The sequence below is a fragment of the Paramuribaculum intestinale genome (assembly GCF_003024925.1).
GTDB lineage: Bacteria > Bacteroidota > Bacteroidia > Bacteroidales > Muribaculaceae > Paramuribaculum > Paramuribaculum intestinale.
The window spans coordinates 1-49254 of the sequence record NZ_PUED01000003.1 but is presented as its reverse complement, the minus strand read 5'-3'; the positions used below and the strand labels follow the sequence as shown (position 1 = coordinate 49254).

The 49254-nt window shown below is 54.8% G+C and carries 41 protein-coding genes and 3 tRNA genes; 27 read left to right on the top strand and 17 right to left on the bottom strand.

The features are described 5' to 3' along the window. The 10 genes from C5O24_RS00750 to C5O24_RS00705 form a co-directional block, all read left to right on the top strand. The coding region (locus C5O24_RS00750; protein WP_205961042.1) for a thiamine pyrophosphate-dependent enzyme at window positions 1-660 on the top strand (660 nt) is incomplete at its 5' end. A gap of 112 nt (window positions 661-772) precedes the next feature. Next, window positions 773-1765: an AEC family transporter gene (locus C5O24_RS00745; protein WP_107035205.1), complete on the top strand. Its 993-nt coding sequence runs from the start codon at window positions 773-775 to the stop codon at window positions 1763-1765. Between the two features lie 116 nt (window positions 1766-1881). Then, entirely contained in the window at window positions 1882-5385 is a 3504-nt protein-coding gene (gene nifJ, locus C5O24_RS00740; RefSeq protein ID WP_107035206.1) for a pyruvate:ferredoxin (flavodoxin) oxidoreductase, read from the top strand. Between the two features lie 80 nt (window positions 5386-5465). After that, window positions 5466-5873: a hypothetical protein gene (locus tag C5O24_RS00735; RefSeq protein ID WP_107035207.1), complete on the top strand. Its 408-nt coding sequence runs from the start codon at window positions 5466-5468 to the stop codon at window positions 5871-5873. A gap of 257 nt (window positions 5874-6130) precedes the next feature. Then, window positions 6131-8029 carry a DNA mismatch repair endonuclease MutL gene (gene mutL, locus C5O24_RS00730; RefSeq protein WP_107035208.1) on the top strand — a complete coding sequence of 633 codons (1899 nt, stop codon included), beginning with the start codon at window positions 6131-6133 and terminating at the stop codon, window positions 8027-8029. 38 nt (window positions 8030-8067) lie between these two features. After that, window positions 8068-9015, top strand: a complete 948-nt coding sequence (locus C5O24_RS00725) for an HU domain-containing protein (RefSeq protein WP_107035209.1) — start codon at window positions 8068-8070, stop codon at window positions 9013-9015. Between the two features lie 42 nt (window positions 9016-9057). Beyond that, window positions 9058-9594 carry a nitroreductase family protein gene (locus C5O24_RS00720; protein WP_107035210.1) on the top strand — a complete coding sequence of 179 codons (537 nt, stop codon included), beginning with the start codon at window positions 9058-9060 and terminating at the stop codon, window positions 9592-9594. Next, window positions 9561-10370, top strand: a complete 810-nt coding sequence (locus C5O24_RS00715) for a Rossmann-like and DUF2520 domain-containing protein (RefSeq protein WP_205961041.1) — start codon at window positions 9561-9563, stop codon at window positions 10368-10370. Before C5O24_RS00720 ends, C5O24_RS00715 begins: the two co-directional genes overlap by 34 nt. Then, window positions 10351-10875: a KdsC family phosphatase gene (locus tag C5O24_RS00710; protein ID WP_107035212.1), complete on the top strand. Its 525-nt coding sequence runs from the start codon at window positions 10351-10353 to the stop codon at window positions 10873-10875. Before C5O24_RS00715 ends, C5O24_RS00710 begins: the two co-directional genes overlap by 20 nt. Before the next feature lie 17 nt (window positions 10876-10892). Continuing rightward, a complete protein-coding gene (locus C5O24_RS00705) occupies window positions 10893-11483 on the top strand; it encodes a Maf family nucleotide pyrophosphatase (RefSeq protein ID WP_107035213.1) in 591 nt (196 codons plus the stop codon). Here C5O24_RS00705 and C5O24_RS13725 read toward each other — a convergent pair. The 3 genes from C5O24_RS13725 to C5O24_RS00690 form a co-directional block, all read right to left on the bottom strand. Beyond that, complete coding sequence (locus C5O24_RS13725) at window positions 11475-12557, bottom strand: ATP-grasp domain-containing protein (RefSeq protein ID WP_133165419.1); 1083 nt, start codon at window positions 12555-12557, stop codon at window positions 11475-11477. The two genes, C5O24_RS00705 and C5O24_RS13725, sit on opposite strands and share 9 nt — an antisense overlap. 19 nt (window positions 12558-12576) lie before the next feature. After that, on the bottom strand, window positions 12577-14475 hold the full coding sequence (locus tag C5O24_RS00695; protein WP_161553750.1) for an OstA-like protein: 1899 nt from the start codon (window positions 14473-14475) through the stop codon (window positions 12577-12579). 83 nt (window positions 14476-14558) lie between these two features. Further along, window positions 14559-15887, bottom strand: a complete 1329-nt coding sequence (locus C5O24_RS00690) for a peptidylprolyl isomerase (RefSeq protein WP_107681336.1) — start codon at window positions 15885-15887, stop codon at window positions 14559-14561. 175 nt (window positions 15888-16062) lie between these two features. Between C5O24_RS00690 and porT the strand changes: the two genes are divergently transcribed. The 6 genes from porT to porN are packed head-to-tail and all read left to right on the top strand — an operon-like array spanning window position 16063 to window position 22791. After that, a complete protein-coding gene (gene porT / locus C5O24_RS00685) occupies window positions 16063-16779 on the top strand; it encodes a type IX secretion/gliding motility protein PorT/SprT (protein ID WP_123549441.1) in 717 nt (238 codons plus the stop codon). Then, window positions 16776-17816, top strand: a complete 1041-nt coding sequence (locus tag C5O24_RS00680; RefSeq protein WP_107035217.1) for a PorP/SprF family type IX secretion system membrane protein — start codon at window positions 16776-16778, stop codon at window positions 17814-17816. The genes porT and C5O24_RS00680 overlap by 4 nt, the downstream gene beginning before the upstream one ends. Before the next feature lie 27 nt (window positions 17817-17843). Then, the gene (gene porK / locus C5O24_RS00675; protein WP_107035218.1) at window positions 17844-19295 is read left to right on the top strand and encodes a T9SS ring complex lipoprotein PorK/GldK; all 1452 of its coding nucleotides are present in this window, start codon (window positions 17844-17846) and stop codon (window positions 19293-19295) included. Between the two features lie 2 nt (window positions 19296-19297). Beyond that, complete coding sequence (porL, locus tag C5O24_RS00670) at window positions 19298-20122, top strand: type IX secretion system motor protein PorL/GldL (protein WP_161553749.1); 825 nt, start codon at window positions 19298-19300, stop codon at window positions 20120-20122. A gap of 4 nt (window positions 20123-20126) precedes the next feature. Next, entirely contained in the window at window positions 20127-21692 is a 1566-nt protein-coding gene (gene porM, locus C5O24_RS00665) for a type IX secretion system motor protein PorM/GldM (protein WP_107035220.1), read from the top strand. 19 nt (window positions 21693-21711) lie between these two features. Continuing rightward, on the top strand, window positions 21712-22791 hold the full coding sequence (gene porN, locus C5O24_RS00660; RefSeq protein ID WP_107035221.1) for a type IX secretion system ring subunit PorN/GldN: 1080 nt from the start codon (window positions 21712-21714) through the stop codon (window positions 22789-22791). A gap of 113 nt (window positions 22792-22904) precedes the next feature. Here porN and murA read toward each other — a convergent pair whose 3' ends face one another. Both murA and murB read right to left on the bottom strand, forming a co-directional pair. After that, window positions 22905-24221: a UDP-N-acetylglucosamine 1-carboxyvinyltransferase gene (murA, locus tag C5O24_RS00655; RefSeq protein WP_107035222.1), complete on the bottom strand. Its 1317-nt coding sequence runs from the start codon at window positions 24219-24221 to the stop codon at window positions 22905-22907. After that, the gene (gene murB, locus C5O24_RS00650) at window positions 24222-25256 is read right to left on the bottom strand and encodes a UDP-N-acetylmuramate dehydrogenase (protein WP_107035223.1); all 1035 of its coding nucleotides are present in this window, start codon (window positions 25254-25256) and stop codon (window positions 24222-24224) included. It abuts the gene before it with no gap. Between the two features lie 161 nt (window positions 25257-25417). On the opposite strand from murB, the gene C5O24_RS00645 reads away from it, so the two are divergent. After that, entirely contained in the window at window positions 25418-26404 is a 987-nt protein-coding gene (locus tag C5O24_RS00645; RefSeq protein ID WP_107035224.1) for an ABC transporter ATP-binding protein, read from the top strand. Window positions 26405-26514: 110 nt separating this feature from the next. Here the strand turns inward: C5O24_RS00645 and spt are convergent, their stop codons facing one another. Next, a complete protein-coding gene (gene spt / locus C5O24_RS00640) occupies window positions 26515-27702 on the bottom strand; it encodes a serine palmitoyltransferase (RefSeq protein WP_107035225.1) in 1188 nt (395 codons plus the stop codon). A 116-nt stretch (window positions 27703-27818) separates the two neighbouring features. Next, a complete protein-coding gene (locus C5O24_RS00635; RefSeq protein WP_439331581.1) occupies window positions 27819-28307 on the bottom strand; it encodes a type I restriction enzyme HsdR N-terminal domain-containing protein in 489 nt (162 codons plus the stop codon). A gap of 57 nt (window positions 28308-28364) precedes the next feature. Here C5O24_RS00635 and holA point away from each other — a divergent pair, with 57 nt between their 5' ends. Then, window positions 28365-29405, top strand: a complete 1041-nt coding sequence (gene holA / locus C5O24_RS00630) for a DNA polymerase III subunit delta (protein ID WP_107035227.1) — start codon at window positions 28365-28367, stop codon at window positions 29403-29405. Window positions 29406-29409: 4 nt separating this feature from the next. On the opposite strand, the gene C5O24_RS00625 is transcribed toward holA, so the two are convergent. Further along, a complete protein-coding gene (locus C5O24_RS00625) occupies window positions 29410-30111 on the bottom strand; it encodes a porin family protein (RefSeq protein WP_107035228.1) in 702 nt (233 codons plus the stop codon). After that, on the bottom strand, window positions 30111-32198 hold the full coding sequence (locus tag C5O24_RS00620; protein WP_107681334.1) for a LysM peptidoglycan-binding domain-containing protein: 2088 nt from the start codon (window positions 32196-32198) through the stop codon (window positions 30111-30113). The genes C5O24_RS00625 and C5O24_RS00620 overlap by 1 nt, the downstream gene beginning before the upstream one ends. 68 nt (window positions 32199-32266) lie before the next feature. Here C5O24_RS00620 and C5O24_RS00615 point away from each other — a divergent pair, with 68 nt between their 5' ends. Continuing rightward, window positions 32267-32821, top strand: coding sequence for a DNA alkylation repair protein (locus C5O24_RS00615; RefSeq protein WP_107035230.1), 555 nt, complete (start codon window positions 32267-32269; stop codon window positions 32819-32821). 12 nt (window positions 32822-32833) lie between these two features. On the opposite strand, the gene C5O24_RS00610 is transcribed toward C5O24_RS00615, so the two are convergent. Continuing rightward, entirely contained in the window at window positions 32834-33751 is a 918-nt protein-coding gene (locus tag C5O24_RS00610) for a DMT family transporter (RefSeq protein ID WP_161553748.1), read from the bottom strand. Between the two features lie 244 nt (window positions 33752-33995). On the opposite strand from C5O24_RS00610, the gene C5O24_RS00605 reads away from it, so the two are divergent. Beyond that, window positions 33996-34706, top strand: coding sequence for a YiaD family glycine zipper/OmpA-like lipoprotein (locus C5O24_RS00605; protein WP_237612976.1), 711 nt, complete (start codon window positions 33996-33998; stop codon window positions 34704-34706). A gap of 131 nt (window positions 34707-34837) precedes the next feature. Here the strand turns inward: C5O24_RS00605 and C5O24_RS00600 are convergent, their stop codons facing one another. Further along, window positions 34838-36709, bottom strand: coding sequence for an ABC-F family ATP-binding cassette domain-containing protein (locus C5O24_RS00600; protein WP_107681338.1), 1872 nt, complete (start codon window positions 36707-36709; stop codon window positions 34838-34840). 104 nt (window positions 36710-36813) lie between these two features. Here C5O24_RS00600 and C5O24_RS00595 point away from each other — a divergent pair, with 104 nt between their 5' ends. Both C5O24_RS00595 and C5O24_RS00590 read left to right on the top strand, forming a co-directional pair. Then, the gene (locus tag C5O24_RS00595) at window positions 36814-37746 is read left to right on the top strand and encodes an ABC transporter ATP-binding protein (RefSeq protein WP_107035233.1); all 933 of its coding nucleotides are present in this window, start codon (window positions 36814-36816) and stop codon (window positions 37744-37746) included. A 3-nt stretch (window positions 37747-37749) separates the two neighbouring features. Then, the gene (locus C5O24_RS00590) at window positions 37750-39066 is read left to right on the top strand and encodes an ABC transporter permease (RefSeq protein ID WP_107035234.1); all 1317 of its coding nucleotides are present in this window, start codon (window positions 37750-37752) and stop codon (window positions 39064-39066) included. 378 nt (window positions 39067-39444) lie between these two features. Here C5O24_RS00590 and C5O24_RS00585 read toward each other — a convergent pair whose 3' ends face one another. Together C5O24_RS00585 and C5O24_RS00580 are read right to left on the bottom strand one after the other, a co-directional pair. Next, window positions 39445-40497, bottom strand: a complete 1053-nt coding sequence (locus tag C5O24_RS00585; protein ID WP_161553747.1) for a GNAT family N-acetyltransferase — start codon at window positions 40495-40497, stop codon at window positions 39445-39447. Between the two features lie 154 nt (window positions 40498-40651). Beyond that, window positions 40652-42172, bottom strand: a complete 1521-nt coding sequence (locus tag C5O24_RS00580; protein WP_107681332.1) for a DUF4301 family protein — start codon at window positions 42170-42172, stop codon at window positions 40652-40654. A 158-nt stretch (window positions 42173-42330) separates the two neighbouring features. Here C5O24_RS00580 and C5O24_RS00575 point away from each other — a divergent pair, with 158 nt between their 5' ends. From C5O24_RS00575 to C5O24_RS00565, 3 genes are all read left to right on the top strand, one after another. After that, window positions 42331-42909 (top strand): L-threonylcarbamoyladenylate synthase, encoded by a 579-nt coding sequence (locus C5O24_RS00575; protein ID WP_107681331.1) that lies wholly within the window; start codon window positions 42331-42333, stop codon window positions 42907-42909. A gap of 83 nt (window positions 42910-42992) precedes the next feature. Next, window positions 42993-44750 (top strand): chloride channel protein, encoded by a 1758-nt coding sequence (locus C5O24_RS00570; protein ID WP_107035304.1) that lies wholly within the window; start codon window positions 42993-42995, stop codon window positions 44748-44750. Window positions 44751-44918: 168 nt separating this feature from the next. Next, on the top strand, window positions 44919-45176 hold the full coding sequence (locus tag C5O24_RS00565) for a hypothetical protein (protein ID WP_107681330.1): 258 nt from the start codon (window positions 44919-44921) through the stop codon (window positions 45174-45176). A gap of 99 nt (window positions 45177-45275) precedes the next feature. Here the strand turns inward: C5O24_RS00565 and C5O24_RS00560 are convergent, their stop codons facing one another. From C5O24_RS00560 to C5O24_RS00545, 4 genes are all read right to left on the bottom strand, one after another. Beyond that, window positions 45276-45557 carry a hypothetical protein gene (locus C5O24_RS00560; protein WP_133165417.1) on the bottom strand — a complete coding sequence of 94 codons (282 nt, stop codon included), beginning with the start codon at window positions 45555-45557 and terminating at the stop codon, window positions 45276-45278. 58 nt (window positions 45558-45615) lie between these two features. Beyond that, window positions 45616-45693 (bottom strand) — tRNA-Val (locus C5O24_RS00555). Window positions 45694-45741: 48 nt separating this feature from the next. Next, window positions 45742-45819: transfer RNA gene (locus tag C5O24_RS00550), tRNA-Val, on the bottom strand. 47 nt (window positions 45820-45866) lie between these two features. Further along, window positions 45867-45944: transfer RNA gene (locus C5O24_RS00545), tRNA-Val, on the bottom strand. 190 nt (window positions 45945-46134) lie between these two features. Between C5O24_RS00545 and mltG the strand changes: the two genes are divergently transcribed. Next, a complete protein-coding gene (mltG, locus tag C5O24_RS00540) occupies window positions 46135-47181 on the top strand; it encodes an endolytic transglycosylase MltG (RefSeq protein ID WP_107035240.1) in 1047 nt (348 codons plus the stop codon). 192 nt (window positions 47182-47373) lie between these two features. Next, window positions 47374-49254, top strand: a 1881-nt coding sequence (locus tag C5O24_RS00535; RefSeq protein ID WP_107035241.1) for a DNA cytosine methyltransferase, incomplete at its 3' end; no start/stop codon positions are given.

Here is a 49254-nt window from a genome sequence, read left to right as displayed (position 1 = left end):
ATTCAGGACGAGTCGAAAGTCAAAAACGCGAAATTCCTCGAGAGGCTCGCGCCGCAGACCGTGCCGATGACCCACTGGAGCGCCCTCAGTGCCGTCAAAAAGGTGCTCGAGGCCAACCCCGACACGATACTGGTCAACGAGGGAGCCAATACGCTCGACGACACCCGCGACAGTGTCGATATGTTCCTGCCGCGTCACCGCATCGACTGCGCCACATGGGCCATCATGGGCATGGGCATGGGATCGGCCATCGGTGCAGCCGTGGCTACAGGCAAGAGTGTTGTGGCCGTCGAAGGCGACAGTGCATTTGGCTTCTCAGGCATGGACTTCAGCACCATCTGCCGGTTCAACCTCCCCGTGACGGTAGTCATATTCAACAATGGCGGCATATACAACGGCATAGGTGAAAATCTCAGCAAGGATGGCGACCCCGCTCCGACAACGCTCGATGTAAAGGCTCGCTATGACAAGCTGGGTGACGCATTCGGTGCGCAGACCTACTATGTCACCACTCCCGCCCAGCTCGGAAGCGCGCTGGCCGAGGCCGTAGCCTCGAAGAAACCATGTCTTATCGACGTGCAGCTCGCCGCCGACTCGGGCAAGGAGAGCGGACATATCGGCTACCTCAACCCGGCGCCGCTCATCGACATCGTCGTATGATCATCCCCAAAACATGAAAAGCCCGGGATCGCCGGACATAGGCCGGACTGGTCGCGGGCTTTTCGGTTTTCACGTTTCGGACAACAATAGTTTTAATCAATAATCCCCTATCATGCTACACATCATTCTTTACGCCATCATACCTATACTTGTGGTGATGGCCGCCGGATATATCTCCGGCAAAAAAGGGGTATTTTCGGCCAAAGACGGCAAGGCATTCAATAAGGTGGTGCTTGATTTCGCACTGCCGGCAGCATTGTTTGTATCGATTGTCGACGCCGACCGCAAGATGCTCGTTTCGGATCTGAAACTGTCGATAATATCGCTTGTAGTGATCATGTTCGTGTTCATGCTCGTCTACTGGATCTACAAATACTGTTTCAGAAAAGACGGAGTCACGCAGGCCGATGCCGCCGTCATGGCTCTTATAAACGGATCTCCCACCATCGGATTCCTCGGCTTTGCAGTGCTTGAGCCTATTTTCGGCACCAACGCATACGTGGCCCTCGTCGTTGCTATCGTCGGCATAGTGGTCAACGCCGTCGGCATTCCCGTCGGTCTGTCGCTGATGAACGCCGGAAACGATGCCGAACTGGCTAAAAAAGGCGGCACCAAGCCCAATCCCTGGAAACCGGTGCTTCACGCCCTCGCACAACCCGTGGCATGGGCGCCTATCCTGGCCGTCGTGTGGGTGATCATCGGCATTCCATGGCCTGCATGGGCAAGCCCCTCGTTTGACCTCATCAAGGGAGCTAATGCCTCTATGGCAGTATTCGCCGCCGGCATCACGCTGTCGTCGGTAAAAGTCACCGTCAACTGGCAGGCTATACTCGGTGTGATACTCAAACTGATCGTCATGCCGGCCATGCTGCTCATCGTCGGCCTGATATTCAAGATGTCGCCCGACAATCTGGCCATGCTCGTTGTCGCCGGAGCTCTTCCACCTGCATTCTCCGGCATCATCATCGCCGACCAGAACGATACCTATGTGGCTACAGGCACTTCGTCACTTGCCATATCCGTAGTGCTTTTCATGGCATTCTGCCCGCTATGGATATGGATCACGAAACTGTGTGTGGGCAACATACCCGGCGTCGCTATCTGACGGCAACGCTCTGACCACTACAGATGTATGGCCGTCGGGATACGTCGCAATCGACCGTATGCCGGCGGCCACACTCTTTTCCGATCTACTCTACGTTTACACACTTTCAATCCATCATGAACGAACCCGACAAACAGATAATGGACGGCTGCACGGCTGCCACTCATATAGCCTATGCCCTCAGCGAAGTAGCCACAATATACCCCATAACCCCGATCGCATCGATGGGAGAAACCGCCGACAAATGGGCACTTCATGGTCGGCTAAATATATGGGGGCGTCCTATGGAAGTAAAGGAAATGGAGAGCGAGCTCGGTGCGGCCGGAGCCACTCACGGCGCAGCCGCGGCCGGCGCTCTGGCTACGACATTCACCGCCTCGCAGGGACTGCTGCTGATGATACCCAACATGTATAAGATCGCCGGCGAACTTCTCCCGGTAGTGTTCCATGTAGGCACCCGCTCCATAGCCGCCCACGCCTTGTCGATATTCGGCGATCATCAGGACGTGATGGCCTGCCGTGGCACTGGATTCGCAATGCTTGCCTCCGGCAGCGTGCAGGAAGTGATGGATCTCGGACTTGTGGCCCATCTTGCGGCCATAGAAGGGAGAGTGCCGGTGTTGCACTTCTTCGACGGATGGCGCACGAGCAACGAGATTTCGACCATCGACACCATCTCCTACGACACAATTGCCGGAATGGTCAACGGAGAGAAAATATCCGTTTTCAAGGCTTCGGCGATGAACCCCGATCATCCCGACATGCGCGGCACGGCACAGAACCCCGACGTATATTTTCAGTTCCGTGAAGCCGCCAATCCCTTCTATGACCGGTTTCCTGCCATTGTGCAGAGTGCCATGGACCGCGTGGCCGAAGCCACCGGCCGGAGATATCATCTGTTTGACTACGACGGCGATCCAGATGCCGACCGCGTGATAGTGATCATGGGGTCGGGAGCTGAAGTGGCCTCGCAGACATCCGAAGCGCTTAATCGCCGCGGGCAGCACACCGGTGTTATAAGCGTCAGGCTTTTCCGCCCGTTCTCCGCCGAAGCATTGATTAAAGCGATACCGGCATCGGTCAGAAGCATTGCGGTGATGGACCGCTGCAAAGAGCCGGGATCGGAAGGCGAACCTCTGTTGCTCGACGTTGCATCGGCCGTTCTGGAGTCGCGACGCGACATTAAAGTGATCGGCGGACGCTACGGACTGTCGAGCAAAGACTTCAATCCCGCCATGGTCATGGCTGTATTCGACGAGATGTCCCGACAGCAGCCCCGACGGCGCTTCACGGTCGGAATCACCGACGATGTCAGTCATCTGTCGCTTGATGTCGACACGACGGACGATCTCACACCGCCCGACATGCATCAGGCCATATTCTATGGCATGGGATCAGACGGCACCGTAGGCGCCACACGCCAGATAACACAGATAGCCGGCTCGGAAGAGGGACTGTATGCACAGGCCTACTTCCACTACTCGGCAAAGAAATCGGGCGGATACACCATTTCACAGCTACGGATCGCCCCACACCCGATCAGAGCCGCATACGCAATCGAGAGCGCCGACTATGTCGGATGCAACAAAGACTCCTATATAGGCCGGTTCGAGCTGCTCGACAAGATCAGAGACGGCGGCACGTTCGTGCTCAACACCTCCATGTCGGTGCAGGATATGGAATCCAGAATTCCGGCAGCCATGAAAAGAACCATAGCCGGCAGACGGCTGAAATTCTATGCCGTCGACGCCACTTCCATCGCAGCCGCCAACGGACTCGGAGCGCGAATCAACACCATAATGGCCACCGTATATCTGCGTTTGAGCGGCGTGATCGACTACGACAAGGCTGTCGCGCAGCTCCGCGAGCTTGTCAGTGCAGCCTACCGCCATGAGGGCAATGCCATGGTCGAGGCCAACATGGCTGCCATCGACGCCGCTCCGGCAGCGATAAAACAGATCGATTATCCCGCCACATGGGCGCAAGAGAAAGATCATCCGGCCGATCAACCGACCGTTCCGCAATTCATCAGCCGCATAGCACGTCCATGCATGAGACTGAATGGCGATTCTCTGCCCGTATCGCTTTTCAGACCCGACGGAGTAATACCTATGGGCACTACCGCCTACGAAAAACGCTGTATAGCGATCAATGTTCCGGAGTGGGATCCCGACAAGTGCGTGCAGTGCACGCTCTGCTCGCTCGTCTGCGCCCACGCCGCCATCAGACCCGTAGTAGCCACAACTGCTGAAACCGACGGTGCGCCCGACGGATTTGTCACCGCCGGAGGCAGAGGATCTTTCAAGGGAATGCGCTACCGTATTCAGGTTTATGCGGCCGACTGCACCGGATGCTCTTCATGCGCGGTGGTCTGTCCGGGACATGCACTGACAATGCGTCCGATAGCCACCCAGCTTCAGCAACAGGAATTGATGCATGCATGGAGCGAAAAACACGTGAGCGAGAAGCCACAGCTCCTTCCCCGGTTCACCATCCAGGGATCACAGCTCCAACGACCGCTCATGCAGTTTTCAGGAGCATGCGGCGGATGCGGCGAAACACCCTACGTGAAACTGCTGACACAACTGTTCGGAGAGCGGATGGTAATAGCCAACGCCACCGGATGCTCCTCGATATGGGGAGCCAACTATCCGAGCAACGCCTACACGGTAAGATCCGACGGACGCGGACCGGCCTGGGGCAACTCACTGTTTGAGGACAATGCAGAGTATGGCTACGGAATAGCGTGCGCGCTGCGCTACCGGCGCGAGGCGCTCAAGGCCGACGCGACAAAGGCCGCATCGGATCCGCTGACACCGCCTGATATTGCCAAGGCGCTTGAAGCATGGATTGCCGCCTGCGACGAGCCTGATCTGTCCTACACAACCGGACAGACCCTCACGGAGATTATCGGCCGGTCGCCACGCACACCGCTTCTCGCCTCCATTGCCGGGCGGTCGGATTTACTCGGAAGCAAGAGCATCTGGGCCATAGGGGGCGACGGCTGGGCCTACGACATAGGATTTGCCGGACTCGACCATGTGGCCGCACAGAACGAGAATGTCAACCTGCTCGTGATGGATACCGAATGCTATTCCAACACCGGCGGCCAGATGTCGAAAGCCACCCCGCTGAGCGCAGTGGCAAAATATGCAGCCGATGGCAAACGGACCGTAAAAAAAGATCTCGGACGGATGATGATGACCTACCGCACTGTATATGTCGCATCAATAGCCCTCGGCGCCGACTACAGCCAGGCCATTACGGCCTTGCGCGAAGCCGAGTCATATCCGGGTGTGTCGATCGTGATCGCCTACTGCCCGTGCATAGCCCACGGAATTCGCAACGGCATGGGACACTCCATGACGGAACAGCGCCGTGCTGTGGCTACCGGCTACTGGCCGCTCTACCGGTTTGATCCGCGACTCGAAGCGCAGGGCAAGAACCCGCTGACCATCGATTCACCCGACCCGCAGACCGACAGCCTTATCGATTTCATCAACGGAGAGGACCGCTATGCCGACCTGAAAATGGTCGATCCCTCCGAGGCCTCGATATTGCAGCCCGATCTGCGCGACCGCAGCGCCATGCTCCACTCGCTGCTCACACGCCAGCCATAACAGCATCCAACGACTGAACCTTTCAGCGCCAAAACATGTTTTTGATAATGTAAACATCGAATTCTTAATACTGTAGCACTATGGACAACATCAACAGCCAGGTGGCCAAACAGGCCGCAGAAGTTTCGGCCGACGCCGCAAAGATAAGCGCACAGGCCGCGAAAGCAGCTGCATCCGAAGAAATGCAGTCCGTCAAGAGCGATGCCTGCCAGCAGAAGCAGAATGTAGCCGACAAGATCGGCGACATCAAGGATCAGGCCGCTGACAAAATCGGTGATATCAAAGACCAGGCCTCCGACAAGATCAACGATCTCAAGGAGCAGGCTGGCGAATTCGCATCACAGGCTTCCGACAAAATCGGCGATCTCAAAGATCAGGCTGCCGACAAGATCTCAGGATTTACCGACAAGCTGAAGGATATGGCAGCCGACGCACTCGAATCAGGCGCCAACGCAGTCCACAATCTGGCTTCAAAACTCAAAGACTGACATTTATTCACAAAAGCAGATCCCGGCCGGTGCAATCCATCGGCCGGGATTTTTCATCCACACCCGTCAGTCGCTCTCTCCCTGCCGGTTGTATCCATCCCACTGAAAAAGTTATCTACAAAAACTGCGAAGTTTTCTACATCATGTCGAAAAGTCGATTTCGACCTTGCACGGCGATTTACTACTTTTGTGGCTTCTAAACGCAGCATATCCCAAAGGGATCATGCATCACATCGTTTTAGTTTCAAAAAATCCTTATGAGCGACATAATCAGACTTTTGCCCGATTCGGTAGCCAATCAGATAGCTGCAGGAGAAGTGATACAGCGCCCTGCGTCTGTTGTCAAAGAACTTGTGGAGAACGCAGTCGACGCCGGCGCCACATCCATACAGATCATCATTCGCGATGCCGGACGCACACTCATACAGGTGGTCGACAACGGATGCGGCATGACCGACACCGACGCACGCATGGCATTCGAACGCCATGCCACATCGAAAATAGCTGCCGCGACCGACCTTTTCAACCTGTCGACCATGGGCTTCAGAGGCGAAGCGCTCGCCTCGATTGCCGCTGTGGCACAGGTGGACCTGCGCACCATGCGCCACGACTCGCAGGTAGGCACACGTCTGATAATCAACGGATCGGTCGTGGAGAGTCAGGAGCCGGAAGCATCGGTACCCGGAAGCAACATGATGGTCAAGAACCTGTTTTTCAACGTCCCCGCACGCCGCAAATTCCTGAAAAAAGACTCGGTTGAGCTTGCCAATATCATGCGCGAATTCGAGCGGCTGGCTCTTGTCAACCCCGAAGTGGAATTCACTCTGATCAACAACGACAGCGTGATGCACCAGCTTCTCAAAGGATCGCTGAAACAACGCATTGTGGATCTTTTCGGCAAAAGCCTTGAGAAACAGATCATACCAATACATACCGAAACCTCCATCGTCAAAATAAGCGGATTTATCGGACTTCCGTCAAGCGGCCGCCGACGCAACGCATTGCAGTATTTCTTTGTCAACGGACGCAACATGCGCCATCCCTATTTCCACAAAGCCACAATGAGCTGCTACGAGCCGTTGATAGCTCCCGACGTACAGCCCAACTACTTCATAAACTTCGAGGTAGACCCGTCGACGATCGATGTCAACATACACCCGACCAAAAACGAAATCAAATTTGAAGACGAACAGGCTATCTGGCAGATACTTGTCGCAGCCATAAAAGAGTCGCTCGGACGCTTCAACGGCATGCCCGGCATCGATTTCTCGACCGACGACGCATCACTGCCGCTTTTCAACCCCAATTTCGAAGCCGACACACAGCTCAATCTCGATCCAGACTACAATCCATTCGAACAACCGGCAGAAATGTCTGACACACCCCATGTCAGCGCCCCCACAAGCTCCGGGCGCACATTCCGGAGCGGCGACGCACTTCGTCAGGCCTCGCGCGACTGGGAACGGCTCTATGAAGGATTCAGCAACGAAAGCAGCCCCACCACAGTGGCCGGAAGCGCCCTCAACTCCATGCCGTCAGAAATGCTCGGCGAGGAATCTCCCGACATATTCGGCGACACAGCTGTATCAGACATGCCGCAGCGCCACTGCATAAGTGTACGCGGCCGTTACATAGTCAGTCCGTCGCGCTCCGGTCTGATGGTCATCGACCAGCACAGAGCACATCTCAGGGTATTGTTCGACCAATTCATGGAGATGTCGTCCGAAGCGTCATTTGCCACACAGCGCATGATGTTCCCGGAGATAGTGAGGCTTTCGCCCGCTCAGGCGGCAGTGCTCGAAAGTCTGCTCCCGGAAGTGTCGGCTATAGGCTTCGACCTGTCGCCGCTTGGCGACGGCGACTGGAGTCTTAACGGCGCTCCGGCAGTGTTGGGCGACGTCAATCCCGTCGACACTCTGCTACGCATCATCGAGGATGAAACCGAAGGCGGCGACAAACCCGCCGACTCACTGCGACAACGGCTGGCGCTGTCGATGGCCTCGGCAGCCGCAGTCCGACCGGGCAAACAGCTGAGCGACGAAGAAATGGATCATCTCATAGCCTCACTGTTCAGCCTCAAGACCCCCAATTATACCCCCGACGGCCGATTGATCGTCAGCATCATCACCATCGATGAACTGGCCAGCCGGCTCTGAAACATTTTTGCTTCATCACTATGCCAGTTTTGCAAAAAATGCCTAAATTTGCACTTGTGAAAACTCTGACACCCCACATACAATACCTTATTGTCAACAATGACTGCGTGGTAATACCCGGATGGGGAGCCCTTGTGGCCTCCGTCAGCCACTCGCGTCTGACGGACGGACGGCTCACGCCGCCCTGTCGTTCGATCGGGTTCAACCAGGCGTTGACCCACACTGACGGAATGCTTGCATCGAGCATCGCCCGCCGCGACGGCATAAGCTATCAGGTGGCCGATTCGATCGTCAGAGATGGAGTGGACGAACTCAGAAACATCTATGACGTCAACGGCGAGGTCAGCATTGACCGGATAGGCACCTTCACACGCGACGACAACGGATCAATGATCTTTTCCCCAGCCGCCGACAGCATCGCAAACTCACCGTATTTCGGACTTCCCGCGCTCGCACTCGCCTCAGAGGAGACTGACATCCCGACAGAACGCACACCGCGTTTCATGCCGTTGCGCAGAGCCATTCGGGTGGCGGCATCCATAGCCGTGCTGACACTGCTCGGATTCGTTTTGTCCACCCCCGTGCTCATCGACCGCCAGAACCACGACTTTGCATCGCTTACCGGCCCGGAGATCACTTCAGGACGTCCTATAGCCATATCGGCTCCCGAAACCGCCGACACCGACATACCGACACTTTACATACAGATGCCACCGGCCGACGCCGTGGCAACCTGTGAGGACGCTGCGCCGGTCAAGCCCGCCGACCATAAATATTTTCTTGTTGTGGCATCGCACGCCACACGCCGTCAGGCCGAAGACTATATAGCCGCACGAAGCACCGAACAGCTCGAAATACTTGAACGCGACGGACGCTTCCGCGTATACGCCGCCACAGGAGCCACCATCGAAGAAGCACAGCGCCCGATGAACGATCAGGCTTTCAATAGTCTGCATCCCGACGGCTGGGTGTATCGCGCGCGCTGAACCACCGACACACGACATACCAACCGTAACCATATTCAAGCCATGTCATCACCATCATTCCACGACTTGATCATAAACCGTCGCAGCATACGCCGTTACACCGATGAGCCTGTGGCTGCCGACGACGTGCGTCTTATACTTGAGGCCGGCCTGATGTCTCCCACATCGAAAAGCTCACGCTCGTGGCAGTTCATCGCCGTCGATGACAAGGATATGCTGCAGCGTCTGGCACAGTGTAAGCCGCTGGGCGCAGCACCGATCGGAGCCTGTCCGCTGGCCATCGTGGTAGTGGGCGACTCCACCAAGTCTGATCCGTGGATCGAGGACGCTTCGGTGGCTGCCATAATGATGCAGCTGCAGGCCGCAGATCTCGGACTCGGATCATGCTGGATACAGGTAAGAGGACGCATGACAGCCGACCAGACACTGTCGGAAGAGTATGTGGCCGAACTGCTCGGCATACCCGAACAGCTCAACACACTCTGCATCATAACCATCGGACATAAGGACGAGCAACGCAAGCCCATCGACCCGTCGCGGCTCGAGTGGGAAAAGGTGCATATCGGATCATGGCTGTGATCATCGGAGCCGGGAATGTAGCCTCGGCGCTTGCTCCGGCTCTTGAGACCGCCGGCCTCGAAATCAGTCAGATATGGAGCCGCAACCCCGACAATGCAGCCCGTCTTGCCTCCACCCTTAAAATTCCGGCGCAGCCCATAGCGGATCTGTCGCAGATCCGACAGGGAGAGGATCTCTACCTTGTGTCGGTAACCGACGATGCCATACGCCCAATAGCCCAACGGATGAAGGGATTCGGCGGCCTGTGGGCGCACACCTCCGGATCAGTAGACGCCGACGTGCTGTCGGACATCACCGATACCTACGGAGTGTTTTATCCATTGCAGACATTCACACGCGGCATAACTGTGGAAATGAGCGAAGTGCCGCTCTACATCGAAGGATCCGACGCTGCATCGCGACAGAGCCTGCTCGAAATCGCCGGCCGCATAAGCCGGCGTGTGAGCCTCGCCGACAGTTCACGCCGGCGGCGGCTGCATGCGGCGGCAGTGTTCGCCTGCAACTTTGTCAACTACATGTGGAGTGTGGCCGACGACATACTCCGCGAAGAGGGCGATGACATCAGCGTACTGTTCCCCCTGATAGAGGAAACGATGCGCAAGATGGAGGCCACAGGCGATCCGGCCGCAGTGCAGACCGGGCCGGCACGCCGCAACGACAAGGGAGTGATGGATGGACACGCCCGACTGCTTTCGCCCGAACACTCAGAACTCTACCGCACCGTTTCCGAAAAAATCATCAACCGATACCACCCCAATGAGCGCGATCAATTATGACTTGAGCAAGATACGCGGCATGGCGTTTGATATCGACGGCGTTCTCTCTCCGTCGACAATACCCATGGATATCAACGGCAACCCGCAGAGAATGGTCAATATCAAGGACGGCTACGCACTTCAGCTCGCAGTGAAGCGCGGGCTTAGAATTGCGATCATCAGCGGCGCCGACAGCCCGGCTCTGCGCGTCAGATATGCCGGACTCGGCATCACCGACATATATCTGAAAGCCTCTGTCAAGCTCCCCGTGCTTACCGACTGGATGGCAAAGGAGGGACTTACGCCTGATGAGGTGGCATATACCGGCGACGACATACCCGACATAGAGGCCATGCGCCATGCCGGACTCGCCATAGCACCGGCCGATGCAGCCCCCGAAGTGAAAGAGACCGCCGGCTACATATCGCCTGTGGCGGGAGGTTACGGAGTGGCGCGCGACCTGATCGAACAGGTGCTTCGCGATCGTGGAGAATGGATGTCTGATGCCAAAGCATTCGGATGGTAACAACGCTAAGAGGCTATATGGAAAATCCGCTTGAAAATCTGAAACGCTACAATGTGAAGCTCGCAAGCGCTTCTCCGCGACGCAGAGAGCTGCTCGGGATGCTGGGCATAGAGTTTGAAGTGATGCGCGGCATCGAGGTCGAAGAGTCATATCCGTCGACAATCGCGCTCGACTACGTTCCCGAATACCTCGCACGCAAGAAAGCGGCCGCCTACGCCCTGCAGGCCTCCCCCGACGATCTGATCATCACAGCCGACACTGTGGTGATACTCGGAGGCGAAGTTCTCGGCAAGCCCAAGAGCGACGAGGATGCCCGGCTGATGCTAAAGCTGATGTCAAACCGCGTGCATCAGGTAGTGACAGGCGTTGCCGTTGTGGCCGACGGAGAGATCCACAGCCTCTCGGCATCGACTTTCGTTGAGTTCGCGCCACTGACAGAAGAGGAAATCATCTGGTATGTCGACCAATACCGTCCGCTCGACAAAGCCGGATCATACGGCATACAGGAGTGGATCGGGGCTGTAGGCGTGAGCCGTATCGACGGAAGCTTTTACAACGTGATGGGGTTGCCCGTACACCGGCTATACACACTCCTCAAATCACTCTGATCCGGCCGTCGGAGAAGCGACGAAACGCATTCCCGGCGAAGACGCCACCGGAGAGAGATCGACACTGCCGGCCGGCAACCGGCTGTCAGTCTTGACCGACAGCAACATATTCCGTCCCAGACGATTGTAGACATATTTGGCCACAACACCCATCGTCATTCTCACGTTGGCTTCGACACACGGCACTATGCCAAGCCGAGCGCCCGACGTTTCACACTCTGTCATCATGTCGACACCGACCCATCCGTCGTAATACGGAGCAATCACCGACGATACCGCTCCGGCAAGCGGATCAGCCCATCCGCGCGGATCGATACCAAGATGACTCACTATCGCATCATCCGAAGCGATCATATTGCCGAGATAGCGTCCTCCGGCATCGGTATGAAAGCCCGACAAAGCCTCGAACACCGCTTTACCACCGGCACATCTGAACAGCATTGCGAAATCCGACACCTTATTGCGGCTGCGCTCCACCATGACACTCCCCTGCCGTCGGATAAACCCATCGACATATCGCAAAAGAGTGGAGCGGTTAAGACGTCGGACATCAAACACTCCGCGACCGCTGCTCGACCACGGCAGCTTGATGAAAGCATTGCCGCCAAAACGACCGATAGCCTGCAATGCCTCCTCCCGGCTACGAGCCTCTACCGGCAGCGAGTCATCTGAAACCCCGAGCCGGGTCAACAGGCTGACAGACACGCTTCGATGACTGATCCGACGAATATCATCCATGCTTGCTGCCGACGGCAAAACTTCACTCCGCACACCGGCCATGGCCAACCGTCTTAACGCAGCATGACTCCATCCCCATGGCTCACAGCCATCCACCGCCGCAAAATCGCCGGCCGATCCCACTACGGATTTCAGCCCGAAGTCACGTCCAAGAGATTCGGTTCCATGACAGTCCGCATCCGATGCCATGACAACATCGCCCGGATCGCCCCACCACATAGGCAACAACGCTCCGGCACGCGCAAGAGCCACAGCCGCCGGAGGCGGAGTGTAGCACGCCCTGCCATCGGCAAGCGCAAGATCATTTTCAGGATTAAACAACAATGCTTTTCGCATAATACCGCACACAGGGATATCAACGAACCTGTATCGAATCGACCGGCAGAGATACCGGCCTAGGCACAGCAACGATACTGTCGGACACGGAAGCCGCCGCCTGAACCGGCTTAGCGGCCGTCCGAACCTTATCGGATTCTGCAGCCCCCGAAGGCCGGTCAGCATCAGCCTGCTCCGACCCTGTCTGGCGCACCTTGCGTATCTCCTTGCGCCGACGCGTGGCCTCGGCAGCCTCAGGAGCCGGAATCTCCGAACGCATCAGATCAAGCTGACTCTGCGGCACCTCGAACACATCGTCAGGCGACACAGGGCGCATATCCTCATACCATGCAAACCGCTGGAGAAAATAAGAATTACGCTTCGCCAGATACAGCGGCGTAACTTTGCCTGTAGTAGCCGGACGGAAATGTACCGACTCTATGTCGTTGTCGCGAAAATAGGCATCCATTTCCGAGCTTTCCACATAGGCATACTTGTTGTAGGTGGAATCGCTCTCCATCGGGAACATGATGAGCATCACATTGCCCTCGGCATACAGACGGCTTATGGTAGAGTCATTGAACCATGTGGTCATTTCCGAAGCGCTCATCTGCTGATAACAGTCCTCGGCGATATGCTCTGCCGTGAAACCGAATTCAGGCAGACGCGCCCAGTCGACCGTAGAATCATTGACATGAACCTCGATAATATTGCCGAACACCTGACGGCGTCCGCTCCATACCACCGGATGATGATACATGTGCATGAGCGAATCGCGCTCCGTAGAGCTTAACGAATCGCATATACCCTGCATGTCGGACCGGAAAAAACGCACATTGCGATAGACATTCATCACCCGGGATGAATCCGTATCGACGTAAGCATAGATGGTATCACCGTGAAGATAGAGCGTGTCGGCGCCGGAATATTCTTTGGCCAATGCTCTGCCTGTAACAAAAGCACTGTCGGACAATTCATTGTACCATCCGTAATCGCCATGAAGCGATGACTTTCTGGCCGAATCCATGAGCACCATGTCGCCGAAAGCCTCGCCGATACCCCGGTTACGGTCATAAAACAGCGTATCGCCGGTCAACGTATTGCCCTGATTGGTAATCACCAGAGAGCGCCGGTAAAGATCGGCCAGTCCGGTGAGCGTATTGTATTTGCCCGACGAAGACAGTATCTCTCCGTCGGCACTCACTATTCTCGTGCGGGCTATCAGCTCACAAAGATGCGTGCCGGTATTGTACACGAGCGAATCGGTGTACATACGCAGTGTGTCTTTGCCGTTGGGAGCCTCAAGATCCACATTGTAGTAAAAATAGGCATACTTCGTATCCGGATGATATTCACCTTCGAGAGATCGCAGCCTGTTGACCGCATCGTCAAGCACACCGCCTACATTGTAGAATCCGATATTGGATGCGAGATCATAATTGAACACGTCGGTCGACAGCTTCACGTCGCGGTTTATGAGCCTGACCTTTTTACCCGGATAGGCATAGAGCACCGCCATCTCGTCGACGCCGGAATACTCAAGTTCGTCGGCATATACAAACAGCGTGTCGCCCTGCTCCATGCGCACATTGCTGAATGCGTCGAACGAATTGGCAGCTTCATAGAAATGCGCGCTGTCGCAGTACATGAACATGTCGTTTTTGCGAAACACCACATTCCCGGTAAGCACCTGATACTGCGAATCGGGCGCTACACCCGGCTGCTCAAGATAGCTCCACGTATCGGCATGCTCGAGAAACACCTTGCCCTCCTGATACCGGTCGGCGCCGGGTATCACCGGGCGGAGCTGCTGCGTGTCGGCCGGAGCCGCAACAGCCGGAGCCGATACCCCCGACGATGACGACGAGGCTATCATCGGCGGCAATGCCAGAACCGCAAATACGACTATGGCCGCGACCTGACGAAGCGACAGTTTCATTGACCTATGAGCCGACATAGTATCCCGTATTTAGAGCCCTCGAATGTATAGCGAAACCATGACCTTGGAAGCCGGAGACTGCATTATTTCTCCTTGATCCAGCCTTCGTGGGAAAACTCACAATTGCGCCATCCGTCCTCTATGCGCACATACGTCTGGGCTATCTTCTGCCTGAGCCACTCGCGTATGGTCTTCTCATTGAGCGACTGCTCGTACATCGAGAGCAGCAGCTGATAATCGTCCGACAGATTGGCCTTGTGACCCTCGATACGGGCTGTCAGCTTGACGACCGACACCACTTCGCGGTTGAGCTTCTGGTCTATCATCAGGAACGGTTTGGAAATCTCGCCGGGCTGCAGCTGGCTCACCTGCTTGGCTATGTCCTGAGGAAGATCCTTCATCTCAAAACGCGTCGTGCCATCCTTGTCATTTACCATGATACCCTTGTTGTAGCGCGTATCCTTGTCCTGAGAGAGGTAGCTCACCACCTCGTCAAACTTAAACCGTTTATGATCTACGATATCCGTACGGAGCGAGTCGAGACGCTGCATTGCCTCGTTTATGTCATTGTCCGACACCTTGGGCCGCAGCAGTATATGACGTGTATTGATACGATTGCCTCGTTTTTCGACAAGCTGGATGATGTGATATCCATATTCCGACTCCACGATGCGCGACACCTTGCGGGTATCGTTGAGATTGAACGCCACGGCAGCATATTCGGGATCAAGCTCTCCACGTCCGAGGAAGCCGGTCTCGCCGCCACGCATGGCAGTGCCGACATCTTCGGAATACAATATGGCAAGTGTCGACATCTCACTCTCACCCTTGTTGATCCGCTCGGTGAAGTCGCGCAGACGCGATTTCACATCCTCTATCTCCTGACGCGGTATGGTCGGATGGAATGTTATCACCTGCACTTCCACCTGCAGAGGCACGTATGGCACACTGTCGGCCGGGAGCTGCTGGAAATATTTTCTGACGTCGGAGGGAGTCACTTTCAGATCCTTGGTGAGCGACCGCTGCACTTCACGCACACGATAAGTGTTCTTGATATTCTCAAGCATCTGCTGTTTTATGTCGGGCATGGAGCGACGGAAATATTCCTCGACCTTTTCTTTCGAGCCAAACTGGTTGACAAACTGGTTTATACGGGCATCGACCTCGGCCATGACCATCGCGTCGGACACCTCCACTGTATCGATATCGGCCTGATGCAGATAAAGTTTCTCGACTGCTATCATCTCGGGCACGACACAGTAAGGATCGCCCTTGATAGGAGTCTGCTGATAAATCAGATTGTTATAATAGTCTTCGATCTCCGATTTCCAGATGGGCTGGTCGCCCACAACCCATGCCACCTCTTCGGCCACATTGTTCTGAGCGTTGATAGCCACCGCCGTAAACAGCATGGCGGCAAACGAAATAATGTTTCGAAATTTCACTGTGTAGGTATTTGTGGGAAACAATGGGGCAAATTTAGTGAAAAATGTTGAGAGCGCTGCAACCGCCTTTATAAAAAAAGATAAAATCCGATTTTCCGACAACACATGCAATATCGCGCATTATGGCACGTTATCAATCGTGATGGACGTCATTAGGAAAACACTCTTGAGCATAGCCGCCTTCACTGCAGCCACAGCCGGCGCGGCCGATTTCGGCCACGGACCGCTCAACCGCCCTTATTCCGACGGCAGAGCGTGGCATCTCGGCTTTTCAGTGGGAGTACACGCGCAGGATCTGTCCCTGACCCACAGCGGATACATCACCGACGACGGGCGCACATGGTTTATGGATCAGCCCTCGCATTCGCCCGGATTCTGCGTGGGCGGCCTGATCGACATGCGCCTCAACGACTACTTCAACCTGCGCATAGCCCCCGGCCTGTGGATGGGCAACCGAGAGATAAAGATGCTCGACACCACAACGGGCGAAGAACAGAAGCAGAACATGAAATCAACGTTTGTCGTGGTGCCCGTCGACATCAAATTCTCATCGGTGCGCTATCTCAATTCACGGCCCTATATCACAGCCGGAATCATGCCGGCGGTCGATGTTGCGAAAAAACGCAATGATTTCATCAAACTCAAGCCCGCCGACATATACCTGACCATGGGGCTTGGATGCGACTTCTATCTGCCCTACTTCAAACTCAACCCGGAGATCAGATTCTGCCTCGGACTGACCGACGTGCTGCAACGTCGGCGTCCCGACCTGGCTGATGATCCGCAACGCATGGATATCACCCGATCGCTGCTGAAAGCACGGTCGAAAATGATCGTACTCACTTTCTATTTCGAATGATGCGCCGCCTTTACACATCTCTGGCCTTAGGACTCTCGCTATCGTCAGCGCCGGTCATCGCGCAGACCGATCCTCTGCTGTCGCAGTACTATGAGGTAAAATCATTCTACAATCCAGCAGCTACCGGCACAACCGACCTGATGCGTTTCAGGTTAGGCTCACGCATGCAATGGACCGGCATAGACAATGCTCCACGCGCATTCATCGGCGTAGCCGACTCCCCGTTTCGCCTCACAGGCAAGCGTTTCGGAGCCGGAATCGCCATCCGTCAGGAAAAGCAGGGACTCTACGACGATCTCAACATGGGACTGCAGCTGAGCTATCACATCAAACTGGCTGGAGGCTACCTCGCGATAGGAGTGCAGCCGGGAGTGCTCAACGAAAAGTTCAGAGGATCGGAAGTCTACATACCTGCCGACGACGAATATCACGACGACACGGACGAAGCTATACCACGGGTGGACGTCAGTGGATCAGCGCTCGACATCGGAGCCGGCATATATTACAGCCGACGCAACTTCTGGGCATCCGCATCCATGACCCATCTTAATGCGCCTACGGTCACATTCTCAACCGATTCACCGGTCACATCACGTGCCGGCGAAGACGAATCAGACGAAAACGGATCATCCTCTTCCTCCGGAAGCAACGGAAGCGCCGGAGAATACGAGTTCCAGGCCCGCCGCACACTATATCTGATGACCGGAGGCAATATTCCGATAAGTTCCACGTTATTTGAACTGATGCCCTCCGCCATGATGGCCACCGACTTCAGATTCACACGACTTTCACTGACAGCGCGACTGCGGTGGAAAAAGATGGTATCGCTGGGAGTCGGATATCGTCACGACGATACGCTGAGCGTCAGCCTGTCGGGCGAATTCCGCGGGTTCTTTCTCGGATATGCCTACGACTATCCCACCGGCAAGATATCCGTGGCAAGCTCCGGAAGCCACGAGATATTCGCAGGCTATGCGATGAAACTTGATCTGGGCGAAAAAAACCGCCATAAGCAGAAAAGCATCAGATTTATGTAAACAACGACATACAGCATAATACATAGTATGACATCAGACTTTAGGACATATATCGCTGCAGCCACGGCTTCGATCGTGCTGGCCTCATGCGCTTCAGGAAGCCGCAACGCATCGGGCGGCGAACTGACAGGCGTGGGCGCAGCTACATGGGCCGAACCCGCTCCCTACGGAATGGCACTCGTAGACCGCGGATCAATCAAAGCCGGCCCGCAGGAGTCCGATTCGCTCTGGGGACTCCGGGCCGACGCACACGGCATTTCGGTCGACGCCTTCTGGATGGATGAAACCGAAGTGACAAACGCCGAATACAAACAATTTGTATTCTGGGTGCGCGACTCCATCATACGCGAGCGCCTCGCCGATCCGGCCTACGGAGGCAATGAGGAATACAAGATCGACGAAGACCGCGACGGAAATCCGGTGACGCCACATCTCAACTGGGCCAAGCCGATACCATGGCGCAATCCCGACGAAGACGAGCAGAGAGCCATCGAAAGCCTCTACCGCACCAACCCTATCACCGGAGCACGCGAGCTTGACGACACACAGCTCAACTACCGGTACGAAGTCTACGACCAGTCGGAAGCCGTCAGACGCAAATACCGTCGCGACCCGCGCCGTCGCGAATACAACACCGACCGCCCTGTGCCGACCGACGTGCCGGTAATAACAAAAGACACCGCATGGATCGACGAGGACGGCGAAATCATACGCCGCACAATATCGCGTGCGCTCTCAAGCGAATACGACTTTGTCAACACCTATATTGTCAACGTGTACCCCGACACTACGGCGTGGATCAACGACTTTGACAACGCCTACAACGAGCCGTACGTGAGAATGTATTTCTCCCACGGCGGCTACAACGATTATCCAGTGGTAGGAGTCAGCTGGGAGCAGGCCAATGCCTTCGCCGCATGGCGCACGGCATTCCTCCGTCGCTCGATAGGCCGAGAGGGCGTATATATTGAGCCATACCGCCTCCCCACCGAAGCCGAATGGGAGTATGCCGCCAGAGCCGGCGTCAGCGACAATAAATATCCCTGGGAAGGCGATCTGCCACTGACAGAGGAAAAAGGGTGCTTCTATGCCAATTTCAAGCCACAGGAGGGCAACTATGTGCAGGACGGACATATCATAACATCACGGGTAGGGACATACGCTCCCAATGATTTCGGACTCTACGACATGGCCGGCAACGTCAGCGAATGGACATCCACAGCCTACACCGAGAGCGTAAGCACCATCAAGAGCGATCTCAACCCGGAATACCGCTACAATGCCGCACCCGACGACCCCTACCGCCTGAAACGCAAGATAGTGCGCGGAGGATCATGGAAAGATGTGGCACACAACATCAGATCAGACATACGCATGTGGGAATACCAGAACGAACAGCGATCGTTCATCGGCTTCCGGTGTGTGCGCACCAACATAGGATTCGCCCAAGGTCAGGGCGGCAACAAAAAAAGAAAATGATTATGGGAAAGATCAAACGATACCGCAACGTAGTGGAGCGCTTCCTCTCCGGTGAGAACGGACAGCGTTTCTTCAATATAGCCTACTCTCTTGGCGCTGCCATCGTCATACTCGGCGCCCTGTTCAAGATACTCCATCTTTCAGGGGGCGACACACTGCTGTCGATCGGCATGGGCACGGAGGTGATGATGTTCATACTTACAGCTTTCGACCGTCCCCCGCGCGAACCCGACTGGGAACATATCCTGACCGGCAGCCATACCGTGGCAGAAGGGGCCGCGACGACAATCCAGCCTGCTTCAACACCCGCCGGCACTGCGCCACTACAGAATGACTCACCAGCCGCACCACAACGATCCGCAGCACCACGACAGGCGGAAGCGCAGCATACCGTCTTCGCCACTGCCTCCGGACAGCATGCAGTCATAGCCGCAGGGACTCCGACAACGGCCGGCGGACAGACACCGTTCCCGGCCGAGGCATCCGCACAGATTGAGCAGAGCGTCAAAACCCTCGGAGAAACACTCGACGGATATATCGAACAGATGACCACGCTCAACCGCAACATATCCGGGCTCAACACCATCTATGACGTGCAACTTCGCAACGTGGCAGCGCAGCTCGACGCATTCGACAGCGTCAACCGCGGCATGACCGACATGCGCCGGATGTATGAGGAAACAGCCCGACGGAGCGAGCAATACCATCAGGAAGCGGAAAAACTCACCTCACACATGCAGCAGCTCAACCTGATCTACGAACGCATGCTTCAGGCAATGACAGTCAACATGTCGAACAGGCAGACGTCGGCCACAAATCCCGACTGATCCGATGGCATCCTCAGGATCACGCATGTCGCCGCGTCAGAAGATGATAAACCTCATGTATATCGTCCTGACAGCCATGCTTGCGCTCAATGTTTCAAGCGACGTGCTCGACGGCTTCACGCAGGTTGAGGAGGGACTCGACCTGTCGAACCAGACCGTAGCCCGCCGCAACGATGCTGTATATCATACTCTCGCCACTGCAGCCGACAATAATCCCGACAAAGCCGCCGGGTGGCACCGGCGCGCGAAAGAGCTGCGCGACGAAGCATCACGGCTTGTGGGCATGATCGACTCACTCAAACTCGCAATTGTGCGGTATGTCGACGGCGACGACGCAACACTCGACCATATCGACAACCGCGAAAATCTTGAGGCGTCGTCGGTCGTGATGCTCAATCCGTTGACCCGCAACGGAGAGCGGCTACGCCACAGCATAGAATCGTTCCGCACCATTGCCGCCGAAGCGGTCAGCGACTCCATAAAACGCCGCGGCATAGCGTCGATGCTGTCGACCGACGGGAAACGCACCGAAGGATCCGACGTGGAACGCCGCTGGGAGAACATCCGCTTCGAGAATCAGCCCGTGGTGGCGGCGGTGGCGCTGCTCACCAAGCTGCAGAACGACATCCTGTATTCCGAAGGCGAGGCCCTGTCGTCGCTGCTTGCGTCGGTCGACGCCGGCGACGTCCGCGTCAACTCTCTGAAAGCGTTTGTCATACCCGAATCGCGCTACGTGATGCGCGGCAGCCGGTATTCGGCCGACATAGTGCTTGCAGCACTCGACACGACGGCACGTCCGGTAATGGTGATCGGAGGCCGACGCTATGAACCCGGAGTGGCAAGATATGAATTCTCACCGGCTGCAAGCGGAGAATTCACACTGAAAGGATCGCTCGAGGTGCCGCTTGGCGACGGCTCCGTGGCGAGCCATCCTTTTGAATCGGGATATACTGTTATCGAGCCGACAGCAGCCGTTTCGGCCACCATGATGAATGTGCTCTACGCAGGCATAGACAACCCCATTGAGATAGCCGTTCCCGGCGCTGCAACCGAACAGGTCACCGCTACAATGACCGGCGGACAGCTAACACGCAATGCCGGACACTGGAACGCACGCCCCGACGCCAAAGTATCGGAAGCCGTGATCAAAGTCAGCGTCAACGGCCACGGAGCCGTACAGCCTGTGGCTACCCACACATTCAAGGTGAGGCAGCTTCCCGATCCATCGGCCTACATCGCCGTCGGATCGGCCGACGGACGCACCGAACGCTACAAGGGAGGACGTCCGATAGCCAAGGCGTCACTGCTTGCCTCAAAGGGACTCGGAGCGGCGATCGATGACGGAGTGCTTGACATCGACTTCAAAGTCCAGTCGTTCGAAACAGTATTTTTCGACTCGATGGGCAACGCCCTGCTTGAAAAATCGGACGGAGCCGACTTCTCGCGCCGTCAGCTCGAACAGTTCCGGCGCCTCTCGCGAGGAAAACGCTTCTTCATATCACGCATCAAAGCCATCGGACCCGACGGGTCAGAACGCACCCTCAGCCCGGTGGAAGTAATAGTCAACTGACCAAATCCATTATCAGGAAATGAAACGCATACTCACAGCCATAATAATAATGTCGGCAGCAATGCCCTGCATCATGGCGCAGAAAAGCGTCAGCAGCGGCATCAGCCGTAAAAGCGCCACCTCCGATACACACCGCACAACAGCACGCGGCGGCGTCAATACGGCTGCCGGCAGCGCCACCGAGGTAAAAACGACTGATCCGGCATGGATGAATGTCGTGTACCGATCGCTTGACCTCAACGATCCGGCCAACGCAGTGCTGTATTATCCCGAAGAGGCCGCCGACGGCCAGGACAATCTCTTCAGGCTGATGCTACGACTTATCGCCGGCAATAACATTACGGCCTACGAGTATCTCGACGGCCGTGAAAACTTCAGCGAAACCAACCGGCTGAACGTAAAGGATATGCTCGACCGCTTCCAGATCATGCACACCGACGCCAAAGGATCGACCGAACGACGCCCTCTCTACGAGATCGCCGATGTGGACATGCCTTCGACCGAAATACTCAGCTACTTCATCATCGAAAGCAATGAATTCGACCGTCGCGACTCGCGCATGCGCCGCCGCATAGAGGCCATATGTCCGGTGCTCCACCGCACCGAAGAGTTCGGACAGGAAGCTGTCAGATATCCGATGTTCTGGGTGAGATATGACGATCTGAAACCGCATCTAGCTCTTACATCGGTGTTTCTGAGCGATGAAAATCACGTGGCGTCATCAACTCTCGAAGACTATTTCAACCTCAATCTCTACAACGGCGAGATATTCAAGACTCGCAATCTGCGCAACAAGTCGATGTCGCAGCTATATCCCGATCCCGACGATCTGAAACATGCACGCGACAGCATAGACAAGCGCATCGACGCTTTTGCCGACGCCCTGTGGGTGCCCGATCCCGAAGAAATCGCCCGACGTGAAGAGATGAAAGCCGCATCCGACACCACGACCGCAGCTACAGCCGACGCACCAAAGTCGCGACGGATCTCGGCAGCGCGTGGCGCCTCTAAGAAAGCTGACAAAACTGTCAAGAAAAAGTCGCGCAGTCGACGCTCCACTCCCGCTGCAACACGTAGCGTGCGCAACAGGCGCAAATGAGATGACGCAAGATAGAAATTATTGAAACAACTGACGGCACTGTACGGGATTCAACCCCGGATACAGCGCCGTCAGTTTATTATGCAGTTGGAAAAAAACGTCAGTACCGTCCATCAATCAGGACGACGGAATATATGCGCGCCAAGCGCATTCAGGCGATTGTCGATATCCTCATAGCCACGGTCGATCTGGGAGATATTGCCTATCTCGCTCGTGCCTTTGGCCGACATGGCCGCCAGCAGCAGAGCAATGCCCGCACGGATGTCGGGCGACAGCATACGGTTGGCCTTCAGAGTGTTTTTGTGGTCAAGACCGATCACGACAGCACGGTGCGGATCGCACAGCATTATCTGTGCACCCATATCGATCAGACGGTCGACGAAGAACAGACGGCTCTCGAACATCTTCTGATGTATCAGCACCGAGCCGCGACATTGCGTGGCCACTACGAGCATCACCGACAGCAGGTCGGGCGTTAGCCCCGGCCATGGCGCGTCGGCGATATTCAGTATCGAGCCGTCGAGCGCAGTTTCTATCTCATAAACATCCTGCGCCGGCACATATATATCGTCGCCGCGACGCTCAAGCGCGATACCCAGCCGGCGGAAACTGTCGGGAATGATGCCAAGATTGTCATACGACACATTCTTGACCGTGATCTCGCTCGAGTTGAGCGCTGCCATGCCTATGAAACTGCCCACCTCGATCATGTCGGGCAATATACGGTGTTCGGCGCCGTGAAGCCGCTCCGCGCCATGTATGGTCAGCAGATTCGATGCTATACCCTCTATTTCCAGTCCCATGGCCGATAGCAACCGACACAGCTGCTGCACGTATGGTTCACAGGCGGCGTTGTATATCGTAGTGGTGCCATGAGCCAAAGCCGCAGCCATGATGATATTGGCCGTGCCGGTGACCGACGCCTCGTCGAGCAGCATATATGTGCCGTGAAGCCCCCCTTCGGGCGCAGTAAGACGATATGCCCGCTTGGCTTCGTCGTAATCGAGCGAAGCCCCGAGATTCATCATTCCGGTGATATGTGTATCAACCTTGCGCCGACCGATCTTGTCGCCGCCAGGCTTGGCGAAAAACGCCTCTCCGAAACGCGCCAGCAGCGGACCGACCACGAGCACCGACCCGCGGAGCGACGCGCAACGCCTCACGAAATCCTCCGACGTGATATAGTCAGTGTCGATATCGTCGGCCTTGAACAGATAGTCGCCCTTGCCCCTGCGCTCCACCTTCACTCCCATACACTCAAGCAGTCCGATAAGATTGCGCACATCGAGTATCTCCGGGATGTTTGTGACATGAACCTCTTCCGGCGTAAGCAGACAAGCGCTTATGATCTGAAGCGACTCGTTTTTGGCTCCCTGTGGTTCGATCTCTCCGGCAAGCCTGTGGCCGCCCTCAATTACAAAAGTGCTCATCTATGGTTTGTTTTGGGGTGATATTACATGTTCTACTTCAGGATGGAGCGTGATGCCGAAGCGCTTGCCTACAGCCTCGGTGATGTCGCGCTGCATCTCTATGATCTCCTGCGGCTCGGCGCGCCCCGTGAGATTGACTATTATAAGCGGCTGGCGCGACCACACGGCCACATTGCCCCGCTCCATGCCCTTGAATCCGCACTGCTCTATAAGCCATGCCGCCGGAATCTTGACTTTCGATTCGGGAAGGTCATAGTGGGGAGGAAGGGTGTCATACCGAGCCGCGATGCGTTCAAACAGACTCCTGTCGACTACCGGGTTTTTGAAGAAACTGCCGGCGCTGCCAAATTCATCGACCGCAGGCAGCTTAGCATCGCGCACTGCAATGACAGCCTCACGCACCGACAGCGGCGTAGGCTCCTTGTCGCCAAGCGACGCACGAAGATTGCCGTAATCCAGACGCGGACCCGCTCCGGCGGGCAGACGGAAGCGTACCGAGGTGACGATATACCGCCCGGCCGCTTCCGGAGTCTTGAACACCGACATGCGGTAGCCGTATCGGCAGTCCGACGCCGTGAAAGCCACTTCACGACGCTCCGCGGTATCGTAGCACAACACTTCGTCGATTATGTCGGCCACTTCGACGCCGTAGGCACCGATGTTCTGCACAGCAGCAGCCCCGACCTGCCCCGGAATCGCCGAGAGATTTTCCATGCCAGAGATACCGGCACGGCAGACGTGAGCCACGACATCGTCAAAAATCAGTCCGGCACCGGCCGTCAGCAGAAAGTCGCCGTTATTGTCGATTCCGGCCTCCATGTCGAGCACCCGCGAATGCAGCAATGCTCCGTCGTAGTCGCCCTCAAACAGCAGATTGCTCCCCTCCCCTATGGCCTTGAAGGGGAGATCGCCTATCTGCCGCATAATTTCAGGCAGATCGCCGGCCGATGTGTATTCTATCCATCTGGCACACTTCACACGCATACCGAAAGTATTGTGGCGTGTCAGATCAAAATCTTTCAATTCGGTTATCATATCGCAAAAATAACCAATTTTGCCATTACGACAAAATCAGAGCCGATTACTTTTTTCGACCACATCGGCTTTGAGATCTCCGAAACACACAGCGCGTTCAATTAATATATTTTAACCCCCAAACATATCTTGCTGTCGTCGCGTCTGAATATCTTTGCAAAATGGCTACAGACCAAGAATACCCCCTACAGCTCCGCGATATTTCGCTCGGATACACATCCGGTGGCAACACCAAGACAGTGGCGTCGTGCATCAGCGCGTCACTTGACCGCGGCGGACTAACATGCCTTCTCGGCCCCAACGGCGCCGGAAAATCCACACTCCTGCGCACACTCACCGGACTGCTCCGACCGCTTGCCGGGACAATTGAGATCAACGGCAGCAGTCTTGAGAGCTATTCAAGCAGCGAGCTTTCGAAACTTGTCAGCGTTGTGCTTACCGACCGTTTCAACCTGCCCGACATGACCGCACGCCAGCTCGTGGCACTCGGGCGCAGCCCGTATACAGGTTTCTGGGGACGTATGTCGGACAACGACGAGCGCGAAGTGGATGAAGTTATGGCCCTCACCGGCATCACCGATCTGGCACAACGCAGCGTCGACACACTGTCGGACGGCGAACGTCAGAAAGTAATGATAGCCAAAGCCCTCGCACAGCACACACCGATCATACTGCTCGACGAGCCTACGGCGTTTCTCGACTATCCGAGCAAGGTGGAGACCATGAGCCTGCTGCATACGCTCGCAGCCGAACGCGGCAAGACCATTCTGCTCACCACTCACGACGTAGAGATAGCCCTGCAGCTGGCCGACCGCATCTGGATGCTCGGCAATGGAGTTTTTGTCGACGGCACGCCCGAGGATATGATGCTTTCTGGTCGACTCGCGGAATTTTTCTGCAGCTCAGCAATAACATTTGACGCCTCGACGGCCACATTCCGCATCGCACTCCCGGTTTCAGAAAGGATAGTCACCATATCGGGATCAGGAGCGGCGTTCAACCTCACTGCCCGGGCGCTGCGCCGCACAGGCTACCGGGTGACTGAAACAGACTCTGCCGCCCTGCCGGAGATCATGGCCACCGACCAAGGCATCACACTCAACGGTCAGCCCGTAAGCTCTATAGCCGAATTGCTTCAGAAGCTCTGAACACGCATCAGTAAAACACAACGACAGTCCCCGCACATCTCCGACCTCGTGGCCGACATGTGCGGGGACTGCTGTATCGATATCGTGCCTGACGCCCGGCTCTGAATGGTTTACTTAATTATGCCGTGGGCGCGGAACACCTTCTGTATCTTTTCAAGCGCCGTGGTCACCTGATCCTTGGAGTGTGTGGCCATGAGGCTGAAACGAATCAGGGTATCGTGGGGAGCGACAGCCGGCGAAACGACCGGATTGACGAAGATGCCCTCCTCGAGAAGGTCGCGTGTGATGGCGAATGTCTTGAAATTGTCGCGCACGAAAAGCGGTATGATCGGCGTCGACGTGTGGCCTATCTCGCAGCCCATGTTGCGGAAACCGTCGAGAGCATAGTTGGTAAGCTCCCAGAGGTTTTCCTGACGCTCAGGCTCGCTCTGCATGATCTCCATGGCCTTGAGAGCCGCGGCAGTCGATGCCGGAGTGATGCTTGCAGTGAAGATGTAGGAGCGCGAGTGATGACGGAGGAAGTTGGTGATCTCCTTGTCGGTGGCTATAAATCCGCCGAGCGACGCAAACGACTTGGAGAACGTGCCCATAATGAGATCTACATCGTCGGCCACGCCAAAATGATGGCAGACGCCACGTCCGCCCGGACCGAACACGCCTATGCCGTGCGCCTCGTCGACCATCACGCTCGCATCGTATTTCTTCGCAAGCTCCACGATGCCCTTCACGTCGGCCACGTCGCCCTCCATTGAGAACACGCTGTCTGTAACGATGAGCTTCACTTTGTCGGGATCGCATTTCTGGAGCTGCTTCTCAAGCGATACCATGTCGTTGTGCTTGTATTTGAGCGACTGGCTGAACGACAGACGACGGCCTTCGATGATCGAGGCATGGTCCTGTTCGTCCCAAAGGATGTAATCCTCGCGGCCCGTCAGAGCCGATACCACTCCGAGATTCACTCCGAAGCCGGTAGAGTATATCATCACATCCTCCTTGCCGATATATTCGGCTATCTTGTGCTCCAGTTCCTTATGCAGATCGAGCGTTCCGTTGAGAAACGGCGAGCCGGCACATCCGGTGCCATACTTGCGTGTTGCTTCTATGGCGGCTTCCTTTATCCGCGGGTCGTTGACCAGACCGGTATAGCAGTTGGAGCCGAACATCAGCACCTTGCGTCCGTCGATGGTGACCTCGGGATCCTGCTCGCTCGAAATAGCCCTGAAATAAGGATACACCCCGGCCGCTTTAGCTTTCTGGGGCTCAATGTATTGGGCAAGTTTGGATTGTAATAATTTCATTTTCTCTAACGTTGAGTGACTTCTGTTGTAATGCCATCAAGGCACAATCAGGCTGCAAAGTTACAAATTTCCGACAAAACAGTAACAATCCGCTCTGATTTTTTTGCACTATTTCTTTACTTCTGTGCAGTTTGCCGGTCAAAAACCGCAAGCATTCCGGTCAGCTGTCCATACGACGGGACTTCAGACAGAAACCGATAGGTGCCATCAGGACAATAAATACAACAATAATGTAAAAGCCCGTTGCTGACCATCAGCGCCCGCGCCCGAAGCACCAAGTTGTAACGTGCTATCTGATCAAACACACGCTGGCTTATAGTCACGGAAGGCGCCTTATACTCCACTACAACGAGCGGACGCAGCGAGCGGTCGTAGATTATCGTGTCGCAGCGCCGGAGCGTGCCGTTGAGCCGCAGACCCACCTCATTGGCCATCAGGCTCGCCGGATATCCGAGCGCCCCTGTCAGCCACGCCACAAAAAGCTGACGCACCCACTCCTCGGGAGTGAGCGCTACCCATCGGCGCCGCAACGGATCGTAAACCTCCTTATACTCTGCCATCATGCGGATGTCAGGTGCTGCCGCCGGCAGATTTAACGCTGGAATATCTGTCATGTCGGAAATATTGCGTAAATTTACACAATAATTCTGACAAACCACAATATGGCGGCCGCTACATCACCCACATTCGACCAGATGATGCGCTCCGTACGCGACGGAGCGCCGAGCAGCGTGTATCTGCTTCATGGCGAGGAGAGCTACTTTATCGATGAACTCGTCAGGCGGTTCGAGAACATACTGCCCGAAAACGAGAGAGCCTTCGACATGACGGTGGTGTATGCTCCCGACACCACTCCGGGAGCGATTGCCGACACATGCCGGCGTTTTCCTGTCACTGCCAAGCGCCAGGTGGTGATCGTGAAGGAGCTGCAGAGCGTTGATTCGCGGTGGAGATCAAAGCTGTGCGCTTATCTTGAAAAGCCATCGCCCACTACCCTGCTCGTCATGGCGTCGCGTGGCGAGGCCGTGAAACCTGCCGAGGTGGTCAAAGCTGTCAAAAAAGGGGAAGGAGTGGTGTTCGAGAGCACACGTCTGCGACCCGCCGCGATCGCCCCGACCATAGAGGCGCTTGTGCGCAATGCCGGACTCCATATCGAACCCAAAGGGATAGCGATGCTTACCGACTACATCGGCGTGGATGCGGCCAAGCTCTACAACGAGATCGGGAAAATGGCCATGATACTCGGCAAAGGAGCCACGATCACTCCCGAAAGCATCGAACGCAACATCGGAGTCAGCAAGGACTACAACAACTTTGAGCTGATCGACGCCATTGCCTCGAAAGACGCACGCAAGGCATTTGCCATAGCCGACTATTTCGCCAAAAATCCAAAACCCAACCCTACGGTGGTCACCATCGCGGCACTGTTCACATTTTTCTCCGACCTGCTCATCGCACACTTCACCAAGGACAAGTCGCCCTCGGGACTGAAAAGCGCCCTGGGGCTGAAATGGGACGTGCAGCTGAAGAAATTCAGCATAGCACTCCCCAACTATAATGCATTCAAGGTAATCGAGATCATATCGGCCATCCGCAAGGCCGACGTACAGTCGAAAGGGGTCGGGTCACGTCAGAACGCAGCCGACCTGCTCCACGACCTCATATTCAGGATTCTCACCTGTCAGGGCGATATCTCGTTCTGAGAGATCACTTCACCCGAAACATATATCCGAGCGAAACCTCTATCGAAGTGCAGCGCGATGCCGAAAACGGATCGCGCTTCTTCGACGAGAAGATGCTGCCCAGGCCGAAATAATACCGTCCCTCAAGCATCAGACTGTGACGGCGGGCAAACACAAATTCCACGCCAGCCCCGCCGAGGATGCCATAGTCCATACGGTTTTTGACCGGAAGAGTCATCTGCTCCGTTTCGCGGTAGCGGAACGGAGAGTCTGGACCCATATCGGGATTGGCGTAATCAAAGTCTGACCTGATGCCGCTCGAGAGCATGTAGCTGACCGAGGGTCCAAGATTGACAAATCCCTTCACCCGGTCAGTGCCGAAATAAATATGACACAAAACCGGAAGGGTAATATACGTGAGAGTACGCTCGTAGAGCCACTGACCCTCGTCCTTCTCAAACCCCTCTTTCCATCCGCGCTGTGCGACACACAGCTCGCCGACAAGACCGAATATATTCTCCTCGGTGTAACGGGCCGTCAAACCGGCTGTCACACCCTGCACAAGAGCCTGCTTGACATGGGGTGAAAACTGCATATTTGAAAACGTGGCGCCCGCCTTGCCGCCAAGATAGAACTTCGGCTCATACTGGCGCTGGGCCGATGCCGACGCCGCGGCGGCCACGACTGCGGCCGCCGCGATCAATGATCTGAACAACGAAATCTTCATCAGAGTGATATTTTGTCAATCAGACCGCTCGGACGGAAATTGATCAGATACAGCTGATCGTTGACCCAGCCCCCCTCAGGCACACGGATGAAGTTGAACCCGTTCTGTAGGCCGACATGCGATGCCGGTGTTTCGGACTGCTGCGAGCGGAGCCAATTGATCACGAACAGTCCTGTATCATAACCGAATGTACCCTGACGCGGAACATAGTTGGCCATCGGCTCTCCATACCAGCGCTGGAAACCTTCATCAACCCCGCGCATAGCCGGATCGTCGGGAACAGTATAAAAACGCGAGAATACTACTGTGTTGAGTTTATGCATGTTGACCAGCGTTTCTCCGCGGAATGTGATCCACTCCGGATATCCGAATATCCTTACCGGATCAGACTGAGACGACTTCTCGCGAAATTCAGATATGGCGCCGGTCAGACGGTTGAGTTCGGCCTGACGTCCGCTCACGGGTATGAACACATATCGTCCATCCTGATCGAGCTGCGAAAGATCGTTCAGACGCAACACATTGTCGAATGTCACCTGATGATACTGACGACCCTCCATATCCATACGATGTTTCAGAGCGGTGACAAACTCCGCCTTGTCGTCGGGCGACTCGCTGTGGCTCACTATCACCGGCGTATACTCCCCGCAATTACGGAGCAGCCCTGTGATGGCCTTGTCATACATCATCGAGTGAGGTATATTGCCCTGCATCATCGATGGATTGCTTCGGTATGTGGTATCTTTCACCACAAAAAGATTGAGCACATTGAGACCCTTGACACGAGCGAAATTGCCGAGCATCGACAGCTGCGTCTCGTCGTCGGGCGCGATAATCACTCCGGCAGCGGTCAAAGATGAATCCCGGAGCAACGAACCCACACGCATGGCAGAGTCTTCGGTATCGAAAACACTCACATTAATAGGAGTGCCACAGCGGCGCATCGTATCGACAGCGAGCAGAAATCCTTTGTAGAACTCAGTATAAAGCTGCGCCTTCTTAGGCTGCTGTGACTGATTGAGCATCAGCGGAAGCATAAGCGCCACGTTCACCTCCTGACGGCCGGCAGTCTGCACGGCCGAAGGCACGTCGTCGGCCGCCACCGGATTCTCGCCGGGGACGGCCATGGTGGGATCGATATTGTCAGAAGAATTATTATCCTCGTCACCATTATCAGAGGATGCGACCTGACCGGCAAGCGGTATATTGAGTATCATTCCTTCCTTGAGCACGCCGACCTCGGGATTGGCTTTTTCAAGCTCCTCTATGGTCAGACCGTTGGCATGGGCTATCGAATAGAATGTTTCCTTGCTCTTCACCCTGTAACGCCCCATTACGACATCGGCACCAGAAGCCGGAGCCACCTGGCGATGCTCTACATTGGACGCCACTGCCTCACCGGCCGGCGACGACGATACGCCTGGAACGAGTATGGTCTGTCCGGCTTCGTAATGTCTCTCGTCAAGCCCGGGATTAAGAGCCAGCAGAGTGCTGACTGTAGTGTTGTGATTGACAGCTATGCGATAGAGGCTCTCCTTTTCTCCTATACGGTAGGTGACGGTCGGAGCCGGTGTGTCGACAACCTTCGGCGAGCTTTGTTGCGGAATTTCAGAAACGGAAGCTGACGGCTCAGACGTGCGGGAATCCGCCACGGCAAGCGTTGCCGGACGATATGTCGGATCACTGACTATCAGCACCTGATCCTTGCGTATGCCGTCGCGTGCCTGCGGATTCCATTCGATCAGCTGATCGGTGGTGATACCGTATGCGCGCGCGATGCCATAGATGGTTTCTTTTGACTGGACCGTATGGCGGCGTGGTTTCCATGTCGATGACTCCACCGGGAAATACAATATCTGTCCGGCTCTCAGACCGTCGCGCACAGATGGATTGGCCTTCTCTATCTCCTCGCGCGATATGTGAAGCTTGCGGGCTATGGAGTAGACCGTTTCACCCTGCGCCACCTCATAGTAACGGCAGTCGCGGCCATTGACCTGCTTTACGGGCAGATTGTCAAGACCGTCGGAAGCAACCGCCGCCAGCGTCACAAGCGCGGCCGCTGCAAAATATATCAGTCGTCTGTTCATGCGTTATTTGTCAGTGTTGGATTGATTCGATTGGCAAAGTTACGTATTTTTTGACTAATTTTGCGCTCATGACACAATTCAATCCGCTACAGACCATAAAACGTCGTTTTTTTGCAATGCGCAACGGCATTGTCGCCGACACGCTGCGCAAAGCCGGATCGCCCTACCGCATCATATTCGGCCTTAATCTGCCGCAGATTTCCGAGATAGCGCGCGTCACCGGCTGCAACCACGAAATGGCCGAAACGCTTCTGGCCGACAACCACACGCGCGAAAGCCAGCTCATGGCTTCCATGATAGCCGATCCGGCCATGATCGACCACGACGAGGCCACTCGCTGGTGCGACGCCATGCTGTCGGCAGAGGCGGTCGATGTGTTGTGTCTGAAACTTCTCCGACGCATATCCGATCCGGTGAACACTGCCATCAGGTGGACGACCGAAACATCACCCGAAAACGCCCCTTTGCGGCGATATGCCGGAATAAGGCTGATGTGGAATCTCATACCACAGCATTCGCCCTCTCTGCGCCCGGTTGCGGCCGAGGCAGCCCGTCAAGGAGGCGATCACGCCGCACTGGCAGCCCGTCTGGTAGAAGAGATCGACTTTCTCGCCGGAGAGTAAGCGCGTCGCAGATCAGCGACTCCGCGAGCCAAGACGGTCGCCGGCTATGACACCGCCCAGTATAAGAGCGCATCCTACGCAGCCGATCAGCGAAATTTTCTCGCCAAGCATCACAGCCGACAGCACCAGAGTGACCACCGGACAGAAATACATGTAATTGCCTGAAGTCACCGCACCAAGGCCTTTGACAGCCTGTCCCCACAGGAGATACGCTATCATGGAGCAGAACAGACCCAGAAAGAGCAGATTGAACAGCACTTCCGTTTCGAGCATACGCGCCATCGGAAAATGCTCGCTTTCCATAAAGAAGAAGGGCAATGCGGTGACAATGCCATAGAAAAACGTCTTGCGTATTATGAACCAACTGCTGTAGACGGTGCTCAACGGACGAAGAACTATCGAGTAGACCGCCCAGCAGAGCGCGGCGAGCAGAGCAAGCATGTCGCCCAAAGGATTTACCTGAAGATTCATGCTCGAATTGAATATCACGCACCCTACGCCGACGAGAGCCACGAGCGAACCGGCCATCATGGCTCTGGATATGCGTTCGCTCTTATAAAGAAGAGCCACCATCACTACGGTGATCAGAGGCGACGTGGACACCAGCAGCGACACATTGCTCACCAGAGTATATGTCACGGCGGTATTTTCGGCTATGAAATATACCGATCCGCCACAGATGCCGCAAAGAGCGAATTTAAGCTCGTCGCGCCACGAATTCGAAACGAACGGCCTCGGGCAGAACAGAAAAGTGCATAAATATGCCAAAACAAACCTATACACATAAATCTCCACTGCCGACATGCCGCACTGCAGCAGCACCTTTGTGGAAATAAATGATGCTCCCCAGGCGCTAACCGCCAGAAGAGCACCCAGATGGTATATCACACCGGAACGTGATTCTCTGTGATCTATGTTGAAATAAGCCATGCGGATCGGTGGTTTATGTCGTTTCAGGTTGTTAGCGACTGCAAATATACGCATTATTTATAACATAATCATAGCATTTCCCCACTATTTCCCGACCACCGTCCGCACTGCCCTAAACACAACATAGGCGATGGATCTAAACCAACAGCGCCACGAATACGTTCTCAAACTATAAGTTGGATTTTTTTCTTAACTTTGCAGACTCATAACCGACAAATGTGAAATTTATTAAATGATTCGAAAAATGAAAAAGACTCTGAAAATCATGGGAGCAAGTGTCATGGCACTTTGCCTGCTCATAAGCGCCGGCTGTAGCAGCATGACCAATACCGGCAAAGGAGCACTTATCGGCGGTGGCGGCGGAGCCGCCCTTGGAGCCGGTCTGGGCGCTATCATAGGCGGCGGCAAGGGCGCGGCTATCGGCAGCGCTATCGGAGCCGGCGTCGGTGCAGGCGCAGGAGCGCTCATCGGCAAGAAAATGGACAAGCAGCAGCAGGAACTGCAGCGCGAACTGGCCGAAAAGGCTCAGGTGGAAGAGGTTAAAGATCAGAACGGACTCCAGGCCATCAAGGTGACATTCAGCTCCGGCATCCTGTTCCCCACCAACGGTACTACCCTCAGCACATCGGCACGCAATGACCTGACGCCGTTTGCCACATCGCTGCTCAACAATCCTGACACAAACGTGCAAATCTACGGCTTTACCGATGATACCGGCACAATGGCTGTCAACACACGTGTGGCCGACGGACGTGCCAACGCCGTGCGTCAGTTCCTGCTCAACAGCGGAGTCGCAGCCAACCGTCTGACAGCCGAAGGCATACCCATGGCCGACTATGTGGCTTCCAACGCCACTCCCGAAGGGCGCCAGCAGAACCGTCGTGTGGAGATCTACATCACTGCAAGCAAGCAGATGATCGAACAGGCCGAAGCCGGCACGCTATCCATGCGCTAAGCCTCACACGCCCATAGGCAACGTAACATACGGGTACACACCCGATCAAAGACAACAGAAGCCATCATCTCCGCAAGGAGAGGTGGCTTCTGTCATATATATATCCGTACCGGCCTGTATCGACCCGCTGGTCAAGCTTTTTCCGAAAGTTCGAGCCATCGCATCTCTTTTTCGTCAAGAGCCTGCATCACAGCCTGGTATCTGACCGATGCCGAGGCAATCTTTTCGGAGGACGCTCCTGAGTTGAATAGAGCCTCGAGCTGCGACTTCTCGTCATTGAGATCCTCAAGTTCGGCTTCAAGCGACTCAAACTCTCTACGCTCCTTGAATGTCAGCTTCTGCCGCTCCGGCTCCGACCGCTGCTTTTCCCTGACCGGTTCGGAAGCCGACTGTTTCGACGACGCCTCCGTATCGCGCTGCCTTTCGTCCTCCCAGGCTCTCCACTCCGTGTAGTTGCCGGGGAAGTCATACACTTCGCCGGTGCCGTCGAGCACAAACAGATGATCGACGATCGAATCGAGAAAGAATCGGTCGTGACTTATCACTATAAGACACCCCTTGAACTCCGCAAGATACTCCTCAAGTATGCCGAGAGTCATGATGTCAAGATCGTTGGTCGGCTCGTCGAGTATCAGGAAGTTGGGCGACCGCATCAGCACCGTTGCCAGCTGCAGCCGGCAACGCTCTCCCCCGCTGAGCGTGCGTATATACTTCTGCTGCTCCGACGGCTCAAACATAAACCGCTTCAGCCACTGCATGGGCGAATACCGCGCTCCCCCGTCGTTTACGCTCACCTCCTCGGCATAGTCGGTGATGGCGTCGATCACCCGCTTGTCGGGGTCAAACTCCATTCCCTCCTGGCTGTAGTAGCCGAAGCGCACCGTTTCGCCTACATTCCATCTGCCGCCGTCCTGATCCACCAGACCCATGAGCATCTTTATGAATGTGGATTTGCCGGCACCGTTGCGGCCTATGATGCCAAGCTTCTCGTAACGCGCGAACACGTATGAGAAATCACGCAGGATCACCTTGTCGCCGAAGCTCTTGGATATGTGTTCGGCCTCGAATATCTTTGACCCTATATAGGAGGAGTCGACATCAAGATTGACCTTTCGCTCCGACAGGTTGACCATGGAGCGTTTGCGCAGATCATGATAGGCGTCGATACGGTACTTGGCCTTCCCGGCTCTTGCCTGCGGCTGGCGGCGCATCCACTCGGTTTCGCGCCGCAGAGTGTTGCGCACGCGGTCGAGCTCGGCAGCCATAGCCTCATAGCGCTCCTCGCGCCGCCGCAGATAATATTCGAAATTGCCGTCGTAGGAAAACAGTTCCTGACGGTCGATCTCGATTATCCGGTTGCACACACGGTCAAGAAAATATCGGTCATGAGTCACCATGAGCAGCGTGGCCCGCGACTTGGTGAGATATGCCTCAAGCCACTCTATGACGTCGAGATCCAGATGATTGGTAGGCTCGTCGAGTATGAGCATCGAAGGCTCGTCGAGCAGCGTGGCCGCAAGCGCCACGCGCTTACGCTGTCCGCCCGAGAGATGATCCATAGGCTGGGAGGTGTCATTGATGCGCAGCTGCGCGAGCAATTGCGTCAGGCGGTCCTCGAAGTTCCAAGCCGAAGCTTCGTCCATGCGGTGCGTGGCCTCGGCTATAAGCATGTCGTCGCCACTCGCAAGAGCCTTGCGATAGGCACCCACAGCCTTTGCAGCCGGAGTGTCGGCCATCAGACAGGCATCAAGCACGGTTGTACCGGGACTATACACCGGCAACTGCGGCAGATAGCCTATGCGCAGGCCGCTCCGCGCCGTCACCGTACCGCTGTCGGGAGCTTCCTCCCCGGCTATGATACGCAGCATGGTTGACTTGCCAGTGCCGTTTTTGGCCACAATACCTATTTTGTCGCCCTCATTGATGCCGAAAGTGACATCAGCGAAAAGCATCCGGTCGCCATAGCTTTTGGTCAGACCCTCTATCTGCAGAAACGAATTCAGTGCCATACCACAAAATTAGACAATTTTTGGCGTGCCGTGAAATTTTCACAGGTTATATGCGTCAAATTAAAATAAAGGAATAACTTTGGACAAAATTTCATGCAATGGACAATATACTTGAAGTAATCGGTGTAAGCAAGCACTATACCGGCCACAAAGCCCTCGACGACGTAAGCATAAGCATCGCCCCGGGCACTGTGTACGGTCTTCTCGGACCCAACGGAGCGGGAAAGACCACCCTCATCCGCATCATAAACCATATCACGGCTCCCGATAGCGGCACCGTGATGTTCGACGGCCATACTCTGACGGCCGACGACGTCAGCCAGATAGGGTATCTGCCGGAAGAGCGCGGACTATACAAGAAAATGAAAGTGGGCGAACAGGCCATATTCTTCGCCCGTCTCAAAGGACTTTCGAAAGCCGACGCCACGACGCAGCTCAAGCGATGGTTTGACAAATTCGGCATTTCCGACTGGTGGGACAAAAAGATAGAAGAACTGTCAAAAGGCATGGCGCAGAAAGTGCAGTTCATAGTCACGGTGCTCCACCGTCCGAAACTGCTCATATTCGACGAACCGTTCTCCGGATTCGATCCCATCAACGCCAATCTGCTCAAACAGGAGATACTGCAGCTGCGCGACGAAGGCAGCACGATCATCTTCTCGACCCACAACATGGGATCGGTCGAAGAGATATGCTCCGACATAACCCTTATCAACAAGGGCAAGAACATACTTACCGGCAATGTCGACGAACTGCGCCACCGTTTCAGCGACGGACGCTGCTCGCTCACGTTCACAGGCGATCCGCGCCTGCTTATGGAGCGCCTGCAGCCGATGTCGAGCGAATTTTTCCTCGACGAGCCGAAGGGCGCCGAGCAACGCCTCGAGCTCAAGCTGGCTCCAGAGGTGAAACTGCGCGACGTGATAGCAGCCGCCAACGAGGCGACCGACCTGATCGAAGTGGGACGCGTGATGGCGTCGATGAACGACATTTTCATTAAAACCGTAAAACAAACCGAAAACAACGACTGACCTATGGCAAACAACATATCGCTCGTCATACGACGCGAGTTTCTCGAACGAGTAAAGAAAAAGAGCTTTATCATCACCACCATACTTATGCCGGTGTTCATGCTCGCCATGATGGCCGCTCCGGCACTCATCATGATGGTGACAGGCAGCGAAGAACGCGGTATTACGGTGATCGACGAAACCGGCACTATCGGAGCACGGCTGCAGAGCGACAAAGAGACACACTTCACTCTGCTCGAATCCACTCCGCTCGACTCTGCGCTGGCCGATACAGAAGTGGCCGGAGTGCTCTACATACCGGCAGGTATCATGGACGGCAAGGTGAGTCCGCGTCTTTACACCAACGGCTCGTCGTCGATAGCGCTCGAAAACAATGTCAGCTCGCAGATCGACGGCATAATCGAGGAGGAGCGCCTCAAGCAGTATGACATCGAGAATCTCGACAAGATACTCGAAGAGGTGCACAGCGACGTGAAACTGATGAGCATCCGCAACGACAAGGAGGATGGCGAGTCACAATCGGCCTCGGCGGCCGTCAGCTATCTGATAGGCATCATACTGACATTCCTGCTCTACATGTGTCTGCTGCTCTACGGACAGATGGTGATGACGAGCATCATCGAAGAGAAAAACAACCGCGTACTCGAGATCGTCGTGTCGTCGGTCAAACCTACGCATCTCATGCTCGGCAAGATCTGCGGCATCGGTCTGGTAGCCGTCACGCAGATACTGATATGGGGAGTGCTCATAGCCGCGATGTCGGCCTTCGTGCTGCCTGCCATAATACCAGACACGGCTCTGACGGAAATGTCGGCGCTCAATGCCGGCACACTCGATGCCACCAGCGCCAGCATGGATGTGGAAATACTTCAGGCCATGTCGCTCATGAGCAATGTAGGCTACATACTCCAGCTCTTCGGGCTGCTGATACTCTTCCTGACAGGAGGATTTCTGCTCTATGCGGCCATATATGCTGCCATAGGCTCGGCTGTCGACAATATCCAGGACGCAAGTCAGCTTCAGTCGTTTGTCATATTCCCCATAATCATAGGCATCATATTCGGCATGACGGCTGCAAGCGACGCATCGTCGCCGGCCGCGATATGGACCTCGTTCATTCCGTTCACCTCACCGATGGTGATGATGGCCCGCGTGCCCTCGGGCATACCTATGTGGGAGATTGGCCTGTCACTGGCTATACTCTACGCAAGCTTCCTTCTGATGGTATGGATCGCCGCAAAGATCTACCGCGTCGGCATATTCATGTATGGCAAAAAACCCTCTATAAAGGATCTCATACGCTGGGCCCGATACAAATAAGCCCAACGTCGCGCCTATACATCCGGCGCATCCATAAACGGAAGCAACCATAAAAAATGGCGCCGTGTCACAATCATACTGACACGACGCCATTTTTTCAATTTTCCGGTTGATCAGCTATCCGGCTCGAATTTGATATATTGACCACCACCTACTCAAGCTTCTCCACATCCGAAGAAAACATACGTCACCCTGACGTTTCAGCCTCTTGGCGCTCTTCCAGTCGTTTTCCATTATAGCCTAATAAACCGACTCCGGGATTGTAGTGCACAGCGCCGCGTGCTGGGTCACACTCATATTGATGCAGGCCGATTCCATATACATGTACACCTTCTCGCACATCGGGTTGTCATCACGCACATACGTCACATAGACGCGTCACAGCACTGGTCTTACCGAGGGAAAACCGAGAACCGAGCCGATTTTCGGTGAAGAGAACGCCATGCGGCACAACACTTCGGCAGTTATGTCGAATGCCGGAGCGTCTGTCCGCTCGTCGGCCAGATACAGCGAGCCATTCTCGATCACATAGTAGTGGGAATTGTCGGGTATGATCCGATCGGTGACGCGCATCGTGGTGCACAATTCGGGATAAGCGGCAGCGACTGCCGACAGACACCGACCCACATCCACGATACGGGCCATGCCATACCCGTAAAGATGTCTGTTTCCGTCGCCCGGCAGAGCCATTATCCTCACGGCCACATCATGATACATGCGCCGAAGCTCATGCATCGCCGCCCTGATCGCTTCCGTATCAACACCGAGCAGATCGGTGACAGTCAACAGCTCACCGTCGGCCGACAACGAGGCCCACGCCATAGACACCACACGCCCTTCACTATCGGCCATAGCCACAAACGACTCCGTAGCGTCAGCGCCGATCGACTCCATGACACGACGCTGGAAATCCGTCCGAGAAACGATTAATGTGCACGGCCGCTGCATCTCCATTTCACGGAAAGCCATGTAGACTTCATCCGATGCCGGATTATCGACCGGATGATAACCGTGCCCGTTGCCGAATGTGTGTAACGACGTAAAGCGCTGTATGTCGTGATAAAAAACCGTCGAAAATCCCCAGCGACCGAAAAGAAAGCTGAGCCAGTCGTGCGTAGGCACAAGTGCCGCAATCATATCGCCGCGACGGCGAGCCGCTTCAAGCGCCGACATCATAAGTTCCGACATAAAGCCGTTGCCGCGCGAAGACCTGCGCGTGGCGCAGTGCGATATCATTGAAAGACCGACCATTTCGCCGTGAAACAGGAAATCGAAGCGACGCATCTCGAGCGTACTGACCGGCTGACCGCCCTTCTCGAGCAGCAGTATGTCGTTATCGTCACAGACCGCATCAAGCATCCGGCTGATGCGGGTATCGGAGTAGCCGAAGCACTCCTTCCATATTTTACGTGCAGCGTCTTTCTTTTCCATGACCATAGTAAATATCCATCGGGGGCGAGGCGGAGATCGCCGGGATTGGCCATGAAACACTCCACCCGTCCATAGTGATAACAACAGCGGCTCCGTAAGGTTTTTACGGAGCCGCTGACTATCGTTTAATCCCGGAAAGATTCCGGGCGTCAGGTCACTGATGGGCCGGGCGCAGAAGGTCGTTGACCGTCTTGACGGGATTGAAGGTTTCGACCGGCACCTCCACAAAGGCCGTATTCCAGTCGCTCATGGCGCCGTTCCACAGTCCGGGGAGTTCGAGCGCTTTCAGCTCCTTGCCGTGCGACGACTTGGAGGAGATGAAGCCTGTGGCCGGATCGGTGTGTGCCGTCAGGTCATAGTTGTCGCCATGACGATCTTTGATGTAGCATACCAGATCCACCGGATTGAAATGTGTGGCCGACTTGAGCATGGCCATATATTCCGGATTGTTCTTGTCGATCTGATGGCTTTCAAGTATCTGCAGCGAAGCCGAGCCGTCGGGATTGACAGCTACGAACGGACCGCCGCCCGGCTCACCCTCGTTGCGCACCATGCCGCACACACGCAGAGGCCGGTCGAGTTTGTCGTGGAGATACACGGCGCGATGAGGTATATCCATCTTGGTGAAATTCTTGTCGGAGAGCGACAGACGGTCGCGCATGAACACGAAAATCTCGTCAAGCAGCGGTTCGTCATACTTTCCGTCGGCGAGAGCCATCTGATATTCGACAATCCTGTCGCGGAGCTGCATCATATAGCCGGCAATGACCTCTTTATAACGCACCGTGGGCTGACGGAGCGCGTCGGGCACCACATTGTCGATATTCTTTATGAACACCACAGCCGAGTCGATGTCGTTGAGATTCTCTATGAGCGCTCCATGTCCTCCGGGACGGAAGAGCAGCTTTCCGTCCTCACGGAAAGGCGTGTTGTCGGGATTAGCGGCCACTGTGTCGGTCGACGGTTTCTGCTCCGAGAGCGAAATATTGAATTTCACTCCGGTGCGCTTCTCTGTGGCCGGCAACACCTCGGCTATCTTCTCCTCGAAAAGCTTGCGGTGATTGGCCGAAACAGTGAAGTGAAGATTGACCGTTCCGAGCGAATTGGCTGCTGTCTGGGCGCCTTCGGTCATCTGCTCCTCGAGCGGAGTGCGCGATCCGTCGGCATACTTGTGAAACTTCAGCAGACCTTTAGGAAGGCCTCCATAGTTCATCCCTTCAGGCTTGATGAGAGCAGAGATGAGTTCTTTTATGCGACCGGCGGCTATCAGCTCGCCGGCTGTGACTCCATAGAGCTTCACTGCCGTGGCGTCGAGCTCGGCGGCAAATGGCAGACGGGTGAAATTTTCCACAAGCTGAGCCACTGGCGAGCCGGGCGCCGGAGTGTCGTCCTCGCCGTCGACAAACTCAAACAGAGCCTTGAACATGCGGGATGCGGCTCCAGAAGCCGGCACGAACTTGGTGACCTCGCCACCCTCTGCAAGATAACGGTGCCAACGCTGACGGGCTTCCTCCTCCTGCTGAGGCGAAAGCAGAGTTATGCCGCGTCCCGGACGGGCGGCAGCTAAAATATCGAGAAACGGGAATCCTTGTTCGAAGCGTCGTAGCTGTGCGTCGAGCTGTGACTCAGTGATGCCTTTGGCCTCAAGCTGTGCCAGATCTTCAGGTTGTAACATGATATTGATATTGTTGGTTTATAATTTCCGGTCAACGGTCGCCGTAAGCCCCCACACAGAGCTTCAGGCAATCCGACCCCAAAAGTAAAATATTTTTTCGTAACATACGCTATGGCCCGACGGTTTTTTTTGCTATTTTTGCAGCATATTGACAAAATATGACGAAAGAAACAATAACCGACCTGGAATCAGCAGCCGACATCCTCAAAAAGGGCGGAGTAATCCTCTATCCCACCGACACCGTATGGGGCATAGGCTGCGATGCCACACGTCCGGAGGCCGTGGCGCGCGTCTACAGCATCAAACACCGAGTCGACTCCAAAGCGATGATATCGCTCGTGAGCGATGTGGCCATGCTGGAACGATGGGTCAACGAAATACCCGAAGCCGCCATGCAGCTTGCCAAAGTGGCTGTCAGGCCGCTGACCATAATCTATGACCGTCCGCGCGGACTGGCGCCCGGACTTCTCGCCCCCGACGGAAGCGCAGCCCTGCGCATCGCTTCCGACGAATTCTGCCAGCGCCTGTGCCGCCGTCTGCGCCGTCCGTTGGTGTCGACTTCGGCCAATATCAGCGGAGAGCCCGCTCCGGCCTGCTTCGCCGACATAAGCGAAGAAATCAAAAGCGCTGTCGACTACGTGGCCACCAGCCGTCGTCAGCAGTCAGAGAGCGGTGCACGTCCCTCGTCAGTAATCAAGATCTCCGATGGAGGTGTCATCAAAATCATACGCCCGTGACCGACCCTACGACCGATAAAGGCACCAGCGATGCCACGACTTACAGCGACGTGCGTCACAACGGACGCGCCCACAACCTCTTCATGAAGTTTCTCACCTGGCGTGAGAAACATGTCAAGGAGAAGACATTCGTCATCTTCGTTTCGCTGATAGTTGGCATACTCGGCGGTCTGGCCGCACTCCTGCTCAAGACGCTGATACATCTGATCTCGTCGGCTCTCACATCGCACCTGTCGATAACCGGAGGCAACTGGCTGTTTTTCATCTATCCGGCAGTGGGAGTGCTCATCACCGCTCTGTTTGTGCGCTATGTGGTGCGCGACAACATATCCCACGGTGTCACCCGGGTGCTGCATGCCATATCGCAGAACAAGAGCCGCCTGAAACGCCACAATACCTACACCTCGCTCGTGGCAAGCTCAATCACCATCGGCTTCGGCGGATCGGTCGGAGCCGAAGGCCCGATAGTCTACACCGGAGCCGCCATCGGATCGACGCTCGGCTCATGGCTGCGCATGTCGCCGAGGGTGCTGATGATCCTTGTGGGATGCGGCGCGGCGGCCGGCATAGCCGGAATTTTCAAAGCCCCGATAGCCGGTATGCTGTTCACACTCGAGGTGCTGATGATCGACCTGACCACCGTTTCGGTGATGCCGCTGCTTATCTCATCCATCACGGCCGCCACGATAGCCTACATCTTCACCGGCTACGACGTGGAGTTTTTCTTCGTGCAGAGCGAACCGTTCATGACCGCCCGCATCCCGTTCGCCATACTGCTCGGGGTGTTCACCGGACTCGTGTCGCTCTACTTCACCCGCGTAATGAACCTGATGGAGAACACCTTCAGAAAGATCAACAATCCGTGGTGGCGACTCGGTGCCGGCACCGTGCTGCTCTCTACCCTCATATTCCTGCTGCCGCCGCTCTACGGCGAAGGCTACGGATCGATCGTTGCACTGCTCAGCGGCAATATCTCCAGCATAGTCGACGGATCCATATTCTATTCCGACCGCGACAATGTGTGGTTCATATTGCTGTTTATCGGCATGATTATCATGGCCAAGGCATTCGCCACATCGGCCACCACCGGAGCCGGCGGCATAGGAGGCACGTTCGCGCCATCGCTCTACGTAGGGTGCATGGCCGGATTCTTCTTCGCCTATCTGCTCAACGAACTGTTCGGACTCGATCTGTCGGTTAAAAACTTCGCTCTGATGGGCATGGCCGGAGTGATGTCGGCCGTCATGCATGCACCGCTGATGGGCATCTTCCTGACGGCCGAACTGACCGGAGGCTACGAGCTGTTTCTGCCGCTGCTCATAGTGTCGACCCTGTCGTATGGCACTATCAAACTGTTCGAACCTTACAGCATCTACGCCATGCGACTGGCACAGCGCGGCGAGCTTCTGACCCACCACAAGGACAAGGCTGTGCTCACGCTGCTGAAAGTTGACAACGTGATCGAAACCGACTTCATGCCTGTCGACCCCAACATGAACCTGAAGGAGATGGTGGGTGTAATCTCGCGCTCCAACCGCAATCTGTATCCCGTGCTCGACAAAGAGGGCCGCCTGCAGGGAGTGGTGCTGCTCGACGAAATCCGCAACATCATGTTCCGCCCCGATCTCTACCGACGCATGTATGTCGACAAATTCATGAGCATACCCCCCGGACGGGTCGTCATCGGACAAAGCATGGAACAGGTGATGAAGACCTTCGACGACACAGGAGCGTGGAATCTGCCGGTGGTGGAACCCGACGGCACCTACGTAGGCTTTGTCAGCAAATCAAAGATCTTCAACTCCTACCGGCGGGTGCTCCGGCACTATTCTGAAGACTGACAGACAACAGAAAACATCGGACTGATACGATATTTCTCTCAAATCCGTCAAGTCTATTCAGGGAAAATCAGTAAATCATCACGTCTATACAACCTTTTAACTCAGGTGTGCCACGTTTTCGCACACCCATGTTGATAACTTTGCGTCAGAAAACAAACGCAAAGTACAATGAAACACATCAACTCCTCCGACGTGATCATAGCCAGTCTGACACAGTACGGCCGAAACGTGGCCAACCTCCGCATAAGCGGCCTTTCCGACCTCGGCCAGGTCATAGAATACATCAAGAAAGCCCTACACGGCATCATCGGAATGACCAGCCTGCGGCTTCGCAACGGCTCGCAGGGATGGGTTGAGGAACTACACCTGATGTTCGGAACATCACCGGCCGACAGCCGGAGACCACAGCAACTCTCACTCTTCTGAGCCGAACTGCAAAACGCAGACCACAAGGGACGGATCAGAGAACCGGAATGCTCATGAAGCGCCACAGTTTCATGAGACGCTGCAGAAAGGAAAAGATTGTCAGGGATTAAGCAGATCGGGATTGAAAAAACTCTCCACCTCGCGCGCCATTTCCAGCGCCCGGGCAGCCTTGCTCGACGGATTGATCGAAACTGCCTTGATATAATCGGAAGTAGCTTCAGAGCGACGACCGAGTTTCCACAGCAATTTGCCCCTGCAGAAAAAAATCTCATCGCAGTCAGGACATACAGCAGCCATATCACCGAGCAGAGCGATAGCCTCCTCTACCCTGCCCTCCGCGGCAAGCGACAGAGCTGCAGATATGTCGATATCGGTATTCATATAAAAGAGAAATCCCATGCTTTATCAACATGGGAGTAATCTAAAACTCTTAAATTAGTGGTGGGCGCTGAGGGATTCGAACCCCCGACCCTCTGCTTGTAAGGCAGACGCTCTGAACCAGCTGAGCTAAGCGCCCTCGATTATTCGAGGTGAGATATTTTCGGTCGACGATTTCCCGAATTAGTGGTGGGCGCTGAGGGATTCGAACCCCCGACCCTCTGCTTGTAAGGCAGACGCTCTGAACCAGCTGAGCTAAGCGCCCTCGATTGTTCGAGGTGAAATGCTTCCGGCAACGATTTTCGGGAATCGTGGTGGGCGCTGAGGGATTCGAACCCCCGACCCTCTGCTTGTAAGGCAGACGCTCTGAACCAGCTGAGCTAAGCGCCCTTCGTTTCCGAAAGCGATGCAAAGTTACTACCATTTTTTGAACTGACAATAATATTTCGACATTTTTTTACGATTTTTTTTAACAACGCTTCCTCGACGAAGCATTAACCACTGATTATACACGATTTAGACAAAAACGCCCTTCAAAACTTTTTTCATAGCATCTATAATTTGTAACTTTGCACACATCATGACTACCACACAAAAAAAGAAAAAGAAGACCACCGGAGGGATTCGCCTCGGAGTGCTGATCGCCGCAATTTCGGCAATATTACTGGCAGTAGGATGCTTGATATTCTGCATGAAATCCGCAACACCCACCGATCAGCCGCGATGGGTGAGAATACCCGCGGGCGCCGACCGCGCAGCCGTGGCCGACTCGCTGCGCTCGGCACTTGGCATCACATGCGGCAACCGCGTGTACACCATCTGGCGAACCATGGGAGGCACACCCTCGCGCGCCCATGGAGCCTACAGGTTCGACCATTCGACAAGCTCGGCCGGCGCAGCCCGACGCCTTAAAAACGGCACACAGTCGCCCGTGAAGGTGACATTCAACTATGCCCGCGATCTCGCCGATATGGCATCGAAAGTAACCCGCAACGTAGAGATCGGCTCCGAAGAATTTCTTGAGGCATGCGACACCCTCCTGCCACGCCACGGGTTCAGGCGTCAGCAGTTTCCGGCAGCATTCATGCCCGACACATACGAAGCCTACTGGACCGACAGCGGCGAACGGCTGGCGGAACGGATGCTCGAAGCGCGCAACAACTTCTGGGACGAACGCCGCCGACAGCGCGCCGCCGATCTCGGCATGACTCCCGCCGAGGTAGCCACCCTCGCCTCGATTGTCGAGGAGGAAACCGCCAAGGCCGACGAACGCCCGACCGTGGCACGCCTGTATCTCAACCGGCTGAAACGAGGCATGCTCCTTCAGGCCGACCCGACAGTGAAGTTCGCCACCGGCGACCCCACCCTTCGCCGCATCACCCGGCGACACCTCGCGGTGCAGTCGCCCTACAACACATATCTTCACCACGGACTCCCCCCGGGTCCGATAAGGATCGCCGACCGGCGCACCATCGACGCCGTGCTTGAGGCGCCGCTCCACAACTACATCTACATGTGCGCGCGTGAAGACTTTTCAGGCTACCACAATTTCGCAGCCGACTACCCCACACATCAGGCCAACGCCCGACGCTACCAGAAAGAGCTCGACCGCAGAGGCATTAGATAAGGCTGAACAAACACTGCCTTGCGGCTAAATGATATAGTTCAAAAAAAATTCGTAAATTTGCATTGTAAACACGCTCGAGCAGACAAATGACCACCCAATGTAAGTGACAACTCATCAACAAATCAAGAAACTTCCTTGTAGTCGTAAAAGGTTTGGTCGCCCGTCTGCCTACATGGAAGTTCTGATATATCTATGGCAGAGAAAAAAGAATTTCTCAAAGGGAGAAAACCTGTAACTTTTCTTGATTTGTTTGCTGGCGCCGGTGGCATCAGCGAGGGTTTTTTACAGGCATACACTCGTGATAAGTATTTTAAGTTTGTTCTTGCAAGCGACATAAACGAAAATTGCGAATTAACGCATACGGTTCGTTATAATCACCAATTTGGTCTTGACACAAAATTTCTTACTGAAGATATTATGTCTCCAACATTTATTCCACATCTTCTTGAGAAACTTGAAGATCAAGAAATAGATGTTGTTACGGGAGGACCAAGTTGTCAGTCATTCAGTCTCTCTGGTCGACGTAAACGTTTTGACAAACGAGATAACCTTTTCTTACATTATCTTAATGTCATCCGCAAACTTCGTCCAAAATACTTTGTAATGGAGAACGTCAAAGGTTTGCTTACGAAGGATAAAGGCAAATTCAAAGATGCTATCATCCACGAGATACGGTCAATCATTGATGACTCGAATATCCCGGATTTTGTTCTTTACTTAAGTAAGTTGCTTGATAAGACTGCATCTTCATTTGTAAAAAACTGTATTCTCACTAAAGTAAAAATCGAAGTCTCAGAAGATAACGAGGCAATCATGGAGCGTGATAATTTCATTGCGGTTCTTGACACGCAGTTCAAATCCATTACTCGTAAAATAGACTATCGTTTAAGCAAGTCCAATATCAATATCGCTACGATTCGTCATGGATTAAATCTTCTTCGTCGGACAGATGAACGTAATGCCATTTCTGCTGCGATAATAAATGAAAAGACCCATGCCGACATTGATAATGATTTCTTTGTAAATGGGTTCAACAGCTTCCTGTCTATGATAGATGATTCTACAATCATCAACACCATTCTATCTGCCATTGACACTTTCACGGAGTTTGATCATACCTCTAACGAGGTAAAAGAGTTCCGTGAAATGATAAAGTTGTATGCTTACACTCTTGACGAAACATTCGACTTTATCCGCTCTTACGCTATTTCTGACAAAAGCGAAGATGAATTCAACTCTCATCTTGAAGCCATTCGACTTTATCGTGTCGCTCGCCCCATTGTAGCTCTGTCTGCGAACTACGGTGTACCGCAAAATCGAGAACGAGTCCTTTTCATTGGTTGCAGAAAAGACCAGCAGTTAATAGACGATGTACCGGCAACCGTTAGTGATGAAGAAAAAGTTACTGTATATGAAGCTATACATGACCTTGATTTTATCGGTAACGGCAGTATGGAAACCAGTTATGGCAAAAGAAGAGTAATTGAAGATTGCGAACCTCTAATCCGCACTCGCGAAGTTCAAGGAAGACTTTCTCAATCCGACAATGCTCACACCTTCGCTGAATGGTCGAAAACAGGTCGTTTCTCCCATAGATTTACTTTTTCTTGTGAGCCTTTTTATGTACGCTCTATCGATGATTTGAAAAACAATCTTTTTTGTGAGGAACCTGCTCTTTATAATCATCAGACAAGCTCACAGAGCGATGAAGTGAAACAACGGCTATCTATAATCGCCAGACACGGTGCCTATGACGCAGATTGCAAACAGGAACTATCTGAACTCGGGCTCGATTCCAACAAACGCAACTATACCGTGTTGAATCCTAAAGGTCAAAGCCCGACCGTCGTTACCATGCCTGATGATTTTATACATTATGCCGCCCATCGTGCTATGACGGTCCGAGAAATGGCACGTCTTCAATCATTTGATGATTCATTCGTTTTCCAAGGCAAACGACAGACTGGTGGCAATAAACGTAAATCAGAAATTCCACAATATACACTTGTGGGCAATGCCGTTCCGCCTCTCATGGCGCGTGCCATTGCCAATACCATTCTGCAACATATAAAG

Excerpts from the sequence above, each read along its gene's own strand:
- porN (WP_107035221.1), top strand. The coding sequence starts at position 21,712 with ATGAAACGCATACTCACAGCCATAATAATAATGTCGGCAGCAATGCCC.
- C5O24_RS00620 (WP_107681334.1), bottom strand. The coding sequence starts at position 32,198 with ATGAACAGACGACTGATATATTTTGCAGCGGCCGCGCTTGTGACGCTG.
- C5O24_RS00695 (WP_161553750.1), bottom strand. The coding sequence starts at position 14,475 with ATGAAACTGTCGCTTCGTCAGGTCGCGGCCATAGTCGTATTTGCGGTT.
- C5O24_RS00570 (WP_107035304.1), top strand. The coding sequence starts at position 42,993 with ATGAAGTTTCTCACCTGGCGTGAGAAACATGTCAAGGAGAAGACATTC.
- C5O24_RS00735 (WP_107035207.1), top strand. The coding sequence starts at position 5,466 with ATGGACAACATCAACAGCCAGGTGGCCAAACAGGCCGCAGAAGTTTCG.
- C5O24_RS00560 (WP_133165417.1), bottom strand. The coding sequence starts at position 45,557 with ATGAATACCGATATCGACATATCTGCAGCTCTGTCGCTTGCCGCGGAG.
- porK (WP_107035218.1), top strand. The coding sequence starts at position 17,844 with ATGACATCAGACTTTAGGACATATATCGCTGCAGCCACGGCTTCGATC.
- C5O24_RS00645 (WP_107035224.1), top strand. The coding sequence starts at position 25,418 with ATGGCTACAGACCAAGAATACCCCCTACAGCTCCGCGATATTTCGCTC.
- mutL (WP_107035208.1), top strand. The coding sequence starts at position 6,131 with ATGAGCGACATAATCAGACTTTTGCCCGATTCGGTAGCCAATCAGATA.
- nifJ (WP_107035206.1), top strand. The coding sequence starts at position 1,882 with ATGAACGAACCCGACAAACAGATAATGGACGGCTGCACGGCTGCCACT.
- C5O24_RS00710 (WP_107035212.1), top strand. The coding sequence starts at position 10,351 with ATGAGCGCGATCAATTATGACTTGAGCAAGATACGCGGCATGGCGTTT.
- porM (WP_107035220.1), top strand. The coding sequence starts at position 20,127 with ATGGCATCCTCAGGATCACGCATGTCGCCGCGTCAGAAGATGATAAAC.
- C5O24_RS00705 (WP_107035213.1), top strand. The coding sequence starts at position 10,893 with ATGGAAAATCCGCTTGAAAATCTGAAACGCTACAATGTGAAGCTCGCA.
- C5O24_RS00575 (WP_107681331.1), top strand. The coding sequence starts at position 42,331 with ATGACGAAAGAAACAATAACCGACCTGGAATCAGCAGCCGACATCCTC.
- C5O24_RS00605 (WP_237612976.1), top strand. The coding sequence starts at position 33,996 with ATGAAAAAGACTCTGAAAATCATGGGAGCAAGTGTCATGGCACTTTGC.
- C5O24_RS00595 (WP_107035233.1), top strand. The coding sequence starts at position 36,814 with ATGGACAATATACTTGAAGTAATCGGTGTAAGCAAGCACTATACCGGC.
- C5O24_RS00745 (WP_107035205.1), top strand. The coding sequence starts at position 773 with ATGCTACACATCATTCTTTACGCCATCATACCTATACTTGTGGTGATG.
- C5O24_RS00590 (WP_107035234.1), top strand. The coding sequence starts at position 37,750 with ATGGCAAACAACATATCGCTCGTCATACGACGCGAGTTTCTCGAACGA.
- C5O24_RS00565 (WP_107681330.1), top strand. The coding sequence starts at position 44,919 with ATGAAACACATCAACTCCTCCGACGTGATCATAGCCAGTCTGACACAG.
- holA (WP_107035227.1), top strand. The coding sequence starts at position 28,365 with ATGGCGGCCGCTACATCACCCACATTCGACCAGATGATGCGCTCCGTA.
- C5O24_RS00690 (WP_107681336.1), bottom strand. The coding sequence starts at position 15,887 with ATGCTGTTTACGGCGGTGGCTATCAACGCTCAGAACAATGTGGCCGAA.
- C5O24_RS00720 (WP_107035210.1), top strand. The coding sequence starts at position 9,058 with ATGTCATCACCATCATTCCACGACTTGATCATAAACCGTCGCAGCATA.
- spt (WP_107035225.1), bottom strand. The coding sequence starts at position 27,702 with ATGAAATTATTACAATCCAAACTTGCCCAATACATTGAGCCCCAGAAA.
- C5O24_RS00625 (WP_107035228.1), bottom strand. The coding sequence starts at position 30,111 with ATGAAGATTTCGTTGTTCAGATCATTGATCGCGGCGGCCGCAGTCGTG.
- C5O24_RS00615 (WP_107035230.1), top strand. The coding sequence starts at position 32,267 with ATGACACAATTCAATCCGCTACAGACCATAAAACGTCGTTTTTTTGCA.
- C5O24_RS00580 (WP_107681332.1), bottom strand. The coding sequence starts at position 42,172 with ATGTTACAACCTGAAGATCTGGCACAGCTTGAGGCCAAAGGCATCACT.
- porL (WP_161553749.1), top strand. The coding sequence starts at position 19,298 with ATGGGAAAGATCAAACGATACCGCAACGTAGTGGAGCGCTTCCTCTCC.
- C5O24_RS00585 (WP_161553747.1), bottom strand. The coding sequence starts at position 40,497 with ATGGAAAAGAAAGACGCTGCACGTAAAATATGGAAGGAGTGCTTCGGC.
- C5O24_RS13725 (WP_133165419.1), bottom strand. The coding sequence starts at position 12,557 with ATGCGAAAAGCATTGTTGTTTAATCCTGAAAATGATCTTGCGCTTGCC.
- porT (WP_123549441.1), top strand. The coding sequence starts at position 16,063 with ATGGACGTCATTAGGAAAACACTCTTGAGCATAGCCGCCTTCACTGCA.
- C5O24_RS00610 (WP_161553748.1), bottom strand. The coding sequence starts at position 33,751 with ATGGCTTATTTCAACATAGATCACAGAGAATCACGTTCCGGTGTGATA.
- mltG (WP_107035240.1), top strand. The coding sequence starts at position 46,135 with ATGACTACCACACAAAAAAAGAAAAAGAAGACCACCGGAGGGATTCGC.
- murB (WP_107035223.1), bottom strand. The coding sequence starts at position 25,256 with ATGATAACCGAATTGAAAGATTTTGATCTGACACGCCACAATACTTTC.
- murA (WP_107035222.1), bottom strand. The coding sequence starts at position 24,221 with ATGAGCACTTTTGTAATTGAGGGCGGCCACAGGCTTGCCGGAGAGATC.
- C5O24_RS00680 (WP_107035217.1), top strand. The coding sequence starts at position 16,776 with ATGATGCGCCGCCTTTACACATCTCTGGCCTTAGGACTCTCGCTATCG.
- C5O24_RS00725 (WP_107035209.1), top strand. The coding sequence starts at position 8,068 with ATGCCTAAATTTGCACTTGTGAAAACTCTGACACCCCACATACAATAC.